General features: G+C 62.1%; 56 protein-coding genes and 1 pseudogene (2 of these 57 running past the window's edge). 39 read left to right on the top strand and 18 right to left on the bottom strand.

What is annotated here, in order from left to right; all coding sequences use genetic code 11:
• From AC07R0_RS12660 to AC07R0_RS12650, 3 genes are all read right to left on the bottom strand, one after another.
• Positions 1-1078, bottom strand: the 5' portion of a protein-coding gene (locus AC07R0_RS12660) for a M20 family metallopeptidase (RefSeq protein WP_495105079.1). 407 nt of this gene lie to the left of the window's left edge; 1078 of the gene's 1485 nt are visible here — the first part of the coding sequence; the start codon lies at positions 1076-1078; the stop codon falls past the left edge of the window.
• Positions 1079-1163: 85 nt separating this feature from the next.
• Positions 1164-2051: an alpha/beta hydrolase gene (locus AC07R0_RS12655; RefSeq protein ID WP_495075627.1), complete on the bottom strand. Its 888-nt coding sequence runs from the start codon at positions 2049-2051 to the stop codon at positions 1164-1166.
• Positions 2052-2124: 73 nt separating this feature from the next.
• Positions 2125-2727 carry a TetR/AcrR family transcriptional regulator gene (locus AC07R0_RS12650; protein WP_495105078.1) on the bottom strand — a complete coding sequence of 201 codons (603 nt, stop codon included), beginning with the start codon at positions 2725-2727 and terminating at the stop codon, positions 2125-2127.
• A 172-nt stretch (positions 2728-2899) separates the two neighbouring features.
• Between AC07R0_RS12650 and AC07R0_RS12645 the strand changes: the two genes are divergently transcribed.
• The 7 genes from AC07R0_RS12645 (at position 2900) to AC07R0_RS12615 (ending at position 9155) form a co-directional block, all read left to right on the top strand.
• Positions 2900-3325, top strand: coding sequence for an RbsD/FucU family protein (locus AC07R0_RS12645; protein ID WP_495096303.1), 426 nt, complete (start codon positions 2900-2902; stop codon positions 3323-3325).
• The gene (locus AC07R0_RS12640; protein WP_495075630.1) at positions 3325-4005 is read left to right on the top strand and encodes a GntR family transcriptional regulator; all 681 of its coding nucleotides are present in this window, start codon (positions 3325-3327) and stop codon (positions 4003-4005) included. Before AC07R0_RS12645 ends, AC07R0_RS12640 begins: the two co-directional genes overlap by 1 nt.
• Before the next feature lie 42 nt (positions 4006-4047).
• Positions 4048-4962 carry a dihydrodipicolinate synthase family protein gene (locus AC07R0_RS12635; protein WP_495105077.1) on the top strand — a complete coding sequence of 305 codons (915 nt, stop codon included), beginning with the start codon at positions 4048-4050 and terminating at the stop codon, positions 4960-4962.
• A 20-nt stretch (positions 4963-4982) separates the two neighbouring features.
• Positions 4983-6299: an extracellular solute-binding protein gene (locus tag AC07R0_RS12630; protein ID WP_495105076.1), complete on the top strand. Its 1317-nt coding sequence runs from the start codon at positions 4983-4985 to the stop codon at positions 6297-6299.
• Between the two features lie 82 nt (positions 6300-6381).
• On the top strand, positions 6382-7245 hold the full coding sequence (locus AC07R0_RS12625; protein ID WP_495075633.1) for a carbohydrate ABC transporter permease: 864 nt from the start codon (positions 6382-6384) through the stop codon (positions 7243-7245).
• Complete coding sequence (locus tag AC07R0_RS12620; RefSeq protein WP_495096299.1) at positions 7238-8065, top strand: carbohydrate ABC transporter permease; 828 nt, start codon at positions 7238-7240, stop codon at positions 8063-8065. Before AC07R0_RS12625 ends, AC07R0_RS12620 begins: the two co-directional genes overlap by 8 nt.
• A 25-nt stretch (positions 8066-8090) precedes the next feature.
• Positions 8091-9155: an ABC transporter ATP-binding protein gene (locus AC07R0_RS12615; RefSeq protein ID WP_495105075.1), complete on the top strand. Its 1065-nt coding sequence runs from the start codon at positions 8091-8093 to the stop codon at positions 9153-9155.
• A gap of 1 nt (position 9156) precedes the next feature.
• Here AC07R0_RS12615 and pdxR read toward each other — a convergent pair whose 3' ends face one another.
• Complete coding sequence (gene pdxR, locus AC07R0_RS12610; RefSeq protein WP_495105074.1) at positions 9157-10611, bottom strand: MocR-like pyridoxine biosynthesis transcription factor PdxR; 1455 nt, start codon at positions 10609-10611, stop codon at positions 9157-9159.
• 96 nt (positions 10612-10707) lie between these two features.
• Here pdxR and AC07R0_RS12605 point away from each other — a divergent pair, with 96 nt between their 5' ends.
• Both AC07R0_RS12605 and AC07R0_RS12600 read left to right on the top strand, forming a co-directional pair.
• The gene (locus AC07R0_RS12605) at positions 10708-11385 is read left to right on the top strand and encodes a pyridoxamine 5'-phosphate oxidase family protein (protein WP_495105073.1); all 678 of its coding nucleotides are present in this window, start codon (positions 10708-10710) and stop codon (positions 11383-11385) included.
• Positions 11382-11837 carry a GNAT family N-acetyltransferase gene (locus AC07R0_RS12600; protein ID WP_495105072.1) on the top strand — a complete coding sequence of 152 codons (456 nt, stop codon included), beginning with the start codon at positions 11382-11384 and terminating at the stop codon, positions 11835-11837. Before AC07R0_RS12605 ends, AC07R0_RS12600 begins: the two co-directional genes overlap by 4 nt.
• Before the next feature lie 41 nt (positions 11838-11878).
• Here AC07R0_RS12600 and fusA read toward each other — a convergent pair whose 3' ends face one another.
• The 3 genes from fusA to AC07R0_RS12585 all read right to left on the bottom strand — a co-directional run bounded on the left by fusA (position 11879) and on the right by AC07R0_RS12585 (position 15497).
• Positions 11879-13885: an elongation factor G gene (fusA, locus tag AC07R0_RS12595; protein WP_495105071.1), complete on the bottom strand. Its 2007-nt coding sequence runs from the start codon at positions 13883-13885 to the stop codon at positions 11879-11881.
• A gap of 429 nt (positions 13886-14314) precedes the next feature.
• Positions 14315-14989, bottom strand: coding sequence for a response regulator (locus AC07R0_RS12590; protein WP_495105070.1), 675 nt, complete (start codon positions 14987-14989; stop codon positions 14315-14317).
• A gap of 34 nt (positions 14990-15023) precedes the next feature.
• Positions 15024-15497 carry a MarR family winged helix-turn-helix transcriptional regulator gene (locus tag AC07R0_RS12585; protein WP_495105069.1) on the bottom strand — a complete coding sequence of 158 codons (474 nt, stop codon included), beginning with the start codon at positions 15495-15497 and terminating at the stop codon, positions 15024-15026.
• Positions 15498-15644: 147 nt separating this feature from the next.
• On the opposite strand from AC07R0_RS12585, the gene recA reads away from it, so the two are divergent.
• The gene (gene recA / locus AC07R0_RS12580; protein ID WP_495075642.1) at positions 15645-16748 is read left to right on the top strand and encodes a recombinase RecA; all 1104 of its coding nucleotides are present in this window, start codon (positions 15645-15647) and stop codon (positions 16746-16748) included.
• A gap of 54 nt (positions 16749-16802) precedes the next feature.
• On the top strand, positions 16803-17267 hold the full coding sequence (gene recX, locus AC07R0_RS12575; protein WP_495105068.1) for a recombination regulator RecX: 465 nt from the start codon (positions 16803-16805) through the stop codon (positions 17265-17267).
• Between the two features lie 80 nt (positions 17268-17347).
• Here recX and argC read toward each other — a convergent pair whose 3' ends face one another.
• Positions 17348-18259: an N-acetyl-gamma-glutamyl-phosphate reductase gene (gene argC / locus AC07R0_RS12570; protein WP_495105067.1), complete on the bottom strand. Its 912-nt coding sequence runs from the start codon at positions 18257-18259 to the stop codon at positions 17348-17350.
• Positions 18260-18384: 125 nt separating this feature from the next.
• Here argC and sucC point away from each other — a divergent pair, with 125 nt between their 5' ends.
• The 9 genes from sucC (at position 18385) to AC07R0_RS12525 (ending at position 27050) form a co-directional block, all read left to right on the top strand.
• Positions 18385-19551, top strand: a complete 1167-nt coding sequence (gene sucC, locus AC07R0_RS12565) for an ADP-forming succinate--CoA ligase subunit beta (RefSeq protein ID WP_495105066.1) — start codon at positions 18385-18387, stop codon at positions 19549-19551.
• A gap of 23 nt (positions 19552-19574) precedes the next feature.
• Positions 19575-20471: a succinate--CoA ligase subunit alpha gene (sucD, locus tag AC07R0_RS12560; RefSeq protein ID WP_495105065.1), complete on the top strand. Its 897-nt coding sequence runs from the start codon at positions 19575-19577 to the stop codon at positions 20469-20471.
• An 89-nt stretch (positions 20472-20560) separates the two neighbouring features.
• The gene (locus tag AC07R0_RS12555) at positions 20561-21259 is read left to right on the top strand and encodes a TerC family protein (RefSeq protein ID WP_495075647.1); all 699 of its coding nucleotides are present in this window, start codon (positions 20561-20563) and stop codon (positions 21257-21259) included.
• Between the two features lie 236 nt (positions 21260-21495).
• Positions 21496-22281, top strand: a complete 786-nt coding sequence (locus AC07R0_RS12550; protein WP_495075648.1) for a Stp1/IreP family PP2C-type Ser/Thr phosphatase — start codon at positions 21496-21498, stop codon at positions 22279-22281.
• A 46-nt stretch (positions 22282-22327) separates the two neighbouring features.
• A complete protein-coding gene (locus AC07R0_RS12545) occupies positions 22328-23008 on the top strand; it encodes an FHA domain-containing protein (RefSeq protein WP_495075649.1) in 681 nt (226 codons plus the stop codon).
• A gap of 116 nt (positions 23009-23124) precedes the next feature.
• A complete protein-coding gene (locus tag AC07R0_RS12540) occupies positions 23125-23904 on the top strand; it encodes a 3',5'-cyclic-nucleotide phosphodiesterase (RefSeq protein WP_495105064.1) in 780 nt (259 codons plus the stop codon).
• Between the two features lie 209 nt (positions 23905-24113).
• Complete coding sequence (locus tag AC07R0_RS12535; RefSeq protein WP_495105063.1) at positions 24114-24722, top strand: pilin; 609 nt, start codon at positions 24114-24116, stop codon at positions 24720-24722.
• A gap of 79 nt (positions 24723-24801) precedes the next feature.
• Positions 24802-25569: a TfpX/TfpZ family type IV pilin accessory protein gene (gene tfpZ, locus AC07R0_RS12530; protein WP_495105062.1), complete on the top strand. Its 768-nt coding sequence runs from the start codon at positions 24802-24804 to the stop codon at positions 25567-25569.
• Complete coding sequence (locus AC07R0_RS12525) at positions 25566-27050, top strand: PglL family O-oligosaccharyltransferase (RefSeq protein WP_495105061.1); 1485 nt, start codon at positions 25566-25568, stop codon at positions 27048-27050. The genes tfpZ and AC07R0_RS12525 overlap by 4 nt, the downstream gene beginning before the upstream one ends.
• A 12-nt stretch (positions 27051-27062) precedes the next feature.
• Here the strand turns inward: AC07R0_RS12525 and AC07R0_RS12520 are convergent, their stop codons facing one another.
• Positions 27063-28145 carry an adenylate/guanylate cyclase domain-containing protein gene (locus AC07R0_RS12520; RefSeq protein WP_495105060.1) on the bottom strand — a complete coding sequence of 361 codons (1083 nt, stop codon included), beginning with the start codon at positions 28143-28145 and terminating at the stop codon, positions 27063-27065.
• A 60-nt stretch (positions 28146-28205) separates the two neighbouring features.
• Positions 28206-28694: a cyclic pyranopterin monophosphate synthase MoaC gene (gene moaC, locus AC07R0_RS12515; protein WP_495096281.1), complete on the bottom strand. Its 489-nt coding sequence runs from the start codon at positions 28692-28694 to the stop codon at positions 28206-28208.
• Between the two features lie 56 nt (positions 28695-28750).
• Here moaC and AC07R0_RS12510 point away from each other — a divergent pair, with 56 nt between their 5' ends.
• Positions 28751-28906, top strand: coding sequence for a hypothetical protein (locus tag AC07R0_RS12510; RefSeq protein ID WP_495105059.1), 156 nt, complete (start codon positions 28751-28753; stop codon positions 28904-28906).
• A 77-nt stretch (positions 28907-28983) separates the two neighbouring features.
• Positions 28984-30465, top strand: coding sequence for a M48 family metalloprotease (locus AC07R0_RS12505; RefSeq protein WP_495105141.1), 1482 nt, complete (start codon positions 28984-28986; stop codon positions 30463-30465).
• Between the two features lie 27 nt (positions 30466-30492).
• On the opposite strand, the gene AC07R0_RS12500 is transcribed toward AC07R0_RS12505, so the two are convergent.
• Together AC07R0_RS12500 and AC07R0_RS12495 are read right to left on the bottom strand one after the other, a co-directional pair.
• Positions 30493-30828: a phage holin family protein gene (locus AC07R0_RS12500; protein ID WP_495105058.1), complete on the bottom strand. Its 336-nt coding sequence runs from the start codon at positions 30826-30828 to the stop codon at positions 30493-30495.
• Between the two features lie 33 nt (positions 30829-30861).
• Positions 30862-31557 (bottom strand): TerC family protein, encoded by a 696-nt coding sequence (locus AC07R0_RS12495; RefSeq protein ID WP_495105057.1) that lies wholly within the window; start codon positions 31555-31557, stop codon positions 30862-30864.
• A 383-nt stretch (positions 31558-31940) separates the two neighbouring features.
• On the opposite strand from AC07R0_RS12495, the gene AC07R0_RS12490 reads away from it, so the two are divergent.
• On the top strand, positions 31941-32366 hold the full coding sequence (locus tag AC07R0_RS12490; RefSeq protein WP_495105056.1) for a DUF3717 domain-containing protein: 426 nt from the start codon (positions 31941-31943) through the stop codon (positions 32364-32366).
• Between the two features lie 172 nt (positions 32367-32538).
• Here the strand turns inward: AC07R0_RS12490 and AC07R0_RS12485 are convergent, their stop codons facing one another.
• Both AC07R0_RS12485 and purB read right to left on the bottom strand, forming a co-directional pair.
• A complete protein-coding gene (locus AC07R0_RS12485; RefSeq protein WP_495105055.1) occupies positions 32539-33099 on the bottom strand; it encodes a YaeQ family protein in 561 nt (186 codons plus the stop codon).
• A 69-nt stretch (positions 33100-33168) separates the two neighbouring features.
• Positions 33169-34572: an adenylosuccinate lyase gene (gene purB / locus AC07R0_RS12480; protein WP_495105054.1), complete on the bottom strand. Its 1404-nt coding sequence runs from the start codon at positions 34570-34572 to the stop codon at positions 33169-33171.
• A gap of 120 nt (positions 34573-34692) precedes the next feature.
• Here purB and AC07R0_RS12475 point away from each other — a divergent pair, with 120 nt between their 5' ends.
• The 3 genes from AC07R0_RS12475 to metW all read left to right on the top strand — a co-directional run bounded on the left by AC07R0_RS12475 (position 34693) and on the right by metW (position 37188).
• Positions 34693-35307 carry a glutathione S-transferase C-terminal domain-containing protein gene (locus AC07R0_RS12475; RefSeq protein WP_495096276.1) on the top strand — a complete coding sequence of 205 codons (615 nt, stop codon included), beginning with the start codon at positions 34693-34695 and terminating at the stop codon, positions 35305-35307.
• 178 nt (positions 35308-35485) lie between these two features.
• Positions 35486-36607, top strand: a complete 1122-nt coding sequence (metX, locus tag AC07R0_RS12470) for a homoserine O-succinyltransferase MetX (protein ID WP_495105053.1) — start codon at positions 35486-35488, stop codon at positions 36605-36607.
• The gene (metW, locus tag AC07R0_RS12465) at positions 36604-37188 is read left to right on the top strand and encodes a methionine biosynthesis protein MetW (RefSeq protein WP_495105052.1); all 585 of its coding nucleotides are present in this window, start codon (positions 36604-36606) and stop codon (positions 37186-37188) included. Before metX ends, metW begins: the two co-directional genes overlap by 4 nt.
• On the opposite strand, the gene AC07R0_RS12460 is transcribed toward metW, so the two are convergent.
• Positions 37169-38134, bottom strand: a complete 966-nt coding sequence (locus AC07R0_RS12460; protein ID WP_495105051.1) for a helix-turn-helix transcriptional regulator — start codon at positions 38132-38134, stop codon at positions 37169-37171. The two genes, metW and AC07R0_RS12460, sit on opposite strands and share 20 nt — an antisense overlap.
• Positions 38135-38220: 86 nt before the next feature.
• Between AC07R0_RS12460 and AC07R0_RS12455 the strand changes: the two genes are divergently transcribed.
• On the top strand, positions 38221-38862 hold the full coding sequence (locus AC07R0_RS12455; RefSeq protein ID WP_495105050.1) for a LysE family translocator: 642 nt from the start codon (positions 38221-38223) through the stop codon (positions 38860-38862).
• 83 nt (positions 38863-38945) lie between these two features.
• Here the strand turns inward: AC07R0_RS12455 and AC07R0_RS12450 are convergent, their stop codons facing one another.
• Positions 38946-39374, bottom strand: coding sequence for a universal stress protein (locus AC07R0_RS12450; protein ID WP_495075668.1), 429 nt, complete (start codon positions 39372-39374; stop codon positions 38946-38948).
• A 143-nt stretch (positions 39375-39517) separates the two neighbouring features.
• Between AC07R0_RS12450 and AC07R0_RS12445 the strand changes: the two genes are divergently transcribed.
• From AC07R0_RS12445 to AC07R0_RS12420, 6 genes and pseudogenes are all read left to right on the top strand, one after another.
• Positions 39518-40411 carry a phosphoribosylaminoimidazolesuccinocarboxamide synthase gene (locus tag AC07R0_RS12445; protein WP_495096271.1) on the top strand — a complete coding sequence of 298 codons (894 nt, stop codon included), beginning with the start codon at positions 39518-39520 and terminating at the stop codon, positions 40409-40411.
• Positions 40412-40424: 13 nt separating this feature from the next.
• Positions 40425-41786: an adenosylmethionine--8-amino-7-oxononanoate transaminase gene (bioA, locus tag AC07R0_RS12440; protein WP_495105049.1), complete on the top strand. Its 1362-nt coding sequence runs from the start codon at positions 40425-40427 to the stop codon at positions 41784-41786.
• Complete coding sequence (gene bioF / locus AC07R0_RS12435; RefSeq protein WP_495105048.1) at positions 41752-42969, top strand: 8-amino-7-oxononanoate synthase; 1218 nt, start codon at positions 41752-41754, stop codon at positions 42967-42969. Before bioA ends, bioF begins: the two co-directional genes overlap by 35 nt.
• Before the next feature lie 64 nt (positions 42970-43033).
• Positions 43034-43726, top strand: coding sequence for a dethiobiotin synthase (gene bioD, locus AC07R0_RS12430; RefSeq protein WP_495096407.1), 693 nt, complete (start codon positions 43034-43036; stop codon positions 43724-43726).
• Positions 43723-44949, top strand: a complete 1227-nt coding sequence (locus AC07R0_RS12425) for a cytochrome P450 (RefSeq protein WP_495105047.1) — start codon at positions 43723-43725, stop codon at positions 44947-44949. The genes bioD and AC07R0_RS12425 overlap by 4 nt, the downstream gene beginning before the upstream one ends.
• Before the next feature lie 872 nt (positions 44950-45821).
• A pseudogene (locus AC07R0_RS12420) lies at positions 45822-45890 on the top strand (protease); the annotation flags it as partial.
• 167 nt (positions 45891-46057) lie between these two features.
• On the opposite strand, the gene AC07R0_RS12415 reads toward AC07R0_RS12420, so the two are convergent.
• Positions 46058-46813: a FadR/GntR family transcriptional regulator gene (locus AC07R0_RS12415; RefSeq protein ID WP_495105046.1), complete on the bottom strand. Its 756-nt coding sequence runs from the start codon at positions 46811-46813 to the stop codon at positions 46058-46060.
• A 24-nt stretch (positions 46814-46837) separates the two neighbouring features.
• Positions 46838-47758 carry a dihydrodipicolinate synthase family protein gene (locus AC07R0_RS12410; protein WP_495105045.1) on the bottom strand — a complete coding sequence of 307 codons (921 nt, stop codon included), beginning with the start codon at positions 47756-47758 and terminating at the stop codon, positions 46838-46840.
• A 230-nt stretch (positions 47759-47988) separates the two neighbouring features.
• Between AC07R0_RS12410 and AC07R0_RS12405 the strand changes: the two genes are divergently transcribed.
• From AC07R0_RS12405 to AC07R0_RS12380, 6 genes are all read left to right on the top strand, one after another.
• Positions 47989-49947 carry an ABC transporter substrate-binding protein gene (locus AC07R0_RS12405; protein WP_495105044.1) on the top strand — a complete coding sequence of 653 codons (1959 nt, stop codon included), beginning with the start codon at positions 47989-47991 and terminating at the stop codon, positions 49945-49947.
• A 107-nt stretch (positions 49948-50054) separates the two neighbouring features.
• Entirely contained in the window at positions 50055-51041 is a 987-nt protein-coding gene (locus AC07R0_RS12400; RefSeq protein ID WP_116608440.1) for an ABC transporter permease, read from the top strand.
• 6 nt (positions 51042-51047) lie between these two features.
• Positions 51048-52196, top strand: coding sequence for an ABC transporter permease (locus AC07R0_RS12395; protein ID WP_495105043.1), 1149 nt, complete (start codon positions 51048-51050; stop codon positions 52194-52196).
• 2 nt (positions 52197-52198) lie between these two features.
• Positions 52199-53917 carry an ABC transporter ATP-binding protein gene (locus AC07R0_RS12390; protein WP_495105042.1) on the top strand — a complete coding sequence of 573 codons (1719 nt, stop codon included), beginning with the start codon at positions 52199-52201 and terminating at the stop codon, positions 53915-53917.
• Between the two features lie 39 nt (positions 53918-53956).
• A complete protein-coding gene (locus AC07R0_RS12385) occupies positions 53957-55153 on the top strand; it encodes a mandelate racemase/muconate lactonizing enzyme family protein (RefSeq protein ID WP_495105041.1) in 1197 nt (398 codons plus the stop codon).
• A protein-coding gene (locus AC07R0_RS12380; RefSeq protein WP_495105040.1) for an aldose 1-epimerase crosses the window boundary here: on the top strand, positions 55146-55793 show its 5' portion. 273 nt of this gene lie beyond the right edge of the window; 648 of the gene's 921 nt are visible here — the first part of the coding sequence; it begins with the start codon at positions 55146-55148; its stop codon lies beyond the right edge, outside the window. The genes AC07R0_RS12385 and AC07R0_RS12380 overlap by 8 nt, the downstream gene beginning before the upstream one ends.

Raw genomic sequence — 55793 nt, 5'->3', positions numbered from 1 at the left:
GTTTGAAGGCGGTGTAGGGGCGCAGCACATTGCCTGCGTTTTTCAGTTCTGGCAGACCTTCGGCGCCGGTTACGCTCAGGGTCGGTGCCCAGGTACGGTTCAGCAGGGCTTGCAACGGGTCGGTGGTGGTGGGCAGGGCGAAGGTCGTGGCGCCACCGCAGTCGTAATGCGCCCAGGGGAAGCGCTTGTAGATTTCATCGCCCAGGATCGCGGCGGTGGCCTGGGCCTGGGCTAGCCGGTCGGCAGGCACTTCACAGTGGAAGCTGGCGGGCAGCAGGCGGCCGGTGGCGCTGTCTTCCAGCCGGTCCAGCACCTGGCGCATGATGCGAAAGCTGGACGGCACCAGACCGCTGGCATCGCCGGAGTGGATGCCTTCGGTCAGCACCTCCACCTTCAGCACGCCACTGGCCATGCCGCGCAGGCTGCTAGTCAGCCACAGTTGGTCGTAGTTGCCGGCGCCCGAGTCCAGGCAGATTACCAGGGCCACATCGCCCAGACGGTTGTTGTCGGGCGCACGCAGCGCATCCACATAGGGCAGCAGGTCGTAGGAGCCGCTTTCTTCGCAGGTCTCGATCAAGCCCACGATGCGTGGGTGCGGCAGCTTCTGTTCTTTCAGCGCTTGCACGGCAGCAATGCTGGCGTAGATGGCGTAGCCATCGTCGGCACCGCCCCGGCCGTAGAGCTTGCCGTCTTCGTATTTGGGCGTCCACGGCCCCAGGTCGTTGCGCCATCCGCTGAATTCGGGCTGTTTGTCCAGGTGGCCATACATCAACACAGTTTGTTGTGTTGCAGTCTGGCTGGCGGCCACTTCGAAGAACAGCACCGGTGTGCGCCCTTCCATGCGGATGATTTCCAGCTTCAGACCTTCTACCTTCTGCGCTTCGACCCAGCTGGCGGCATTGCGCAGCACGGTTTCCAGGTGGCCGTGGGCCGCCCAATCGGCATCGAAAGCCGGTGACTTGGCCGGAATCGCAATGTAGTCACTTAGTTGCGGCACGATGGTCTCGTCCCAGCGCTGGCTCACCTGGGCCAGGGCCTGTGCCGGATTGAGGGTAGAAGGAGCGACGCGGGCATTCATGGCAGTTCCTGCAGGCAGCAAAAGCCGTATTGCACCACAATGCCAGCGCCAGCGCAGCCGTGGCACTTGTTGCCCGGTTGGGTGCTTACGCGGTCACGAATGCAGCGACCTCAGCCAGCACCGCCGGGTCTTGCAGAATGCGCCGGTGGCCCAAGCCCTGGGTGGCTACCAAGCGGGCATTTTGGATCGCCTGGCTATAGGCCAGGCCGTCGGCAAAGCGGTTGACCCGGTCACCGCGGTCGTGCACCACCAGGGTCTGGGCGCGGATGCGTGGACCCACCGCGGCTGGTTCCAGCTGGGTCAGCACAATGCCTTCACGGGCTTCCAGGCGTTGCTCCAGCCTGGCGCGCACGGTTTCCCGCAGGCCAAAGACCCGGGCGAACTGGTGGGTGTATTGGCGCGGCGAAGCCGGTGGCGCCAGCAGCACCAACTTGGCCGCCGGCAGGCCGCGCGCCAGCGCAAAGGCTGCGGCATTGGCGCCCAGCGAGTGCGCAACTACTGCCTGCAATAGCTGTCCGTCTTGTTGCAGGCGGGCGCTGACATATTCCATGGCCCGGGTGAACTGTGGCAGATTGCTGGTCTGGCCGGCGCTGCGGCCATGGGCTGGCATCTCTACCAGCACCGGGCGCAGGCCTTGCTCCGCCAGTACCTGGGCCAACGGCAGCATCTGGGCCGCATGGCCACCCCAGCCGTGCAGCAGCAACACGCAGGACGCGTCGGCGGCTGCTGGCAGGCTGTAGACCGTCAGGCTGGCCTGCTCAAAGGCCCAATGTTCGGTCTGCCAGCCTGGGCCCCAGGCGTGCTTGCGGCCCAGCCATTTGAGCGGCAGTGGCGTGCCGAACAAGCGGTAGGCCGAGTGCAGCGCGAGCGACGGCGAAACCTGCTGCATGGCGCGCAAACCCCAGCGCAGCCAACGGGTCATGGCATGGGTGTCGTAATAGCTCAAAGCGGCTGGCAACGTGGCATCGGTCATGGTGAGCTCCTTGGTGAAATAAATAGCACAGTTGTGCGAAATTTGAATAAAAAAACAGGCACCCACGCAGGGTTCAGACTTGGTAGCTGGCGATCAGCCGGGTCCAGCTGGTCTGTGTGCGTTCGATGGCGCGCGGGTCGCGCAGGAAGCGGGCGTCGTGCAGCAGGCCGATGACCAGGCTGTACAGCTCGCCCACCAACTGGTCGGGATCGGTATCGGCCCGCAACTGGCCTAGCGTAATGGCTTGCTGCACCGTGCGGCACAGTGCTGCGCGCCAGATGCTGATGGCCTGCACCAGGTGGTCGCGCAGCTCGCCTTCACGGTCGTGCAGCTCGAAGGCGCCAGCGGTAAAGATGCAGCCACTGCGCACCTCCACCTGGCAGACCCGCAGACTCCAGCGCCGCATGATTTCGTGCAGCCGGGGCAAGCCCTGGGGTTGTTGCATGGCGGGCGTAAACACGTCGGCCACAAAGCGGTGGCCGTATTCGTCGACGACAGCTTTTTGCAATGCCTCGCGCGAGCCTATGCGCGAAAACACGCCGCTCTTGGACAGACCGACGCGATCCGCTACGGTTTGCAGGCTGATTGCTTCCAGGCCCTGGGCGGCCGCCAGTTCCATAGCGGCGCCGACGATGGTGGCGCGGGTGAGCTCGCTCTTCTGGGTTTTTGCATCCATTCCAAAATATTAGCACGACTGTGCGAAATTTGAATGGGTACGGAATTAGGTGTTTGCCCGCACGGGTTTGTACCGGTACCGCTTCTGCCCGTCGTACCTATAGTGACGTAGCACACAACTGACATGTTAGTGCGCAAGCAGATCCCGTTTTACATTCGCCGCCCTTCGCTCCATGCTCAAAAACCTGTCGCCCCTGCTGTCTGCCGACCTGCTGCACATCCTGGCCTCCATGGGCCATGGTGATGAGATCGTGCTGGCTGACGCCAATTTTCCAGCGGCGACCAACGCCAAGCGTCTGGTGCGCCTGCCAGGTGTGGACGCGACCCGGGTGTTGGATGCCGTTTTGTCGGTGCTACCTTTGGACAGCTTTGAGCCCCACGCGGCCTTCACCATGCAGGTGGTGGGCGACGCCAGCGCCGTGCCGCCCGCAGTGCAAGATTTCGCCCAAACCCTGCAGCGCCACGGCGAGCAGCCACCCGCTTCGTTGGAGCGCTATGCGTTCTATGCCCGCGCAGCCCAGGCTTTCGCGGTCGTGGCCACTGGCGAAACCCGGTTGTACGGCAACATCCTGCTCAAAAAAGGCGTGGTGGCTTCGTGATGGCAACCGTCAGCTTAGAACCCACCAGCCAGCGTGCGCGGGCTTACCAGGGCTTTACCCAGCAAATCCTCAGCGGCAGCATCCGGCCCGGGCAATTCATTTCCCAGCGGGCCTTGATGACCCTGCTGGACATGCCGCTGGGCGCGGTGCGCGAGATGATCCCCCGCCTGGAAGCCGGTGGCCTGGTGAAGACCGTGCCCCAGCGCGGCCTGCAGATTGCCCATGTGGACTTGAAGCTGGTGCGCAATGCCTTCCAGGTGCGCAGCCTGATCGAGCGCGAGGCGGTGCGGCATTTCACCACCAGCGTCAGTGCGGCCGAGCTGGAGGCCATCACCGCCAGCCACCAGGACATCCTGCAACGCGCCAGTGCCGACCAGCCCGATGCCACTTTGCTCGACGATGCCCAGGCGGTGGACTGGGGCCTGCACGACCGCATGGTCGATGCGCTGGGTAACGAAATCATCTCCGAGATTTACCGCGTGAACAGCTTGCGCGTGCGCCTGATCAAGCTGGAGCAAAGCGTGATTACCCCGGCCCGCCTGATCCCCGCCATGCAGGAGCACCTGCGCTTTATCGCCGCCCTGCAGCAGCGTGATGCTGCCGCAGCCGAGCAACTGCTGGAGGCGCATCTGGACAGCGCGCGCCACCGCGTGCTGACGGTGGACCTTCCCGTCCTTTAGTCCCGCAATGCCTTTCCCCGCAACTTACCTAGGAGCACTTTTTTGACACACGCTATTAAGGGCCTGTGGCCCGCCTTGTTGATGCCTTTTGATGCCAGCGGCCAGGTCGATCTGCCGCGTACCCTGGCGCATATCCAACGCATGTTGGCCGCAGGTTGTGACGGTGTAACCCTGTTTGGTACCACCGGCGAGGGCCTGTCGTTCAGCCTGGCCGAGCGCAAGAGCTTGCTGGAGGCAGTGCTGGCCAGCGGCGTACGCCCCGACCAGATCGTTGTCACCATCTCTGCCTGCGCACTGGCCGAGGCCATCGAACTGGGCCGCCATGCGATCGCGCTGGGTTGCACGCGCCAGTTGCTGATGCCGCCTTTCTTCTTCAACCACCCGCGCGAGGCGGGCGTGGTGTCCGCCGTCAGCCAGGTCATCCGCGGCATAGGCTCGGACGATTTGCGCGTGCTGCTGTACCACTTTCCCTCGCTGAGCAATGTGACCTTCACATACGCGGTTGTGGCTGAGCTGATGCGCCTGCATCCAAAGCAGGTGGTTGGCTTCAAAGACAGCGCGGGGGACCTGGCGCATTCGCTGGACATCATCAAGGCCTTTCCCAAGCTGGCAATTCTGGTGGGCTCGGAAGCGCATATCGCCACCGCCATGCGTATCGGCAGCCCGGGCTCGATCAATGGCCTATCGAATCTGGCACCGCATTTGATCAGCCGCGTCATGCGTAACCCTGAGACCGTGTCCGCAGTCGACGAGGCGCTGATCGTGGACCTGTTGAAGCTGCTGAGCCTGCTGCCCAACATGCCCTTTGTCAGCGCCTACAAGACCGCCCTGGCCGAGCAGACCGGTGACGATACCTGGCTGAACGTGCGCGCGCCATTGACCCCGCTGGATAACACCGAGGCGCAGGCAGTGCGTGCCGCGTATCGTGCGCTAGGTCAGAACGCAGCATCCCTGTAGAGAAAAACTAGGAGACAAACATGACCCGTTCCATTCCACGCCGTACCGTTTTGCAGGCGGCTGCTGGTGCCACAGCACTTGCCGGCTTGCCGACCAGCCAGGCCCAGGGCGCTTTCGACTGGAAGCGCTACAGCGGTCAGAGCATCGAGGTGCATCTGATCAAAAGCCCGCGTGGCGAGCTGCTGCAGAAGTACCAGAAGGAGTTCGAAGACCTGACCGGCATCAAGGTCGGTGCCGAGCAGGTGCCCGAGCAGCAGTCGCGCCAGAAGACGGTGATCGAATTCAACTCCGGCAAGACCAGCTTCGACGTGGTGCACCTCAGCTACCACGTGCAGAAACGCCAGTTTGCCAAGGGCAAGTGGATGGAGGATTTGCGCGGTCTGTTCAACACCGCCGCTGCACCCGACTTCGATCTGAAGGACTACTCCGCCGGCGGCATGTTCTACGCCACCCAGAGCGACGGTCGCATCGACAGCCTGCCGTTCAACCTCGACCCCTGGGTGCTGTACTGGAACAAGGAACTCTTCGCCGCCAAGGGCGTGGCCTACCCCACCAGCTATGCCGACATCGTGAACGCGGCGAAGAAGCTGCATGACCCAGCCAATGGCGTGGTGGGCTTCGTCGGCCGCGGTTTGAAGAACGCCAACGTGCCTTTGTGGACCGGCTTTTTCCTGGGCTTTGGCGGCCAGTTTTTTGATGCCTCTGGCAAGCTGCTGACTGACTCGCCGGAGGCCCTGGCCTCGGCAAACATGTACCGCGACCTGCTGAAGAACACCGGCCCGGCCGGTGTGGCCGGCTACAACTGGAACGAGGCGCAAAGCCTGTTCCTGCAGGGCAAGGCCGCCATGTGGATCGATGGCTCCGGCTTTGCGCCGCCGCTGGAAGATGCGGCCAAGTCCAAGGTGGTGGGCAAGGTGGGCTACGGCATCTTGCCGCCCGGCCCCAAGCTGCAGGTGTCGCCCACATTTGGTGACGGCATTGGCGTGTCGGCCTATTCCAGTAAAAAGGGCCCGGCCTGGTACTACATCCAATGGGCCACCGGCAAAGCCATGCAGGCCCGCATGCTGGCAACCGCATCAGGCGCGCCGGTGCGCTTGTCGGCTTACTCGAATGCCGAGGCGATTGCCAACCTCAAGGTACCGCCAGAGTGGCTGTCTGCAGTGGCGGGTTCGCTGAAGATTGCCCGCCCCGGCTTGCCCATCATCGAGCCGGTGAACGAGTTCCGCGATGTGTTCGGCATTGCGCTGAGCAACATGCTCAGCGGCGGCGATGTGGCGGCCGAACTGAAGAAGGCCACGGCTGACTTCGCCCCGGTGGCGGCCAAAGCCGACGCCTGATCCGACAGCCCGCGCTCTGGCGCGGCTTGTTTTCACCTGTCCCTTGTATGCGCTCTTTGCGGCGCACGTGGAGTCTGTTGGCATGCGCAAGCTTTCGCCTTTTTTATGGTTCATCCTGCCCGCCGTAGTGGTCATCACGGCGGTGATCGTCTTCCCCTGGATGTTCACGCTGTGGATGAGCTTGTTCGACTGGAAGATCGGCTCCAAAGCCACTTTTGCCGGCCTGGGCAATTACGCCGAGCTGATAGGCAATACGCGCTTCCTGGAGTCGGTTGCCCACACGCTGATCTTCACCGCGCTGGCCGTGGCCGCACCGCTGGTGCTGGGCACCGCCGCCGCGCTGGTGTTCAACCAGAAGTTCGCCTGGCGCGGCTTTTGGCGCGGTGCTTTTGTGCTGCCCATGATGGCTACGCCGGTGGCGATTGCGCTGGTGTGGGTGATGATGTTCCACCCGCAGCAAGGCGTGCTGAACTACCTGCTGTCCCTGGTTGGCATAGGCCCGAGCGAATGGGTGTACTCGCCCAAGCTGGCGATTCTGTGCCTGGTGATGGTGGATGTGTGGCAGTGGACACCGCTGGTGATGCTGATCGTGCTGGGCGGCCTGGCCTCCTTGCCCACCGACCCGTTCGAAGCCGCCTACATGGAGGGCGCTAGCCGCTGGCAGACCTTCCGCTACGTCACCTTTCCGCTGCTGTTGCCCTTTATCCTGGTGGCTGCCGTTGTGCGGCTGATCGACGCGCTGAAGACCTTCGACACCATTTACGTGATCACCCAGGGTGGACCGGGTACATCGACCGAGACCATCAATATCTACCTGTACCTGCAGGCGTTTTCGTTCTACCAAGTGGGCAAATCGTCGGCCGTGGTGGTGGTGTTTTTTGTGCTGGTGGTGGCTCTTTCCATGTTGCTGTTCTGGCTGCGCGAGCGTTCGAAATACTATGAATAACACCCAAAAATTACGCGACAAGCTGCTGCTAGGTTTGTGCGTCTTCCTGCTGGTGTCGCCCGCCATCAGCTTCTTTGTGTGGATGCTGTCGCTGGCATTCAAGAACGAGGTGGACAACCTGGCCTACCCGCCGGTGTTCATCCCCAGCCCGCCCACGCTGGCGAACTTCGTCAAGGTGTTCGACAGCGGGCCCTTCTTCCAGTATCTGCTGAACAGCATCATGGTGTCGGGCACGGCAACCATCGTGGCCTTGCTGATCGGTGTGCCTGCCGGCTACGGCGTGGCCCGCATGAAGGCGCGCAAACTGCTGATGGTGATCCTGATCGCCCGCATGACGCCTGCCATCAGCTTTCTGATCCCGTTGTTCACCTTGTTCCAGGCGCTGGGGCTGACCGGGACCTTGGCGCCGGTCATCATCACCCACCTGGTGATCACCGTGCCCATCATGGTCTACATCGTCTCGGGCTATTTCGAGACGCTGCCAATTGAATTGGAAGAGGCCGCAGTGGTCGATGGCTGCTCACCCTGGCAGCGCTTTCGCCATATCGCCCTGCCGCTGGCCCGGCCTGGCATTACGGTGGCGGGCATTCTGGCCTTCATCTTTTCGTGGAACAACTTCATCTTCGGCGCCGTGCTGGCCGGGCGTGAGACGCGCACCCTGCCGGTCGCCATCTACAACGTGCTGACCTTCGAGCAGATTGCCTGGGGGCCGCTGGCTGCGGCGGCCTTGCTGGTCACCTTGCCGGTCCTGATCCTCACACTCCTGATCCAGAAAGAGATCGTTGGCGGGCTCACCGCCGGCGGTGTCAAGGGCGGTTAACCATTTTTCGCAGAGAACACACTCCATGGCATCCGTAACCCTCTCCGGCATTGAGAAATCCTTTGCCAACGTGCCCGTCATCAAAGGCGTGGACATCTCCATTGGCGACGGTGAATTCGCCGTTTTCGTCGGCCCCAGCGGCTGCGGCAAATCCACCCTGCTGCGCATGCTGGCTGGGCTGGACGCGCCCAGCGCAGGCCAGATCCGCATCGGCGACAAGGTGGTTAACGACCTGCCGCCCAAGGAGCGCGGTATCTCCATGGTGTTCCAGACCTACGCGCTGTACCCGCACATGACGGTTGAAGCGAATATGGGCTTCGGCCTGATGATTGCCGGCACCCCCCAGGGCACCATTGCCAGCAAGGTGGCCGGCGCCGCCAAGATGCTGGGCCTGGACAAGATGCTGGACCGTCTGCCGCGCCAGCTCTCCGGTGGTCAGCGCCAGCGCGTGGCCATGGGCCGGGCCATGGTGCGCGACCCGCAGGTGTTTCTGTTTGACGAGCCGCTGAGCAACCTGGACGCCAAGCTGCGCGTGCAGATGCGCACCGAAATCCGCGCCCTGCACCAGCGCCTCAAGACCACGTCCATCTACGTCACCCACGACCAGATCGAAGCCATGACCATGGCCGACCGCATCATCGTGCTGCGCGACGGCAAGGTGGAGCAGATCGGCACCCCGGCCGAGCTGTACGACCGGCCGTGCAACAGCTTCGTGGCCACCTTCATTGGCTCGCCTGCTATGAATATAGTAGCTGCTAGCGCAGACAAGACCTGCGTCAGAGCCGATTTTGGTGGTCAAGTCCTATTGGAAGACAGGTTTGCCAACCTGGGCAGCCGGCGTGTGCTGCTCGGCCTGCGGCCCGAGCATCTGCAGGTGCGGCCGGCGGGTGAAGCCAATGGCATCCCCTGCGAAGTCAAGGTGGTCGAGTTCAGCGGTGCCGACACCTTGCTGACCTGCGAAGCCCAGGGCCAGCCGGTGCAGGCGCTGGTGCACGACCGTTTGCTGGTCAAGCCCGGCGACAACATCACGCTGGCCATCGATCCGGCCCGCGTCCATGTGTTCGACGAGGCGACGCAGCAGCGCTTGTAGTTCAGCCTTGCTTGCGGACGATGGCCGCGAGCTTCTTCACCGCCGCGTCCATTTGCTCGGCTGGCACCTGGGCGTAGCCCAGCATCAGCCCGTTCCACACCGGCCCGCTGTCGCCTACTGCATGGGCGCTCAGCGGGTGCGCGACGATGCCTTTTTGCAGTGCCTGGGCGCTGACCGCCACGTCGGAGATAGACGCATCCAGGCCCAGCGCCAGGTGCATGCCGGCCGTGCCGCCATAGACCTGGGCTACGCCGCCTAGATGCCGTTCCAGCGCGCTGTGCAGCGCATCGCGCCGCTGCCGGTACAGGCGGCGCATGCGCCGCAGATGGGTGGCGAACTGGCCGCTGCGCAGAAACTCCGCCAGCGCCAGCTGGTCGGCCGCGCGACCCCGTGGCACCGATTGCGTCACCAGCCGCTCCAGCGGCGCCACCAGGTTCTGCGGCACCACGATGAAGCCAATGCGCAGCGCCGGAAACATGGTCTTGCTGAAAGTGCCCAGGTACAGCACCGGCGCATCCGGCAGCAGGCCCTGCATGGCGGCCAGCGGCGGGCCATCGTGGCGGAATTCGCTGTCGTAATCGTCCTCGATCAGCAGCGCGCCCGCAGCCTGGGTCTGGGCGATCAGCGCCAGTCGGCGCGGCAGGCTCAGCACGCTGCCCAGCGGGTACTGGTGCGAGGGTGTGGCGTAGACCAGCTTGGGTGGATGCAGGCGCCAGTCGGCGGCGCTGAGCGCCATGCCGTCGGCATCCACCGCAATGCCGTGGACCTGCAGCTCGGCGGCTTTGAACGCCGTCAGCGCGCCGCGGTAGCCGGGGTTCTCTAGCCACACGGTGTCGCCGGCGTCGGCGAAGGCGTGGGCGCACAGGTCCAGGCTGCTTTGCGTGCCGTCGGTGACGAACACCTGGCGCGCTTCGCAGACCACGCCGCGCGAGGCACGCAGATGCTCGGCAATCGCTTCGCGCAGCAGCGGCTGGCCGGCCGGGCCGCCGTAGTTGAGCTGCACGGTAGAGGTGGCGCGCCAGGCCCGGTCCATCAGCCGCTGCCAGGCCGGCAGCGGAAAGTCGATCAGCGACGGCACACCGGGCACGAAGGCGCCCATCAGATGCGCTTCGGGCAGCGGCTCTGCCGTTTGGGCACGGCGTGACAGGCTGGGTGGCGGCTGGGCCGGACGCGCCCGTGCGGCTGGGCGGGCGACGGCGATGTCCGCCACCCGCGTGCCGCGCCTATCCGGCTGCACATAGCCTTCGGTGGCCAACTGCTCGTACGCATACAGCACGGTGTTGCGCGACACGCCCAGGTCGCTGGCCAGCTGCCGGGTTGCCAGCAGGCGCGTGCCGGCGCCGAGCGTGCCGCTGCGGATGGCCGCGCGCAGGCAGGCATGCAACAGGCGTTGGCGCGGCCAGCCGTGCTGCGCATGGGCCTGGCTGAATTGCGTAAACAGTACGGCGTAGTCCATCGTGGCCCTAAATAATCATATGGTTATGGTTCTATTTTTAGAGCCAGTAAAAATTATAGTGCGCTGCCTTTCACTCTTCTTTTGGAAACCCGCCCCATGACCGACACCGCCGTTGCGCCGCCCAGCGCACGCACCCGCATCCGCCGGATTGCCGAGAACGCCGACTACCAGCGCAGCACGCTGCACGCCATCATCGATGCAGCCTATGTGTGCCACATCGCCTTTGTGGACGACAAGGGCACGCACAACATCCCCACCGCCTGCTGGCGCGAGGGCGAGCACTTGTACATCCACGGCTCGAACGGCGGCCGCTTGCTGAAGCTGCTGGGTGCGGGCACCCAGGCTTGCGTGGCCATCACCCATGTGGATGGCCTAGTGCTGGCGCGCTCGGCGTTCAACCATTCGATGAACTACCGCTCGGCCATGGTCTACGGCAGCTTTGAGCGGGTGGCGGAAGACGCTGCTAAACGCGCCGCGCTGGACGCCTTCATGGACAAGCTGGCGCCGGGCCGGAATGCGGAAATCCGCCGCGGCAATGACAAGGAATTCGCCGCCACCACGGTGATGCGCATTGCGCTGGACGAGGCCGTCGCCAAGGTGCGTACTGGCCCGCCGATAGATGACGAGGAAGACATGGATATTCCCGTGTGGACCGGCGTATTGCCGCTGGTGCAAATGCCGGCAGCGCCGGCAGTGGCCGCGGATGTGGCGGTCGAAACACCGGCCTATGTGCGCCAGTGGCAGGGTGTATGCATCGAAGACAAAACCGCATGAGCACCATCCGTACCCGAGTCGCAACGCTGGCTGACCTCGATGTCATCGCCCCATTGTTCGATGCCTATCGGCAGTTCTATGAGCAAGCGCCCGACTTTGCTTTAGCCAAGAGCTTCATCCGCGATCGCCTCCAGAGCAAGGAATCTGTAGTTCTTCTGGCCTCAAACGAAGCCCAGGAAGTCGTAGGCTTCTGCCAGCTCTACCCAAGCTTCTGCTCGGTTGAGGCAAAGCCGATTTACTCGCTTTACGATTTATTCGTCAGTCCAGGGGCGAGGCGCTCAGGCGCAGGAAAGGTTCTTTTGCAAGCGGCGGAGAAGCTTGCGTCTGAGAACGGCAAGGCAAGAATGGACCTCACTACTGCGAGAACCAACAAGCCAGCGCAGGCAGCATACGAATCGCTTGGTTGGGTCCGAGATGAAGTCTTCTACGCCTATAGCAAGTCCGTGACTTAACGCATAGAAAAGGCGAACCTTGTGGTTCGCCTTTTTCAAGCTCATGCGTGGGCCGGCACTTGCCGTGGCGCTTCGGCGTAGTGGTCGAACTGCATGGTGTAGCTGGCCCGCCCGGCCGTCAGCGCACGCAGGCTGCCGATGTAGCCAAACAGCGTCTGCAGCGGCACCATGACGCGCACGATCGCCGCATTGCCGCGCTGGTCCTGGCTGCGCACCTGGCCGCGCCGGCGGTTCAGGTCGCCGATCACATCGCCCACGTGGTCCATGGGCGTGGTGACCTCCACGGCCATCACTGGCTCCAGCAACGTCGGCCCGGCCTCGCGCAGCGCCTGGGTGAAGGCGGCCGCACCGGCTACCTCAAACGCCAGCGTGGACGAGTCCTTCTCGTGGAAGCTGCCATCTTCCAGCGTGACCAGCAGATCCACCACCGGGTGGCCGGCCAGCACGCCGGCCAGGGCCGCGCGCCGCACGCCTTGTTCCACACTGGGGATGTATTCCCGGGGGATCACACCGCCGGTGATGGCGTTCTCAAAACGCAGACCTGCGCCGCGCTCCAGCGGCTCCACGCGTAGCGCCACTTCCGCATACTGGCCAGGGCCGCCGCTCTGCTTCTTGTGCAGATAGCGCACGTTGGCCGCACGCGCAATGGTCTCGCGCATGGCTACCTGGGGCGGGCCGATGTGCACCGTCACGCCGAAGCGGCTGCGCAGCTTTTCCAGCGTCACCTCCAGCTGCAGCTCGCCCACGCCGGACAGCAGGGTCTGGCCTGTGTCGGCGTCCTGGCCCAGGCGCAGGCTGGGGTCTTCGTCCACCAGCGTGTGCAGGCCGCGCGAAAAGTTGTTTTGCTCGTCGCGCGAGTGCGGCTCCACCGCCATCGAAATGACAGGTTCGGGCGCATGGATTTCCTCCAGCACCAGGGGCTGTGCGGGGTCGCTCAGCGTGTGGCCGGTCTTACTGGCCTTGAGCCCTGCCACGGCCACGATGTCACCGGCTTGCGCCAGTGCCAGCTCCTCACGCCGGTCCGCGTGCATTTGCACTACGCGCGACAGACGTTCGCGCTGGCCGGTATTGGCGTTCAGTACCTGGCTGCCCGCATGGGCTTCGCCACGGTAAACGCGCAGATAGCTCAGCGTGCCGTGTTCGTCGTGCACCACCTTGAACACCAGCGCAGCAAAGCCGTCGCCGGGTGGCAGGTCGGTGTTGCGGTCTTCGGGCGCGGGCAGGTAGTCCACCACCGCATCCAGCAGCGGCTCGACGCCTTTGTTCTTCAGCGCGGCGCCGCCCAGCACGGGCACAAAGGCGCCGGCCAGTGTGCCTTGGCGGATACAGGCGCGCAGCTGCGCTTCCGAGATGTCTTCACCGTTCAGATAGGCGGTCAGCAGCGCGTCGTTTTGCTCCACGGCGGTCTCTATCAGGGTGCGGCGCGCGGACTCCACGGCGGCCTGCATATAGGCGGGCACGGCACTGCGTTCCAGCGTCGGTTTGCCTTGGGCATTGGGCGGCCAGGTCAGGGCTTGTTGGGTCAGCAGATCGACTACGTCGCTGAACTCGGCTTCCGTGCCTATGGGCAGCTGCAGCACCAGGGGCTTGACGCCCAGGCGCTCGGCCATCATCGCTACCACGCGCGCGAAATCCGCGCCGGTGCGGTCTAGCTTGTTGACCAGCGCAATGCGCGGCACATGGTATTGGTCGGCCAGGCGCCAGTTGGTCTCGGTTTGCGGCTCTACGCCGGCTACGCCGTCAAACACCACGACCGCGCCGTCGAGCACGCGCAGCGAACGGCTGACTTCGATGTTGAAGTCGATGTGGCCGGGCGTGTCGATCAGGTTGATCTGGTGGCCGCGCCAGGCCACGGTGGTGGCGGCGCTGTTGATGGTGATGCCGCGCGCCCGCTCCTGCGGGTCGTAGTCCATGGTGGTGTTGCCGTCGTGTACCTCACCGGTCCGGTGGATTTCGCCGGTGGTGAACAGCACCCGCTCGCTGACGGTGGTCTTGCCAGCGTCGACGTGGGCGATGATGCCGATATTGCGAAGTTGTCGCGTGTTCATACTATGTTCCTTAAAGACAAAACCCCTGGCCTGCACGGTGCTGGCCAGGGGTTTCAACGGTTGTTTCTCAACCTTGAAAAAATCCCGCAGCTAGCGGTTTATGTCTTGCGCAGATGCGATGGCACCAATGGACGAGCGCAAGCCCACCATCCACTGGTGCGGATGAATTGCGGCGATCAGCTTGTCAAAGGTACGCATAGAAACTTTCTTAAAAAACACGGGTCCAGAAAACAAAAAACCCCGCGCAAATTGCCGGGGTTGTGTGGGTTCCGGCAAGGCGCATAAGCCCTCCGAAAAATCGGAAGGTCTTTAGAGGATCAAAGCTTGGGTGGTCATGTGCATGGTCGCAATTATAAAATTTTCTGTAGGTTTTGTCTTTGGGTGCTTATGTTTCAATAGTAATGTGCTATGTAACATTCAAGGCACACATTACGGCGTAATCTTTTCCAGGCAGTAGCCCAGCCCGCGCACGGTGGCGATGCGGATCGGGCCTTTTTCGATCTTCTTGCGCAGCCGGTAGATGTAGACCTCGATGGCGTTGACGCTGACCTCTTCGCCCCATTCGCACAGGCGCTCGATCAGCTGCTCCTTGCTGACCAGCCGCCCGGCGCGCTGCAGCAGCACCTCCAGCAGGCCCAGTTCGCGGGCCGATAGCTCGACCAGCTTGCCGTCGATGGTGGCCATACGCCCTGCGTGGTCGTACACCAGCGGGCCGTGCTGGATGCTGCTGCTGGCGCCGCCTGCGCCGCGACGCGCCAGGGCGCGCACCCGGGCTTCCAGCTCCTGTAGCGAAAACGGTTTGGCCATGTAGTCGTCGGCGCCGTAGTCCAGGCCTTTGACGCGTTCTTCCACGCTGTCGGCAGCGGTCAGTATCAGCACCGGCAGCGAGGAGCCGCGGGCGCGCAGCTTTTTCAGCACCTCCAGCCCATGCATTTTGGGCAGGCCCAGGTCTAGTATCAGCAGGTCGAACTCGCGGTTGGTCAGCAGAGCAGCGTCGGCTTCGCTGCCGCTGGACACATGGTCCACCGCCGCGCCTGAGGCCCGCAGCGCCCGCAACAGGCCGTCGGCCAATACCTGGTCGTCTTCCGCAATGAGAATGCGCATACGTGTCCCCTTTATAGGTTTTCTTCGACCAATTCTAGGCCGCGTAGGCTTCTAGGCCCAGCGAGACCACCGTCGCTACGTCCTGGCCGACAGCAGCGCGGAATTCGTCCTCTGTCTGGGCCACGGCGTCGCGATAGGCCTGCAGCCAGGCCAGGCCGGTGGCGGTGAACACCACCCGGCGGGCGCGGGCGTCCAGCGGGTCGGGTTCGCGCGCCACCATGCCCCAGGCGGCGCATTGGTCCACCAGGTCGCCCATGGCCTGTTTGCTTATGCCGGCCTGCGCGGCCAGTTCGGTCAGCCGTGCGCCCTGCAGCGGCAGGTGCCGTGTGATGTGGATGTGGGCGGCGCCCACTTGCGCGCGCGCCGCCAGGTTGCCCAGGGCCAGCGGTACCTCGATATTGCGCGCCATCAGCTCCAGCACGCGCGCGTCGAACTGACGCAGGGCAGCGTCCAGCCGCCGCCCCAAATGGGTTTCCCGCCAAGCCTGGTCTGTCGTGATGGAAGCCATGGATTAATGGTAAGGCAAACTGACTAAAAATATGCTTTGCAGGTTTAAAACGGCGCTTTAAACTACTGTTCAAGCATCCAGCCTGTTGTTAATAGCAGGCCATGCAGGCCCACCACTTCGTGACCCTTGATTTTGAAAGACACCGCCATGAACCCCACCGCTGCTCGCGCTCCCGCTGTCGCCCCCACCCCCGCTGCCCTGGCTGAAAAAGCCAAAGCCCTGCAAGCCGCTCTGGCGCAGATTGAAAAGCAGTTCGGCAAGGGCACCATCATGCGCCTGGGCGAGGGCGAGGTGATCGAGGACATCCAGGTGGTTTCCACCGGCTCGCTGGGCCTGGACGTGGCGTTGGGCGTCGGCGGTCTGCCACGTGGCCGGGTCATCGAAATCTACGGCCCAGAGTCCAGCGGTAAAACCACGCTGACCCTGCAGGTGATTGCCGAGATGCAAAAGCTGGGCGGCACCTGCGCCTTCGTCGATGCCGAGCACGCACTCGACACCCAATACGCGCAAAACCTGGGCGTGAACCTGCAGGAAATGCTGATCAGCCAGCCCGACACCGGCGAACAGGCCCTGGAAATCGTTGATTCGCTGGTGCGCTCCGGTGCCATCGACCTGATCGTGGTGGACTCGGTGGCGGCGCTGACCCCCAAGGCCGAGCTGGAAGGCGAAATGGGCGACAGCCTGCCCGGCCTGCAAGCCCGCTTGATGAGCCAGGCGCTGCGCAAGCTGACCGCCACCATCAAGAAGGCCAACTGCATGGTCATCTTCATCAACCAGATCCGCATGAAGATCGGCGTGATGTTCGGCTCGCCCGAAACCACCACCGGCGGCAATGCGCTGAAGTTCTACGCCTCGGTGCGCCTGGACATCCGCCGCACCGGCACCATCAAGAAGGGCGACGACTCCATCGGCAACGAAACCAAGGTCAAGGTGGTGAAGAACAAGGTTGCGCCCCCGTTCAAGACGGCCGAGTTCGATATCCTGTTCGGCGAAGGCATCAGCCGCCATGGCGAAATCATCGACATGGGCGTGGAAGCCAAGATCATCGAAAAGTCCGGTGCCTGGTATGCCTACAACGGCGAAAAAATCGGCCAGGGCCGCGACAACGCCCGCGAATTCCTGCGCGAGAACCCCGGCCTGTCGATCGAAATTGAGAACAAGGTGCGCGAGTCCCTGGGCATTCCTCTGGTCCCTGTGGTGGAAGAAGCCAAGGAAGTGAAAGAAGGCAAGAAGGCCAAGGCTGAGGCATAAAGTGCCTGCCAGCGCAGCTAGTACCTGCGCTGGCAGCTATTAAAGAGATAGCACATGGCGTTTCCATCGGCCACCGCACCCATCAGCCTCAAGGGCCGTGCCCTGCGCCTGCTCAGCGGCCGCGAGTATTCGCGGGTAGAGCTGGAGCGCAAGCTCGTGGCGTTTGAAGAAACCCCGGGCGAGCTGGCCCAGGCGCTGGACGAGCTGCAGGCCAAGGGCTTCATCAACGAACAGCGCGTGTTGGATTCGGTGCTGTACCGGCGCGCCGGCAAGTTGGGTGCCTCGCGCATTCGCCAGGAGTTGCAAAGCAAGGGCCTGGACCCGTCTGCCGTGCTGGATGCAGTAGCCGGATTGCAAGCCACGGAGCTGGAGCGTGCCCGCGAAGTCTGGCGCAAGAAGTTCGGCAGCCCGCCGGTGGACGCTGCGGCACGCGCCAAGCAGCAGCGCTTTTTGCTGGCGCGGGGCTTTTCATCGGACGCCGTGCGGCGCGTGGTGGCCGGCAGCGACGACGATTGCTGAGAATAGGTTTACAAGCTTTTTAGGCCGCTGGCGCAGATACCACCTGCGCTGGAAGCTATAAAAAGTGTAGTAACTGGGCTTTACAGGCCCAGCATCAGCTTCAGGTTTTGCACTGCGGCACCGCTGGCGCCCTTGCCCAGGTTGTCCAGCCGGGCGATCAGCACCGCGTGGCGGTGGGTTTCGTTGGCGAACACGCGCAGCTCCATCTTGTTGGTATCGACCAGCGCCAGTGCGTCCAGCTTGCCGCTGTCGCCCGGGGCTTCAACCGTAACCCATTCGCTGCCCGCGTAGTGCTTGGCCAATGCATTGTGCAGGTCTTGGCCGGTGGGCTTACCGGGCAGCAGGTCCAGATGCAGCGGCAGCTGCACCAGCATGCCCTGGGCGAAGTTGCCCACGGACGGCACAAAAATCGGCCGGCGTGTCAGGCCGGTGTAGCACATGATTTCCGGCAGATGCTTGTGCTGCAGGCCCAGCGCGTAGATTTCAAACAGCGGCGCTTCGCCCTTTTCATAGGCTTCGATCATGCTGCGTCCGCCACCCGAGTAGCCGCTGACCGAGGGCAGTGCCAGCGCGGCGTCGGGGTCCAGCAGGCCGGCATCCACCAGCGGGCGTATCAGCGCAATCGCGCCGGTGGCGTAGCAGCCGGGGTTGCCCACGCGGTCAGCCTGTGCCACGGCTTCTTGCTGCCCAGCTACCAGTTCGGGAAAGCCGAAGACCCAGCCCGGCGCCGTACGGTGGGCCGTAGAAGCGTCAATGATCTTGGGTTTCTTGCCGGGCAGGCTGTCGATCATGGCCACCGACTCAATGGCGGCATCGTCGTGCAGGCAGAGGATGACCAGGTCCACCGTGGCCATCAGCGCGCGCTTGGCTGCGGGGTCTTTGCGCAGCTCGGGGGCGATGCTGACCAGCTCAATCTGCGGCATGGATTGCAGGCGTTCGCGGATTTGCAGACCGGTGGTACCGGCTTCGCCATCGATGAAGACTTTGGACATGGTGAGCCTATGCTGTAAGGTGTTGTGCGTTGCAGCATGATACATTCGCGGGCTGACAGAACGCAGCTCGCAAGTCTTATACAAGACAGACGGGCAGAACCCCATCCATTCCTGAGAGAGCCCTCATGAAGATTCACGAATACCAAGGCAAGGAAATCTTGCGTAATTTTGGTGTGCCAGTGCCGAAGGGCATTCCGGCATTCACGGTGCAAGAAGCGGTGGAAGCCGCCCAAAAACTCGGCGGCCCAGTGTGGGTTGTCAAGGCACAGATCCACGCTGGCGGACGTGGCAAGGGCGGCGGCGTCAAGGTTGCCAAGACCATTGACGACGTGAAGAAGCTGGCCGGTGAAATCCTGGGCATGCAGCTGAAGACGCACCAGACCGGTCCTGAAGGCCAGAAAGTTCGCCGTCTGTACATCGAAGACGGCGCCGACATTAAGAACGAACTGTATGTGTCCCTGGTGACCGACCGCGCCACGCAGAAGGTGGCCCTGATCGCTTCCAGCGAAGGCGGTATGGACATCGAGGAAGTGGCGCATTCCACGCCCGAGAAAATCGTCACCGAGATGATCGACCCGCTGACCGGCATTACCCCCGAGCAGAGCAAGAAGGTGGCTGCAGCCATCGGCTTGACCGGCGTGTCCATTGACCAAGCTGTAGACATCTTCGCCAAGATCTACAAGTGCTACATGGACACCGATGCGTCCTTGGTGGAAATCAACCCGTTGAACTGCGACTCCAAGGGCAACCTGATGGCCCTGGACGCCAAGTTCAATTTCGACCCAAATGCGCTGTTCCGCCACCCAGAAATCGTCGCCTACCGCGATCTGGACGAAGAAGACGCTGCCGAAGTGGAAGCCTCCAAGTTCGACCTGGCCTACATCAGCCTGGACGGCAACATTGGTTGCCTGGTGAACGGCGCCGGCCTGGCCATGGCCACCATGGACACCATCAAGCTGTACGGCGCTGAGCCTGCCAACTTCCTGGACGTGGGCGGCGGTGCCACTCCCGAGAAGGTCACCGAAGCCTTCAAGATCATGCTGAAGAACAAGAAGGTTGAGGCCATCATGGTCAACATCTTCGGCGGCATCATGAAGTGCGACACCATCGCCACCGGCGTGATCACGGCTTGCAAGGCAGTGAACCTGTCTGTGCCTCTGGTCGTGCGCATGAAGGGCACCAACGAAGACCTGGGCAAGAAGATGCTGGCCGAGTCCGGTCTGCCCATCATCAGTGCGGACAGCATGGCTGAAGCGGCCGAAAAAGTTGTCGCAGCCGTAAAAGCACGTTAAAGACCGCCCGCTAAGGAACCAATATGTCGATCTTTATCAACAAAGACACCAAAGTCATCACCCAAGGTATTACCGGCAAGACCGGCCAGTTCCACACTGAAAAGTGCCAGGAATACGCCAACGGTAAAAACGCTTTCGTCGCGGGTGTGAACCCCAAGAAGGCCGGCGAGTCGATTTTCAATATCCCAATCTACGCCTCCGTCAAGGAAGCGGCTTCGGAAACCGGCGCAACCGTGTCGGTGATCTACGTGCCGCCAGCTGGCGCCGCTGCCGCGATCTGGGAAGCTGTCGAAGCCGATCTGGACCTGGCGATCTGCATTACCGAAGGCATCCCCGTCAAAGACATGCTGGAAGTGCGCAACCGCATGAAGGCCAAGGAAGCTGCTGGCGGTAAGAAGACTCTGCTGCTGGGCCCCAACTGCCCCGGTCTGATCACGCCTGACGAAATCAAGATCGGCATCATGCCCGGCCATATCCACCGCAAGGGTCGGATTGGCGTGGTCAGCCGTTCCGGCACGCTGACCTACGAAGCTGTGGCGCAACTGACCGAAATCGGTCTGGGCCAATCCAGCGCCGTCGGCATCGGTGGCGACCCGATCAACGGTCTGAAGCATATCGACGTGATGCAGGCTTTCAACGAAGATCCAGATACCGATGCGGTCATCATGATCGGTGAAATCGGTGGTCCGGACGAAGCTGAAGCCGCTCGCTGGTGCAAGCTGAACATGAAGAAGCCTATCGTTGGCTTCATCGCTGGCGTGACCGCTCCCCCCGGCAAGCGCATGGGCCATGCAGGTGCGCTGATCTCCGGTGGCGCCGACACGGCGGATGCCAAACTGGCTGTGATGGAAGAGTGCGGTTTCACCGTGACACGTAATCCATCCGAAATGGGCAAGCTGCTGAAAGCTTTGCTGAAGTAATAGAGGTTGCCGCTACAGGCAGCCTTCGAATCCATGCCGGGCACCTAGGGTGCCCGGCGTTGTTTTAACGTGCTTGTAGAGGGCGGTATATGTTTTTTGGACTTGATTTCACCTCGCCCCTGTTCTGGAGCGCGTTTGGCTCGATTGTTTTGGCCAATATCGTCCTGAGCGGCGACAACGCCGTGGTAATCGCCATGGCAGCCCGCACTTTGAAGCCAGAGCAGCAGCAGAAAGCCATCGTATGGGGCAGCGCTGCCGCCATCGTGATGCGGATTGTGCTGACGGTGGTGGCCATCAAATTGTTGGCTATGCCGTTTCTGAAGTTGCTGGGCGCGGCCTTGCTGGTGTATATCGGGGTGGATCTGCTCAAGGACGAGGGCGAAGGCGATGGCGGGCATGGCAAGCAGATCCATGGGTTGCTGGCGGCCATTCGGACTATTTTGATTGCCGATCTGGTCATGAGTCTCGATAACGTGCTGGCCGTGGCAGCAGCAGCCAACGGAAATGTTCCTTTGTTGGTGCTGGGTTTGTTGGTGAGCATTCCCTTGATCGTGTTTGGCGCCACTTTGCTGACCAAGGTGATGGAGCGATTTCCTATCATCATCACGATTGGTGCGGCGCTTTTGGGATTTTTGGCGGGTGAAATGCTGTTGACGGATCCGGCCGTTGTGACCCAGTTTGGCGAAACCAAGGAGCAGACCGTGAATTTTGCCGGTGTGATCGGCGCCGTATTGGTGGTTGCTTTGGGTACTTGGTTGCAAAAGCGCAGCAATTCCACGCCAGTTTGATTCGCACACCCTCTATTTTTAGGATGTGACGTGAAAAACTGCCCCGCTGCGGGCTTTTTTGCCGCCTAGTTGTAACAAAATACAGCGGAAATAGAGGTCTGCATCTGATGCGCAGAGGCGAAAGGCGGATCATTTATGTGCTCAGGCTCAAGGTCGTGGCAAACTAGACCTAGCCGGTTCATATCCCGCAAGCCGCCTATTGCATTGGAATTTCACGAGCTCAGTTCGACAACAAGATGATTTACGAGTTCTGTACGCAGACCCACCCTGGTCTTTTGCGCGAAAACAATGAAGACGCTGCGGCTTTTGACGAGCCCAGCGGGTTGGCGGTATTGGCGGACGGTATGGGGGGCTACAACGCAGGCGAGGTCGCCAGCAGCATGGCGACTACGTTTGTCCACACCGAGTTGGCGCGGTGGCTGTTAGAGGCAGGGTCCCAGGCGAGTGGCCGGGATCTTCGCCGCGCCATGGATGCTTGCGTGCACAACGCCAATTTGGCGGTGTACACCGCAGCCAACGTGAATGAGCATTACGCGGGCATGGGCACGACCTTGGTGGTGGGCATCTTTCAAGATAGCCGCGTGCTGGTGGGCCATATCGGCGATTCACGGTGCTATCGTTTTCGGCGCAATGTATTGCAGCAAATCACCAAGGACCATTCTTTATTGCAGGAGCAACTGGATGCAGGACTGATTACGCCTCAGCAGGCTGCGACGTCCAATAACAAAAATTTGGTGACACGTGCCTTGGGGATAGATGACAGCGTGCTGCTGGAGGTGCATGAGCATGGGGTGGAAGAAGGTGACCTGTACCTGATGTGTTCGGACGGGCTCTCGGATATGGTCGATGATGCGCCGATCGCACGTATCATGGAGACCGACGCTCCACTTGCGCAAAAGGCCAGACAGCTGATTAGCATCGCCAATGCGCATGGTGGGCGAGATAATATTACGGTCCTGCTTGTCCAAGCGGTGGCCGGCGCCAAGAAGCGGGGACTCGTATCCCGGCTATTGGGAAGCTAGATCCATTCACAGGTGCCAATTCCATGAATAGACACGGTAACTGACCATGCCAAAACTGATTGTTTCAATCGACGGCGTAGTCATCAAAGAGGTGCAGTTGACCAAAGACCGCACGACGCTGGGCCGTAGGCCGTATAACGATATCGTGATCGATAACCTGGCGATCAGTGGGGAGCATGCGGTGGTACTGATGGTGGGCAATGAAGTCCATCTGGAGGACTTAAACAGCACCAATGGCACTTACATCAACGGTAAGGCTGCCCGCAAGCAAATTTTGCAGAACAATGATCTGATTGAAGTCGGCAAATACAAACTCAAGTTTGTGGGTGACGGCATGGATTCGGGTTTCGAACGCGGCATGGCTTCTCGGCCCAGCCCTTTGGCCGGTGGTGTTGGTCAGCAGGTGCGTCGTGTGTCGCACCATTCGGCATCCATGCCGCTGGTGGGGGCTGAAATAGCGCCGCACATTACGGCCGCCATACGCGTGTTGTCCGGTGCAGCGGCAGGGCGTGAAGTCACCTTGACCAAAATAGTAACGACTTTGGGTAAGCCAGGCATTGCTGTTGCTGCGATTACGCGCCGCCCGCACGGCTATGTTGTGGTGCATGTAGAAGGTGATACCCAGCCCGTACTCAATGGCAGTGCAATAGGGGCCACGCCGGTGGCGCTGAAAAATGGCGATCTCTTGCAGCTGGCTGGCACACAAATGCAGTTTGTGCAGCCTTGACAAAACCGGTGTCTGGTTGAAGCATGGGCACCGCGCTGCTTTAAGAAGCCTACTTCCGTAGCTGACACCGATGGGATGGCGCGGCCCATTTTCAAAATGAATCAAAGGGTCTGGTCATGAAGGTCCGTGTGCTGGGATGCTCTGGTGCTATTGCCAAAGACTGCAGAACCACGTCCTTTTTGGTTGATTCTGATGTCTTGATTGATGCCGGTACCGGCGTTGGCGATCTCACATTGGATGAAATGTGCGCAGTCAATCACATCTTCCTGACCCATTCCCACTTGGACCACGTTGCAGCGCTGCCCCTGATGGTGGATGCTGTGGCTTCTCAGCGAACTGGACCTTTTCAGATTTATGCGCTGGCCGGCACCATTGCCGCGCTCAAAGCGCATATTTTCAATAATGTGATTTGGCCGGACTTCAGCGTGATTCCCTCAGAGGCTGAGCCATTTATCCGTTTCAACGAAATCAGCCTGGGCCAGATAGTGCACGTTCGTGACAAGCGCATTGAGGCCTTGCCTGCCGTACATTCTGTGCCCGCCGTGGGTTACGCCGTATCCGCAGATGGGCCAAGCTGGGTATTCACAGGCGACACGGAGCGCAACCCCGCATTCTGGCTGCGCTTGGCGCAGCTGGATGTAGCCGCTCTGGTGATTGAAACTGCGTTCAGCAACCGCGAAAAAGATCTGGCCCGCCGTAGCCTGCACTTGTCCCCTGCGACCTTGGCGGAGGAACTTAAATGCATTGGCGAGCAGCAGTTCCCGATTTTCATCACCCACACCAAGCCGTTCGAAACGAAGTTGATTATGGATGAGATTGCGCAGTTTGACGGATCGGGTCGTCACGCTCCGCATGACATTCGGTGGTTGAAGGCGGGGCAGGTTTTTGAGGTGTAGTAGATGACATCTTTTGTGCGTCAAAAATGTTCGACTCTATCGGTGCAATCTTTGTAGGATGACAAAAATGGCAACCTCAAACTTTGAAATCAGCAAGAATGGGCTGCACTTGAGAAAACCGTGACGGATTACACAGAAGATTGCGACCCGGCAGATTGGCACACTACGTGCACTACTTAACCGTCTCAACACCCACTCTTGGAGTTTTTATGAAGCGTTCTTTGCAAAAGGGTTTCACCCTGATCGAACTGATGATCGTGGTTGCGATCATCGGTATTTTGGCCGCTGTGGCTTTGCCTGCTTATCAGGATTACACCGTCCGTGCCAAAGTAACCGAGGGTCTTACTTTGGCTGGTAATGCTAAAAGTGCGGTGGAGGAAAACGCCCAAAATGCTCTGCCATTTCAATCTGGTTGGTTAACTCCCGCTGCTACTCCCGTTGCTACTGTTTTATGTAATGGTAGTGCTGGCGCTCTCGCATTGAGCAAAAACGTTGACAGCATTTGTATTAATGGAACGACTGGACAAGTCACTATCCTGTACAGCGCACTTTTAAACGGTACTGGTGTTGCTGTTGGTGTTCAGTCTGACCTGGCTATCTCACCAGCAGCACCAGCTACTGCCGGTGCTGCACCTACTACGGCGCTGTCTGGAACTGCAACTTCCTCAACCATTCCTGCTGGCGCGATTGTTTGGGTTTGCGGTGGTACTGTGATTGGTGCTTCTGCGGGGACGCCAACATTTACAGCCAACCCACTCACTCAGACCGCGGCCTCTGGCACTTTGTTGGCAAAATACCGCCCAGCTTCTTGCCGTTAATAGACCAAGTTCGTTTGTTCTAAAGGAGCCTTCGGGCTCCTTTTTTGTTAGCCCTTGTAACCTTACATCTCTCGAAAAAATGCTGGATTTAGCCCGTTACCGTGTTGCAGCCCAAGCGGCAGGAATCCATTCCCTCTGTAGTGTGCTGGTAGCAGCCCTAGCGGCATGGGTGGTGTTAGGGGTCTGGTATACCTACCCTTACCGCGAATTGTCGGGCGGGCGAGAGCTTTTTTTGTTAGTGGTGTCGGTGGACGTGGTGTGCGGTCCGCTGCTCACATTTGTATTGTTCAGCCCTAAAAAACTTCGCAAAGAGTTGTGGATGGATTTGGGCTTGGTTGCGCTGATTCAGCTTACGGCGCTGGCTTACGGCATGTGGACAGTGTGGCAAGCAAGGCCGCTTTATCTCGTGCACGAGGTAGATCGTTTCAGAGTCATTTCTGCCCCAGATGTAGCAGCGGAAGAACTTGACGCATTGCCAGCACACTTGAAACCCAAATTTTGGTCTGGCCCGCAACTGGTAGACATTCGACCTCCAAAGAATGCAGAAGAACATAACAACGTGCTTTTTGAGGCCGCCACAGGTGGTCGTGACTATGGTGCGCGCCCTGGGTTTTACATTCCCTACGACGGCGCGGCTGGCTTGAAATCGCTGCAGCGCGCCAAGCCGCTAGAGCTGTTTTTACAAAAGCAGCCCACGCAAGAAGGCGCTGCCAAGGCGCTGGCTGCAGAAAAGGGCGCTGACCTTGCGCAATGGCTGTACCTTCCTGTGGTCGGTCGGCAAGACTGGGTCGCCGTGCTCGACCAGCAGGGGCAGATTCGGGGCTTTTTGAAAGGCGACGGCTTTTGAAGCTTCGTCAGATCCTGACCAGCGCGCTGGTCGTTATTCCGTGGCTCAACCCCTTCGCCCCCGGCCCCACGTCCGCCGTAGTGCCTTGGCTCACAGCCTGCTGCGCGGTGGCTTGGGTGCTGGCGCTGCAAGCCGTCAGACCTGTTGGTAGTGCGTGGCCACGGGTTGCAGCCAGCACATGGCTGCTGGCAGGCGCACTCAGCTGTGCTATCGGCCTAGTTCAGTATTTCGGCCTGAGCGCGCAATTGACGCCTTGGGTGAATGCCACCCCGCTGGGCGAGGCGTTTGGTAATTTGCGGCAGCGCAACCAGTACGCCAGTTTGACCAATATCGCTTTCGCCGCCTTGCTGTGGTGGGGGGGGCAGGCCAAGCCGGTGGTGAATGCTGCGTGGCTGCGGGGTGCGCAACTGGGTTTGGCGGTGCTACTGGCGGCGGGGAACGCTGTGTCGTCTTCCCGCACGGGCATGTTTCAAGTGCTGGTGCTGCTGGCTTTGGTGCTGCTGTGGGGTGGCTGGCGCCGAGCGGATGTGCGTGGGGTGGTGCTGGTTTATGTGCTGGCCTATGTAGCGGCCCTGATGCTGTTGCCGGTGCTGATCGGCTTGGACCCCTGGTCCAGCGGGGCCTGGGCGCGCTTGCAGGCGGGGGATGCGGTGTGTTCCAGCCGGTTGACGCTGTGGCACAACGTGTTGACCCTGATTTCCTTACGTCCCTGGGGCGGCTGGGGCTGGGGCGGGCTGAACTACGCGCACTACATCACCCTGTTTGATGGCCCGCGCTTTTGCGACATCCTGGACAACGCGCACAACTTGCCCCTGCACCTGGCGGTGGAGTTGGGCATCCCTGCGGCGTTGATTGCATGCGGCCTGTTGTTGTATTGGGTGCTGCGGTCGAAACCCTGGGCAGAAACGGATGCCACACGTCAGCTTGCCTGGTCGGTGCTGGCGGTGATCGGACTGCATAGCCTGTTGGAATATCCACTGTGGTACGGGCCGTTCCAGATCGCGGCTGGCCTGTGCGTACTGTTGCTTTGGCGAGGCCCATCGTTATTTGAAAGAAGTCGGGCTCTGGCGCAGTTAATCTGTGCTTTGCTAGCTACTGTATTGATAGCAATTTGCGGCTATGTGGCCTGGGATTACCACCGCATCAGCCAGATCTATTTGTCACCTGATGACCGTGATCCTGCTTACCGCATGGACACCTTGGACAAGCTGCATGCGAGCTGGATGTTCCATGACCAGGTGGAGTTTGCCGAGCTGTCGATTACGCAGCTGACCTTGGCCAATGCGCCTGAGCAGTACCGCATGGCGCTGGAGATGCTGCATTTCTCGCCCGAACAACGCGTCATAGAGCGGGTGATAGACGCCGCCTTGCTGCTGGGGCGGGACCGGGATGCGGTCTTCCATCTGGCGCGCTACCAGGCGGCTTTTCCGGAGGGTTATGCCGAGTGGATGGCTGCGCACCGGGCGCCACCACGGCCCTAGGAGCCTGTCTGGCTAGTCGGTGTTGAGCTCCACAATGCCGTCCACAAACTCCTTGATGGCCTGTTGCGCCTTGCTGTCGATGGAGGTGAACTCCACCGGGCATTTGTAGGCGCCCTGCACCTCAGTCACGCGCAGCACCTTGGCGTAGATGTCGGTCAGCTCGCCGCTGAGCAGCGATAGCGACAGCGCCATCTTGATATCGTCGAACGGCAGCAGGGGCACCGGGCTGAGGACAAACATCCCGCCATAGCCCAGGTCCACGATGCGGCCCGCGTACTGCTGGGGAATGACGGACTTGCCATCCAGCACCTGGAAGGCCAGGGGCATATCCACCTCAACCCGCGGGCTGGTACGTACCTCGCGCCGCGGTGTGGTCATCGGGTGGTTGCCGCGCAGGGCCAGCAGCTCGACCATGCGCACGCTGCCTTTTTTGCCTTTGACCTGTACTTCATTGATGTCGCCGACGTCGATGTAATCCTTGGCCAGCTGGTAAGTGCTTTCGCTGAGCAGGATTTGCCCGCGCAGACTGTGCGACTCGACCCGGGACGCCAGGTTGACCTGGTCGCCGATGACGGTGTATTCGGTGTACAGCTTTGATCCCAGGTGGCCCACCACCACGTCGCCGGTGTTGATGCCTATGCCCATGTACAGCGGACTCATGCCCAGGTGCTGGTTTTGCGCGTTGATGTCGTCCATGGCCAGCTGCATCTCGATGGCGCAGGCCAGCGCCGCCTCAATCGGGTTGTCCAGCGCCTTGGGCGCGCCAAACAGCACCATGATGCCGTCGCCCATGAATTTGTCGATGCTGCCGCCGTGGTGCAGGATGATTTGGGTCATGCGTTCCAGGTAGCGGTTCAGGGCGGTCACCATGTCCATGGCGCTACAGGCTTCCGCCATGGCGGTGAAGCCACGCAGGTCGGACAGCAGAATCGTTACCTGCCGGGTTTCGCTGTCTATGGCGTGGGCCGCAGCACGGTTAATCGCCTCGTTGACGGCCTGCAGGCGGGCTGCATCACCTTGTGGAGATTGGGGATTGCCGGGGTCGAATATTTCGACCAATCTGGCGGCAAGTTGTTTCCGATCGACGTGCCACATGGTGACTCCCGCAGTTCAGCGACAGACCAGAATAGCAGAACCAAGCCGTGCCATTCAATCCTATGCGGTGGGCGCATCCGCCCGGTAGCTGCCGGACTGGCCGCCGTCTTTTTGCAGGACCCGCACCGCCTCGATCACCATGCCGCGGTCAACCGCCTTGCACATGTCGTAGATGGTCAGCAGCGCGACCTGGACAGCGCATAGCGCCTCCATTTCCACGCCGGTAGGGCCCACGGTTTCCACGGTGGCACGGCACTCCACCGCCGGTGGTTGGGCATGGCAGACGAAGTCCACGGCCACCCGGGTCAGCGCCAGCGGATGGCACAGCGGCACCAGATCGCTGGTCTTCTTGGCGGCCTGGATGCCGGCGATGCGGGCGATACCCAGCACATCACCCTTTTTGGCGTTGCCGCTCTCGATCAGCGCCAGCGTGGCGGCCTGCATGGCGATGCGCCCGTTGGCCACTGCCGTGCGATGGGTATGGGCCTTGGCGGCCACGTCGACCATATGGGCCTGGCCGTGCGCATCAAAATGCGTCAAAGAGGGCATGGCCGGCCTTCGCTACGATTTACAAAGTGTTCACTCATTTCGCGGATCATACGGCCATGCTTTATTGGAAAGATCGTTTCAGGGCCGCCGCCGGGCATACTGCGCAGAATACGCTCTACCTGCAGATGGTGGGGCGCAAAAGTTTCTGGACCGTGTTTGTCGATGCCCGTACCGCCCAGGTGGTGGCCTTTCTGCCGCTGGATTCATTTTGAAAAAATACAGACAAAATAGGCCGTTGGCGCAGGTATTACGTGCACCAATAGCTCATCTTTTGATAGCGTCCAATGTGATGATGGCCTGGCCTGCTGTGGCCCAGGCGCAAGGCGCTGGGGGCTCCCAATTGCCTAGCCTGGGCGACGGCAGCAGCATGAGCACCAGTGCCGAGCGGCGCCTGGGTGAGCGCATCGCCCGAGAGTTGTACCGTGACCCGGACTACATCGACGACCCGGTGCTGGTCGAATATGTGCAAAGCATCTGGCAGCCTCTGCTGGATGCGGCCCGCCAGCGCGGCGAACTCACAGATGAGATGGACCAGCGCTTCGCCTGGGAGGTGCTGATGGGCGCCGACCGCACCATCAATGCTTTTGCCCTGCCTGGCGGCTACCTGGGCCTGCACCTGGGTCTGGTGGGGGTTGTCACAAGCCCGGACGAGCTGGCCTCGGTGCTGGGGCATGAGCTTAGCCACGTTACCCAGCGGCATATCTCCCGCATGATGGAATCCCAGGGTCGGACCACGCCCTGGCTGATCGGTGCGATGATTCTGGGCGCCCTGGCGGCCAGCAAAAGCCCGGATGCGGCCAATGCCGTGATCGTCGGCGGGCAGGCGGCCGCGGTGCAGAACCAGCTGAACTTCTCGCGCGACATGGAGCGCGAGGCCGACCGCATAGGCTACGGCGTGATGACCCAGGCCGGCTTCGACCCGCTGGGCTTTGTCAGCATGTTCGAAAAGCTGCAGCAGGCCTCGCGCCTGAGTGACAACGGCTCTTTTCCCTACCTGCGCACCCACCCGTTGACTACCGAGCGCATTGCCGACATGCAGTCGCGCCAGGCCCTGGATGCGCGCCCGGCGCCGCGTCCGCCCAGTGCAGTCCATCCCATGATGGCCGCCCGCGCCCGGGTGCTGGGCAGTCCCGGCGTGGATTTGCTACGCGCTTGGGTTGGTGAAGCAAAAATGCTGCGTCCCATCGGCCCGGCCATGGACACCCGTGCCGCTGCCGTGCTGTATGCGGGTACTTTGGCTGCCATGCGCCAGCGCGACTTTGTGCAGGCACGCAGCCTGGTGGAACGGCTGCAAGCCCTGGTGGCACCCGAACCCGCAGCCGCGCGCCTGGCGCGCTTGCTGGCAGCTGAAATTGAATGGAACGCGGGGGATACGGCGGCCACGGCGGCCTTGCTGGACCTGCAGGCACCGGGCCGGCCTGAACTGCTGCTGGGCTCCCAGGTGCGCACCCGCCTGGGCCAGGCGCCCGAGGCCATTGCCCGGCTGCAGCCCTGGGTGGCCTTGCATCCGCGCGATGGCACGGCCTGGCAGCTGCTGGCGTCAGCTTACAACGCCCAGGGCCAGACCCTGCGCGCGATCCGCGCCGAGGCCGAGATGCAGGTGGCCCGGCTGGACTACAACGGCGCGCTGGACCGCTTCCGTGCGGCGCAGGACATGGTGCGTCATCCGCCGCCGGGTAGCGGGCCCGTGGATGACATCGAAGCGTCCATCATTGACACCCGCACCCGCCAGGTCCAGGCGCACCTGAAAGAACTGGCGCAGGAAAAATAAGCCTGCGCGGCGGTGTGGTTCGGATGCTTAGGAGATTGCGGCGTCGATCACGATGCCCAGCGCCGAGTACAGCAAGGAGCCGATTAAGGCTGCTGTGAACCCGGTTACGTGAAAACCCACCAGCAGGCCGGACGCCGACCAGAACATCAGCGCGTTCACCACGAACAGGAACAGCCCCAGCGTGAGGATGGTGACCGGCAGGGTCAGTACCACCAGCACCGGGCGCAATACCGTGTTCAGCAGGCCGATCACCAGGGAGGCGATCAGCGCGGCCGTGAAGCTTTGCACTTGCACGCCGCTGTACAAATGGGCCACCAGAAGTAACGCGGCTGCGCTCAGCAGCCATTTGAGTAGGAGTTTCATGGCCCCAAGGATACGCCGATTAGCGTGCCTGCTTTAAGCCGACGGCTGGGCTTTACGCCGGGCGCTCCAACTGCCCGTGGCCAGCACGCCGGCGATGGCGATGGCATACAGGCCCCAATGCGCAGCGGTACTCCAGGGCGCCGTCGGGCCGAACACCGATGCCAGCAGGGACTCGCCCACGATCATCTTGGCCGCGGTGAAGGCCAGTACGGCAGCACCCAGCTGGATGATGATGGGAAAGCGTTCCACCAGTTTCAGCACCACCGTGCTGCCCAGTACCACGATAGGCACGCTGACCAGCAGGCCGATGATCACCAGGTCAAACGCCCCATGCGCGGCGCCGGCCACGCCCAGCACGTTGTCAATGCCCATCAGCGCGTCGGCGATCAGAATGGTCTTCATGGCGCCCCAAAAGGTGGTGACTGCCGGGCCGTCATGGGCGTCGTCGCTGCCCTGGTCGGCCAGCAGTTTGTAGGCAATCCACAGCAGGCCCAGGCCGCCGACCAGCATCAGGCCGGGAATCTTCAACAGCCAGACCACGCCGATGGTCATGGCCGAGCGCACGATGATGGCGCCGACCGTGCCCCAGACAATTGCCTTTTTTTGCAGATGCTGGGGTAGGCTGCGTGCGGCCAGCGCGATCACGATGGCGTTGTCCCCCGCCAGCACCAGGTCAATCAGGATGATGGCCAGCAGGGCGGACCACCAAGGGGCTGATAAAAATTCCATAAAACACTCCATTGCCGTAACTGTCACGTTGGGTAAGCGCAAACGGGAAGATCGGGAGTGGATGGAGTAAATGGCCGCCAAGCACGCTTCGATCCCCGCCATTGCCGGTGGGTCTCGAAGGTCTTGCTCGGCACGGGTCCTGGGACCATGCCCCACGCGCCGGATGCCGCTAGGGCAACGTGTTGACGACGGGTGGATACCCACAGGCTGTGCCATGGGCGGGAGCTACTCCCCTTCAACCCCCAATTAGACCATAGCAAAGATGTAACTGGCAGATGTATTTCTTGAGATTCAGGCAAGGGCATAGGGGTGGAAAACGGGGCTATGATCCATCCCCCTCCGTTGCGACTCACGCGACACCCGCAGCAGCCTTTCACGCCCCCATGGCCGGAATCCACATCACTGACATCGAAGCTGCCATCAATTATTGGCGTGCCCGCAAGCCGTCAACCGATGGTGTGACCCTGTGTGCCGAACTGCGCGCGCTGGCCGAGGTGTATGCGTTGATGGTGTATCACCACGAGGACGAGGCGGACGAAGCCTCGATGCCGCCCAAGGCCTATGACGCCTGGCTGGGTTGGTACCAGACTACGCCCGATACGCCCTGCATCGCCATCTGCTCCACCTTCCAGGGCGACGCCTTGTGCAAGGGTTGTGGCCGCACGTTTGAAGAGGTTCAGCTCTGGCCCGCCATGGGCCCGGCAGAAAAGCGTGTGACCTGGCGCCGCATCACTCTGGAAGGCGACTCCTGGCGTTTCAACCGCTACGCCGAGCGCGCCGCCGAAGGGCGCATGCCTGCTATTGATTAAATAGCTGCTGGCGCAGACAAAATAAGCGCTAGGGGCCTAAAAGTTCAAGAACCCAACGGATAGCTACTCCTTCCAGGGATACCGTGGAACCGGCTCTGCCGGGCCACTGGTATCGCCCCCTGCAAGGGGGTGGCGAAAACGCGTAGCGTGTAGCCTGGGGGTGTGCCTCTATTTACTTCCAGCGGATGCATTCGACATCCACACTGCCTAAATTGCTGCTCAACGTCAGCGCGCCTTCCTGGATGGTCGCTTGCAACTGCATGCTGCGTTCCGCCAGGCTGGCCAGGGCCTGAGAGGCTTCGGTGGGCACGCGCCAGACCTGCAGGTTCTGCGGGCGCGACAGCTTGGATTCCATGCCGCGCCACCAGATGTCCGCCGAGGAGCTGAACGGGTACAGCAACACCTGGTCGGACTTGCCGCAGGCCTTGATCAGGGGTTTGTCTTCGGGTTGGCCCACTTCAATCCACAGCCGCGTCTGGCCGGTGAAATCGCGCAGGCTGACATCCGGGTCGTCCGGGTTGCTCAAACCGGCGCCAAATGCCAGCACGCCATCGCCCTTGCACACGCTGTTGAGCTGGTAGGCATTCAGCGCCAGCGCCACCAGGCGCACCATCATGCGTTCATCGGTCTCGCTGGGGTGGCGCGCCAGGGTCAGCGCGTGGTCGGCGTAGTAGTTGTGGTCGATGTCGGCAATCTGCAGATTGGCTTTAAAGATCGTGGACTTGAGAGCCATGCTGATTACTATTCTTTTTGTAGCTGCTAGCGCAGGCAATACCTGCGCTAGAGCCTTCTTTTTATTAAATTATGCGCGACGGGCTAGATCGGCAGCGATGCCGATGTATGAACCCGGCGTCATTGCCAGCAGGCGTTGTTTCTCAGCCTCTGGAATCTCCAGTGAGGCGATCAGGCCGTGCAGCGCCTCGGCGGTCACGGTCTTGCCACGCGTGACTTCCTTGAGCTTTTCGTAGGCACCTTGCACGCCAAAGCGGCGCATCACCGTCTGGATCGGCTCGGCCAGCACTTCCCATGAGCTGTCGAGATCTTCGGCCAGGGCTTCCTCGTTGAGTTCCAGCTTGTTCAGGCCGGTCATCAGCGATTGGTACGCCAGCGCGGCATAGCCCACGGCCACGCCCATATTGCGCAGCACGGTGGAGTCGGTCAGGTCGCGCTGCATGCGGCTGATGGGTAGCTTTTCGCTCAGGTGGCGCAGCATGGCGTTGGCCAGGCCCAGATTGCCTTCGGCGTTTTCGAAGTCGATCGGGTTGACTTTGTGCGGCATGGTGCTGGAGCCGATTTCGCCGGCCTTCAGGCGCTGCTTGAAGTAGCCCAGGCTCACATAGCTCCACACGTCGCGCGACCAGTCGATCAAGATGGTGTTGGCGCGGGCGATGGCGTCGAACAGTTCAGCCATGTAGTCGTGCGGCTCGATCTGGATGCTGTAGGGCTGGAAGGTCAGGCCCAGGCCCCAGGGGTTGATGCCGGTGTCGGGGCCGTGCTCTGGGGTTTCGATGACCTTGCGGCTGAAGGCTTCCCAGTCGAAGTCGGGCCAGGCGGACAGGTGGGCGTTGTAGTTGCCCACGGCGCCGTTCATCTTGGCCATCAGCGGCACATCGGCGATCTTGTCGCGGGCCTTGCTCAGGCGCACCAGCACGTTGGCGACTTCCTTGCCCACGGTGGTGGGGCTGGCGGTCTGGCCATGGGTGCGACTGAGCATGGGCACGTCGGCGAAGGCGTGGGCCATTTCGCGCAGCTTGGTGATCAGCGCGTCCAGGCCGGGCAACAGTACCTGGCTGCGTGCGCCCTTGAGCTGCAGCGCGTGGCTGGTGTTGTTGATGTCTTCGCTGGTGCAGGCAAAGTGCACGAACTCGCTGGCGTGCTCCAGCTCGGGCCGGGCCTCGAACTTGGACTTGATCCAGTATTCCACCGCCTTGACGTCGTGGTTGGTGGTTTTTTCGATCTCTTTGATGGCCTTGCCATCGGCTTCGCTGAAGTTCTTCACCAGATTCAGCAAATAAGTACGTGCACCGGGTGTCAGCGGCTTGAATTCGGCGAACCCGGCATCGCTCAGGGAAATGAACCAGGCCACTTCGACCTGGACGCGGCGTTGCATATAGCCCAGTTCGCTCATTAAAGGGCGCAGGGCGGCGAGTTTGGCGGCGTAGCGGCCATCCAGTGGCGACAGAGCCGAAATGGTGGATAAAGTCATAAGCGAATTGTAGGTGCCACGCCACGCCCGGTCGTCAGAACGCTGTTGCGCGGGGGTGAATCGATAGAATGGGCCTCAACCAAGCCGCCTGTTCCAGGCCATGTCTCTGTTCTATTGCCCATGAAACTCATTGGATCCCTCAGCAGCCCCTACGTGCGCAAAGTGCGCGTGGTGATGGCTGAAAAAAAACTTGATTACCAGTTTGTGCTGGACGACGTCTGGACTGCCGGTAGCCAGGTGGGGGAGTCCAACCCCCTGGGCAAGGTGCCATGCCTGGTAATGGAGGCCGGCGAGGCCATTTTTGACTCGCGCGTCATCGTGGAATATCTGGACACGCTGTCACCCGTGGGCAAGCTGATCCCCGCGCAAAGCCGCGAACGGGTAGAGGTCAAGACCTGGGAGGCCCTGGCCGATGGCGTCTGCGACGCCGGCGTGCTGGCCCGCATGGAATCCACCTGGGTGGAGCGCTCGAACGAGCAGCGCAGCCAAGCCTGGATAGACCGCCAAATGGCCAAGGTGGAGTCCGGCCTCAAGGCTATGGCCCGCGGCCTGGGTGACAAGGCCTTCTGCAGCGGCATCCATTTCAGCCTGTCGGATATCGCGGTGGGTTGCGCCCTGGGTTGGCTGGATTTCCGTTTCCCGGACTTGGCCTGGCGCTCCAATCACCCCAATCTGGCCAAGCTGCAGGAAAAGCTGGCGCAGCGCCAGAGCTTTGTGGATACCAAGCCGCAGTAGTCCGCGCAGCTTGTCCGGTAGCAGCCCCGGTTGCTATACTTCTCACCAGCGCCAATTTGCTCCAGCTTGCGGGCGCTTTATAAATACAGCTAAAGACGGACCGCTCCTGTACCAGCCCGGCCTCGTTTTTAGCGTTGCCGGGTTTTTTATTTCCGTATCTTTTCGTATGGGAGCGCGCTTGATCGCTACACCTCAGTCCGCACACTTTCCAGACAGCCTGCGTTTGCAGGGCGGTGGGTCCATCCGTGCCTACGATCTGGCTTTTGAAACCTATGGCACGCTGAACGCCGACAAGTCGAATGCCGTGCTGGTGTGCCACGCGCTGAACGCCTCGCACCACGTGGCCGGCGTGTACGCCAACCAGCCCAAGTCGGCCGGCTGGTGGGACAACATGGTGGGCCCGGGCAAGCCGTTGGACACCGACCGCTTTTTCGTCATCGGCGTGAACAACCTGGGCTCCTGCTTTGGTTCCACCGGGCCCATGCATGTGAACCCCGATACGGGCCAGGTCTATGGCGCAGATTTCCCCGTGGTGACGGTGGAAGACTGGGTCAATGCCCAGGCACTGCTGCTCGATCAGCTGGGCATCCGCAAGCTCGCTGCTGTGATGGGCGGCAGCCTGGGCGGCATGCAAGCCTTGGGCTGGACGCTACAGTATCCAGAGCGTGTGGCGCATGCGGTGGTGATCGCCAGCGCGCCCAATCTGACGGCCGAGAACATCGCCTTCAACGAGGTGGCGCGCCGCGCCATCGTCACCGACCCGGACTTCCACGGTGGCCATTTTTACCAGCATGGCGTGGTGCCGCAGCGCGGCCTGCGTATCGCCCGCATGATCGGCCACATCACCTACCTGAGTGATGATGTGATGAACACCAAGTTCGGCCGCCAGCTGATTGGTGATGGCTACCGCTACACCACGCAAGACGCTGAGTTCCAGATCGAAAGCTATCTGCGCTACCAGGGCGACAAGTTCAGCGATTACTTCGACGCCAATACCTATCTGCTGATCACCCGCGCACTGGACTACTTCGATCCGGCGCGGCATTTTGGCGGCAGCCTGACGGGGGCTTTTGCCCAGGTGCAGGCCAAGTACCTGCTGGTCAGCTTTACGACCGACTGGCGCTTTTCGCCCCAGCGCAGCCGCGAGATGGTCAAGGCCCTGCTGGACAACCGCCGCACCGTGAGCTACGCCGAGATCGACGCACCCCACGGCCACGATGCCTTCTTGCTCGACGATGCGCGCTATATGGCGACCGTGCGGGCCTACTTTGACCGTATTGCTCAAGAGGTGGCGGCATGAGCGCGCACAGCATGATGGAATCCATTGCCCGCCTGGTGCCCCAGGGTTCTCGCGTGCTCGACCTGGGCTGCGGCGACGGCGCCCTGCTGGCCCATCTGCAGGCCACGCGCGGCTGTTCGGGCTATGGCATTGAAATCGACGACGCCAAGCTGCTGACCTGCGTGCAGCGCGGTGTGAACGTGATCCAGCTGAACCTGGACGAGGGCCTGGCCATGTTCGACGACGCCTCGTTCGACGTGGTGCTGCAGATCGACACCCTGCAGCATCTGCGCAATGCCGAGGTCATGCTGCGCGAGACGGCCCGTGTGGGCCGCATGGGCGTGCTGGCCTTCCCCAACTTCGCGCACTGGCCGAACCGCATGAGCATTCTGCGCGGCCGCATGCCGGTGACCAAGCGCCTGCCCTACCAGTGGTACGACACGCCGAACATCCGCGTCGGCACCTTCAAGGACTTCGAGGTGCTGGCCGAGAAGAACGACCTGCATATCCTGGACGCCTTTGGCCTGCAGGAAGGCCGCGAGGTACGCTTCTGGCCAAATGCGCTGGCCGGTACGGCCGTGTTCAAGTTCCAGCGGGGCTGAGATTCGCCAGCCCGTGCAAACGGGTGGCCAGTGTGAGCAATGCCTCTCGCAAGGCTGGCGGCTGCTGCACTTCAAAATCAAATGGCAGTCGCGCCAGCTCACGGGCCAGCCAGTGCACATCGTCGACCTGGCTGTGCAGCAGCACGCCATCTGCCAGCGGTTGCAGCAAACCCATGCTGTCAAATAAGGCTTTGCGGGCGGTGTCCAGATCGGTTTTCAACAACACCTCCACCTGTATGGCGCGCGGTAGGCTTGCCACGCCCAGGGCCAAGTGGCGTACCGCATCAAAGTCCTCCGGCGTCACAAAGTGGCGCTCGTTGAACGCCACGGCCTGCACCCGGTCCAGCCGGAACGAGCGCAGCGCGTGCCGTAGATGGCAGTGGCCCACCACGTACCAGCGCCCGCCCCGGTGCGCCAGGCCGTAGGGGTCAAAGTCCCGCGCGCTGGTGGTCTGGTCGGCTGCACGGTAGTCCAGATGCACTTGCTGGTGCCGGTAGGCGGCCAGGCTCAGGGCCAGCAGAGCCTGGTTGTCAGGCACCGGCACGGCGCGTGGCTGGTCCAGTGCCACGGTTTCGCCCAAGGCCCGCACGCGCTGTTGCAAGGCGCTGGGCATCACCCGCTCCAGCTTGGCCTGGGCACTCTCAACCGCCGGTGTGGCCTCTGCCAGGCCCAGTCCGCGCGCGGCCAGCAAGCCCAGGGACACCGCCAGCGCTTCGTCGTCGGTAAACACCATGGGTGGCAGCTTGAAGCCGGGCATCAGGCGGTAGCAGCCATGGCGCCCGCGCTCGGCCAGTATGGGAATGCCCAGGTCTTCCAGTTTGCCGATGTAGCGGCGCAGCGTGCGCCCGTCCACACCCAGGCGCTGCGCCAGGTCGGGGCCGCTCAGCCGGCCGTGGCTTTGCAGCAACTCCAGCACGGTCAGCACGCGGGTGGTGGGTGAGTACATGGCGGCAAGTTTAGGGTTTTATCAGGACCGATTTCGCCCTGATGGAGTTTTAGAGTCTGGGTTTTCAGCTACGGAACGTTCGCACCATGACCCATTACGCCCACCTCTGGCTATTTTTCTTGATGGTTTTAGGCATCATCGCCTTGCCAGGCATGGACATGGCTTTTGTGCTGTCCAACGCCCTGGTGGGAGGGCGCAGGGCCGGCCTGTTTGCCGTGGCGGGCATCGTCGCCGGAGGCATTTGCCACGTGGTGGCCGGTGCGCTGGGCATAGGCTTGCTGCTGCGCCTGGTGCCAGGGCTGATGCAGGCCATGCTGCTGGGCGGGGCTGTCTACATCGCCTGGATTGGCGTGGCCGTGCTGCGCAGCCAGTCGGCCCTGGGTGCCTTGCCCGCCGTGGGCACGCCACCACCTTGGATCATCTTCCGCCGCGCGGCGCTGACCTGCCTGATGAATCCCAAGGCCTATTTGTTCATGTTGGCCATCTTCCCGCAGTTTTTGCGTCGGGAGTACGGGCCGGTGTGGATACAGGCGGTGGCGCTGGGCGGCATCATCGCCTTGACGCAAACCGCGGTGTACGGCTTTCTAGGCTTGGCGGCGGGCAGCTCGCGGGACTGGCTGGAGCGCCGCCCCCAGGCCGCAGTGGCGGTGGGGCGCTTGGTGGGCGGGGTGTTGGTATTGGGGGCTGTGTGGACGGCAGTGCGGGGCTGGCAAGAGCTTGCTATCTAATTAGTAGCTGCTTGCGCTGGTATTCCCTGCGCTGTAGCCATTTTTTTGCGGAAAATAAGCCCAGGTCGTTGCCCATGCTTGGCTTATTTGATGAGCAGAACCGGAACGTCTGACGTGGCCAGCACGCGCTGGGCTACCGAGCCTAGAAGCAGATCGCTGATGGCTGTGCGCCCCTTGGAGCCCATCACCACCATGTCGTACTTGCCGGCTTTGGCGCAGGCCACGATTTCCTGCGCCACGTGGCCGGTGCGTACCACCATGTCGTGCCGTATACCGGTGGCGTCCAGCAGCTTTTGGGCGGGCTTGAGGTCTTTTTCGCTGAGTTCACGCAGGTAGTCGGCCACCACCTCAGACCCCACATAGATTTTGGCGTGGCGCAGCGACACGTCGTCGTGCACGTTGATCAAGGTGATGGAGTGCTTGGCCGGTGCCAGCTGGGCGAATAGCTTGCGCGCATATTTGACGGCATGCAGGGCCGATTTTGAACCGTCGATGGCTAGCAGCACTTTCATGGTGTCCCCTTGGATAGGCAAAAGTTCAGCATACGCCTGCGGGCTGACGGCGGGCTGAAAACCTGGTTTTCGGTCCCACGTCGCAGGAGTTTTACACTTGCGGGCTCCGGCCTTATTTTTCTGCCCCTTAGATTGTTGCCCCGATGACCACCGTTCACACCTCTTCCATCCATAGCCTGCCCCTGCTGGCGCGCGGCAAAGTGCGCGACAACTACGCCGTAGGCAAGGACCGCATCCTGATGGTCGCCAGCGACCGCTTGAGCGCTTTTGACGTGATCATGGGCGAGCCCATCCCTGGCAAAGGCATTTTGCTGACGCAAATGGCCTTGTTCTGGTTCGAGCGGTTGGGCCATATCTGCCCGAATCACCTGACCGGCGATGCCCCCGAGAGCGTGGTCCAGCCTGACGAAATCGCCCAGGTGGCGGGCCGCTCCATGCTGGTCAAGCGTCTGCAGCCGATTCCGGTCGAAGCCGTGGTGCGTGGCTATCTGGCCGGCAGCGGCTGGAAGGAATACCAGGAGAACAGCGCCGTCTGCGGCGTCGTGCTGCCAGCCGGTCTGCAAAACGCCTCCAAGCTGCCCGTGCCCATCTACACCCCGGCAGCCAAGGCCGCGGTGGGCGACCATGACGAGAACATCACCTTCGACAAGACCGTGGAAATGATCGGCCTGGACCTGGCCACCCGCATCCGCGACCTGAGCATCCAGATCTACAGCGCCGCCGCCGAGATTGCCTTGGCCAAGGGCGTGATCATTGCCGACACCAAGTTCGAGTTCGGCCTGGATCCCGACGGCACGCTGGTGCTGATGGACGAGGTGCTGACGCCCGATTCCTCGCGCTTCTGGCCCGTCGAAGGCTATGTGGAAGGCACCAACCCGCCCAGCTACGACAAGCAGTTCGTGCGCGACTGGCTGGAGCAGGTGCAGATCGACGGCAAGCCCTGGAACAAGACCCCGCCCGCCCCCCGCGTGCCGCAAGAGGTCATCGCCAAGACCGCCGCCAAGTACCAGGAAGCGCTGCAACGCCTCACGGCCTGAGCGCCCGCCCCCTATGGCCACCCTTGCGGCGCGCAGCCTGGCGCATATCTGGCACCCCTGTACCCAGATGCAGCGCGCGGCCCAGGTGCCGCCGCTGGCCATCAGCCACGGCCAGGGCGTGTGGCTGTACGACGAAGACGGCAAGCGCTACTTTGATGCCGTCAGCTCCTGGTGGGTCAATCTGTTTGGCCACGCCGATGCGCGTATCAACGCCGCCCTGAAAGACCAGCTGGACCGCCTGCCGCACGTGATGCTGGCTGGCTGTACCCACGCCCCGGCGGTGGAGCTGGCCGAGCGCCTGTCCGCCCTCACTGGCGGCGTGCTGGGCCATTGCTTTTTTGCCAGCGATGGCGCGTCTGCCGTGGAAATCGCGCTGAAGATGGCCTTCCACCACTGGCGCAACCGGGGGCTGGGCGACAAGCGTGAATTCGTCTGCCTGCGCCAGGGCTACCACGGCGAAACGCTGGGGGCGCTGGCCGTGACCGACGTGCAAATCTTCCGCGACGCCTACGACCCGCTGCTGATGCAGTCACACCAGGTGATGTCGCCCGACGCGCGCCAGGCCTTGCCCGGCGAATCCGCTGCCGACGTGGCCCGCCGCGCCGCCGCCGAGCTGCAGGCCTTGCTGGAAGCGCGCAGCGGCCACATCGCCGCGCTAATTCTGGAGCCGCTGGTGCAGGGCGCCGCCGGCATGGCCATGTACCACCCGGCCTATCTGCAGGCAGCACGCGCGCTGTGCGACCAGCACCGGGTGCTGCTGATTGCCGACGAGATCGCTGTCGGCTGCGGCCGTACCGGCAGCTTCTTCGCCTGTGAACACGCAGCTATCTTGCCCGACCTGCTGTGCCTGTCCAAAGGCATCAGCGGCGGCTACCTGCCCTTGTCGCTGGTGCTGTCGCGCGACAGCGTCTATGAGGCCTTTCTGGACGACGACGTGGCGCGCGGCTTTCTGCATTCGCATTCCTACACCGGCAACGCCCTGGCTTGCCGCGCCGCGCTGGCCGTGCTGGACCGCTTTGAACACGACGATGTGCTGGCCCGCAACCGCCAGCAGGCCGCAGGCCTTAGCGCCGCGCTGGCACCTCTGCAGGACGACCCGCGTGTGGAGAACTTCCGCCACCTCGGCATGATCTGGGCCTTCGACGTGAAGGAGCCGCTGGTGGGCGCGCGCTTTCCCGAGCGCTTCCATCTGGCCGGCCGCGCCCGCGAGCTGCTGATACGCCCCATAGGCCGCACCGTTTACCTGCTGCCGCCGTACTTGCTGGACGACACGCTGTCGCCTTGGCTGGCCGGGCAAGTCATGGCCACGCTGGACGATGTGCTGAACCAAACCCCTGAAGATGCTGCTAGACCACCTGAACCGCCAACTGCGTGAACGCGCAGCCCAGAGCCTGACGCGTACGCGCCGCAGCGCCGAGACGCCCTGCGCGCCGCAGCAGCGGGTAAACGGCCGCGACATGCTGGCCTTTGCCAGCAACGACTACCTGGGCCTGGCCCAGCACCCGGTGCTGATCGACGCCCTGGCCGAAGGCGCCCGCCGCTATGGCGTGGGCAGCGGGGCCTCGCACCTGGTCAGCGGCCATTCCCACGCGCATGCCCAGCTGGAAGCTGAGCTGTCCACCTGGCTGGCCCCGCATATCCCCAACGCGAGTGCCCTGTACTTCTGCACCGGCTATATGGCAAATGTGGCTCTGGTGCAGGCACTATCTGCGCAGAGTGCTACGATTTTTGCAGACAAGCTGAACCACGCCTCGCTGGTGGACGGCGCGCTGCTGTCCAAGGCCCCGTTCCAACGCTACGCCCACCGCAACCTCACGGTGCTGGAGCGCCAGTTGGCGGCATGCGAGACGCCTATCAAGCTGATCATGACCGATGCCGTGTTCAGCATGGACGGCGACTTGGCCGACCTGCCCGCCATGCTGGCCCTGGCCGAGCAATATGACGCCTGGCTGGTGGTGGACGACGCCCATGGCTTTGGTGTGCTCGGGGCCCAGGGCCGGGGCAGCCTGGCCCACTTCGGCCTGTGCAGCGAGCGCTTGATCTACATGGGCACGCTGGGCAAGGCCGTGGGCGCGGGTGGCGCTTTTGTGGCCGCCCACCCCACCATCGTCGAGTGGCTGGTGCAAACCGCACGCCCCTACATTTACACCACCGCCGCGCCACCCGCCATTGCCCACGCCGTTAGCGCCAGCCTGGCCTTGATCGCCAGCGCAGAGGGCGAGCAGCGCCGCGCCCAGCTGCGGCAGCGCGTGGCCCAGCTGCGTGCGGGCCTGGCGGCCTTGATGGCGGCCTACCCGGCCGCGGGCTGGCAGCTGGCCGATTCGGCCACAGGCATCCAACCCCTGGTGGTGGGCGACAACGCCGCAGCCATGGCCTTGTCCGCTGCGCTGGATGCGCAAGGCCTGTGGGTGCCCGCCATCCGCCCGCCGACCGTACCGGTAGGCACAGCCCGCCTGCGTATCACCCTCAGCACCGCCCACAGCGCCGCCGACGTACAGCGCCTGCTGGACGGCCTGGCGCTGGCTGCCAAAGACTTGTATGACAGAACCCCTGCCTGAATCCATTCCCGCACCCGTGGCCGCCACTGAGCCCGTATTTCTGCGCGACCGCCAGGGCCACACCATGCGCGGCTGCTTTGTCACTGGTACCGACACCGAAATCGGCAAGACCAGCATTAGCGCGGCTCTGCTGCACTGGTGTACCCAGCAGGGCTGGCGCAGCGCCGGCCTGAAGCCCGTGGCCGCCGGCGTGGACAGCCGGGGCGTGAACGAAGACGTGCGCGCTCTGCGCGACGCCAGCTCGTTGCTGCTCAGCCATGCCGAGGTCGGCCCGCTGCAGTTCCGCGCCGCCTGTGCGCCGCAGATCGCCGCCGCGCTGGAGGGTCACACCATCGATTCGCAAACCTTGGTGGAGCATGCGCAGTCCTTGGCCGAGCGCGCCGACGTGCTGGTGGTGGAGGGCGTGGGCGGCTTCTGCGTGCCCCTGGGGCCGGACTTCGATACCGCCGACCTGGCCCAGGCCCTGCATCTGCCCGTGGTGCTGGTGGTGGGCCTGCGGCTGGGCTGCATCAACCACGCGCTGCTGACGGCCGAGGCCATCCGCGCGCGCGGCTTGCCACTGGCTGGCTGGGTGGCCAACACGCTGGACCCCGGCATGGAACATATATCGGGCAACCTGGACACGCTGCGCCACGAGTTCATGCGCCGTTACCAAGCGCCCTGCCTGGGGCTGGTGCCGCGCCTAGCCGCCCCCAGCCCGGCTGCCGTGGCCGCCTATCTGGACGCCGAAGCCCTGCGCGCCGTGTTCGCCCTATGAGCCTGGCACCGACCCTGGAGCCCTGCGCGCCCTTCGTGGACGCAGCCTTTTACGCCAACCCCTACCCGGCCTACCAGGCCCTGCGCGAGGCCGGCCCCATCCACTGGAGCACCGAGTTTTTCGGCGGTGCCTGGCTGCTGACCCGCCACGCCGATGTGGAGCAGGTGCTGCGCGACCCGCGCTTTTCCGCCCAGCGCACAGGCGGTTGGGTCACAGACCGCGAGCAAGAGAAGGGCGAGCTGGCCGGCTTCCAGCAGCTGTTCGCCCGCGCCATGCTGTTCCTGGACGCGCCCGACCATACCCGCATCCGCAAGGTGTTGAACGCCGGCTTCAAACCTGAGGCGATCCAGGCGCTGCTGCCGCATATCGAGCAGATGGTGACCGAGCTGCTGGATGCGGTGGCCGACCAGCCCAGCTTCGACTTCATGCAGGTCGTGGCCCGGCCGCTGCCGGTGCGCGTGATCGCCAAGATGATGGGCATAGACGACGCGGCCAACGTCGACTTCGTCATCTGGTCCGACGACCTGGCGGTATTCATCGGCGCCCCGCTGGCCACCCACGCCCAGGCGCGCCGCGCCCAGGCCAGCTTGCTGGCCATGGGCCGTTACTTCGAAACCCTGGTGGCACAGCGCCGCCAGAGCCCGAGCGACGATCTGGTCAGCCGCCTGCTGCAGGCCGAAGACGCCGGTGATATCCACAGCCACGCCGAGCTGCTGGCCCAGTGCGCCATGCTGCTGTTCGCCGGCCATGAAACCACGCGCAATCTGCTGGGAAATGGCCTGTATGCGCTGCTGAGCAACCCGGATCAATGGCAGCGCCTGCAACAAGAGCCTGCCTTGCTACCCGGCGCCGTGCGTGAGCTGCTGCGCTTCGACAGCCCGGTGCAATACACCGGCCGCCGCGTCGCCGCTGACATGGAGCTGCACGGCCAGCAGCTGCGCCGTGGCGACCTGGTCGTCCCCCTGATAGGCGCCGCCAACCGCGACCCGGCGCGCCATCCCGAGCCGGACCGGCTGGAGGTGGCGGGGCGCGATGGCGGCTCGGTGTCCTTCGGCTCGGGCCCGCACGTCTGCATCGGCGCCATGCTGACGCGGGTGGAGGCGGAGATTACTTTCCGACTGCTGTTGCAGCGCTTTCCGGGTTTGCGCCTGGGTGCAGAGGCGGTGCAGTGGGTGGCGAATCCGGCCTATCGGGGGCTGGTGGCGTTGGGGGTGAAGATTTAAGAGCCATTGCGTTTGGCCTAAACCCGAAGTATTCGCTACCGTTGCGCTATGGTTTTTCGTTGCTGGACCGCATCCGCAAAATGGTGATGACCGCTATGACACCGAGTGGCCAAGACAAAAGAAGTATGTGGTTCCAGCGAGAAAACGCTTCAAACTCTGCCTTAGAGTGATGTTTGCCAACCTTATCGCAGTATTGGTTCTGTTCGCATGGCTTGTACGGATAGGCGGGAAAATGGGCCAAGCCATATGCAAAAACTGCGACAGACCAGATTGCTATTGCGGCAGCAAGGCCAATCAGTAGTCTTTGTATCCTGAATGCAGCGTTTTGCATAGATTTGCCCCTATGTCATCCAGTAGATGTGGCATCCAACAAACCAACAAACGGCATGTGTGGACTATCAACGGTTTCTCTATTGAACGGCTAGTTGCCCTTTAAAGCGTTAGGCCGTCTCTATGCTTCATGCTGGACGCAGCCATCGACGTATCCAATCCGGTGAACAGCATAAGCCGAACGTCTTAAATCATAAAAGGGCACAAGCCTTTTAACGCCAATATTTTTGCTTTGCAAATCACCCCATGGAAAGGCAAGGTCTGCATAAAGGCCACTGTGTATCGCACTACTTGGCAGGCACATTTTTCCCATGTGGTGCACCAACCTCTCCCGTTCAGAGCTTGAGAAAGTTGGCTGCCGTACGGAGACCTGCCGTACCCAGAATAGAGAAGTCTTCGAGAGCCTGCAGTTGGGCCAGCCCCATCCCGTTACACCCCGTCACCCATGTAGTAGCCGGCTAACGCCCGCCGCTGCGCACATCGCCCAACAATGAACTCCCAACCACCCTTGAGGAGACATCCATGGCAGCGAAAAGATTCTGATGATTTGCGGCGATTGCTGCGAAGACTACGAAATTATGGTGCCATTCCAGGCGCTGCTGGCAGTGGGCCGACAACCCGACCTGCTGGGGACTGCGCAGCTTGCCAGCACAAAGTAGACACAATGTCTTTCTTGTTACTTATCGGACGAGCAGGTGGTATTGCAAGTGGGGCAGCGAGTACCTGTCCATACGCCAGTCCTGGCTATATGCGCTCTTAGCCTCATCCGTAAATCGGCTCACTTGCCGAACATACGGTCGCAAGCGTTCGTCAGGTGCTGGCGCATGGCCAATTCTGCCGCTCCGCTGTCGTGGCGCTGCAGAGCATGCAGGATGGCTTCATGTTCTGCCTGCACCGTTTTCTGGCGGTCCCTGCTCTTGAGCAGCGAGAGATTGCGCATCATGTTCATGCTGAACAGCAACTGCTCCTGCATGGATGCAATGGCCGAGACGAAGAACTGGTTCTTCGAGGCCCTGGCCACGGCGAGGTGAAACTCGAAGTCCTCATTCGCCCCCAGCGCCTGCTCTGCCACCACGGTGTTGAGTTGGGCGTAGGCGTGCTCGATCTCCGCCAGGCTGGCGTCGTCGACTTGTTTGGCGGCCAACGCGGCCGCACCCGACTCCACAACAATGCGGAAGTCAAAGCAGCGCCGCAGGTCGGAGATGGATTCGAGCGGCGCAAAACGGGGGATGTTCGGGTCGGGCAACCGGGTGACAAAGGTGCCCGAACCCTGGCGGCTGGTGATGATGCCATCGGCTCGCAAGCGCGACAGGGCCTCGCGGATGGTGGGGCGCGATGCCGTAAAACGCTCGGTCAGCGCTTGCTCGGTGGGTAGCCGGTTGTGCCGGCTGGTGGTGGGCCGCGTCGAGCGACTTTCGCCCAATGCCTGGTCGGCAGGAGGCTGGCCCCCCTCGGTCAACTCGCCGCGCATGATGCTGCCCAGAATTTCGCGGTAAACGCGATCGACGAGGCTGGTAGTCGGGCGGTCAGTCATGGCGGGAGTAGGCAGGCAAAGTTTTCAAAGCCGTTGGTCGCTGGCCAAAAGAGCGGCCGCGACGGTCCTGATCTCGGCCATCCGGTCTGCGGGCGAGGCGCTGAGTAGCGGCAGGTGCGCACCCATGTCGGCTACGCCGCTGAGAGTGACCGCATCGTGCAGCACGCGGATCAGCGAGATCGAGTCACGCAGGGTTTCCAGAGGCATGAAGGCGTCGTACAAGGTCTGCGCGCGTGCCGTGTCAGCGTGTTTGAGCGCCTGCAGCAAGGCCATGCAGGCCTTGGGCGCAATGCAGCCCGAACCCGTGGTGAAGGAGGCCAGGCCAAACTGGCTCACATGTGCAGGCGCAGGCCGTTCCCCCATGCCACTGACGATGCGGGCCGGTGTGATGCGTTCCACCAAGGCCCGCAGGTAGGGGTCGTTGACCGGGTCGTCGCGCACGATGGCGTACTTGACGGCCAGAATCCGCCCACTGTCCACCAGCCGGCCCAAGGTGGCCACATCCAGGTACTGCTCGCTCTTGATGTAGAGCGTGACGGGGATGCCCGCGGTGTCGACAAAACGCGAGATGCCTTCGGCCACACCTTCGGGCGTGGTGAAGCCCTGCATGGGCAGGACCATGGCCGTGCGGTAGCGGCTGCCACGCAGCAGTTGGGCCTGGTCCATCATTTTTCCAAAGTCGGGGCCAATGGCCGGGATCACCCGCGTGGTGTCGGACGCGCTATCGGCCAGTTGCTCCAGCAGCAAGGCGTAGTCACCCATCGAGGTGTGGTACAGGTTGGCGTTGCCACCGTAGAGCAGAGTGCGGATGCCACCGGCCTCGATGTGGCGGATGAGCTGGCGGTTTTGCGCCTCGTCAATCGACAAGTCGGCACGCCGGGCCAGCGGTGGCACGGCCAGAACGGAGGAGGAAAACTCGTCAACATGCAAGGGGGCGATGTTCATGGATACCTCGGGATGTGGTGGTTCCAGGACGGGTAAGCGTCCCATGGGGATGGTCAAAAGCGCTTTAGATTGTATGGAGTCTTCAGAATTTGTCAGGCAAATTTGTTTTTATTGGTTTCTGCTGCTGGCCTTGTCTTCACATTTACCCGAGTAAAGCAGGATTGACAAGCAAAAATTCGTCTGACAAAGTGGTGTTGGTCAGGGTTCGAACATTTATTCGGAGACAAGCCATGAAACAAGAGACAAGAACAAGCTTGGATGGCATGCGTGCAGGCCGACGCACCGTGCTCAAGGGCTTCGCTGGCGCCGCGGCCCTGGCGGGCATGGGGCAGTCAGCGCTTGCCCAGCAAGCCAAGGAAGCACCCGCACTGGCCAAGCTGGTGACGGACGGCAAATTGCCTGCGCTGGCCCAGCGTCTGCCCGCCACACCACTGGTCATTCAGGCTGAGAAAGTGGGCGTTTACGGCGGCGCCCTGCGCCGGGGGTTGCGCGGCAGTGCCGACCACAACGGCATTCTGCGGCTGGTAGGCAACCAGGGGCTGGTGCGTTGGAACCTGGCCTTTACCGAAGTCTTGCCCAACGTGGCCGAAAAATGGGAGGTCAATGCCACTTCCACCGAGTTCATTTTCTATTTACGCAAAGGCATGAAGTGGTCGGACGGCAAGCCCTTCACGGCCGACGATGTCGTTTTTTCGATTGAGGATTGCGCCAAAAACACCGAGTTGTTCAAGACGCCTCCGGGCACGCTAGTGATTTCGGGCAAGCCTGTGGTGGCTAGCAAAATCGACGAGACCACGGTGAAGTTCACGTTCCCCGCTTCTTACGCCATGTTTCTGGAGCAGCTGGCCACGCCACTGGGCCAATACCCCACGCTGTACGCCAAACACTACGCCAGCCAGTTTCATCCTAAGTACAACAGCAACGTGGCGGCACAAGCCAAAGCGGCCAACCTGTCGGACTGGACGGCCCTGTTCCGCAGCAAATGTGGCGACATCGAAATCCCGGCGCGCTGGGGCAATGTGGACAAGCCTACGCTGGATCCCTGGGTTGTGACCGAAGCCTATACCGGCGGCGTGACGCGTGTGGTGATGGACCGCAACGCCTACTTCTGGCAGGTGGACCAAAGCGGCCAGCAACTTCCCTACATCGACAAGCTTAGTTTCAGCATTGCGCAAGATGTGGAGTCGCTGATGCTGGACGCCCTGTCGGGCAAGCTGGACATCCAGGAACGCCATATCGACTCGCTGCAGAACAAGCCCACGCTGTCGCAAAACCAGCAAAAAGGCGGCTACCGTCTGGTGGAGTTGGAGGCAACCAGCGCCCAGCAGGTGCAGATCTACCTGAACCTGACGCACAAAGACCCGAAGATGCGCGAGATGTTCAGCAACAAACAGTTCCGCCAGGCGCTGTCGCTGGGCATCAACCGCAAGGAAATCATTGATCTGGTGTACCTCGGCCAGTCCGAACCTTTCCAGACCGGTCCTCGCCCCGGCCACCCCTGGTACAACGAGAAGCTGTCCCGCCAGTTCACCAACTTTGACCCCAAACAGGCCAACGATATTCTGGACAAGATTGGCTATGCCAAGCGTGACGCGCAGAAGTTCCGCCTGCGTCCGGACGGCCAGCGGGTTTTCTTCTCGATTGACGTGATCCCCACGCTCTACCCAGACGCTGTGGACACGCTGGAGCTGGTGAAGCGGCACTGGGCCGACATCGGTGTAGACATGAAGGTCAATACCATTGAGCGCGCCTTGTTCTACACACGTGGCGACAACAACGACCATGACGGCGCCACGTGGCCCGGCCCGGGTGGACTGGACCCGATGCTGGACCCCCGTGATTATTTTGCCCAGCACCCGCAGGGCTCGCGCTATGCGATTCCCTGGACCATCTGGTTTGCCTCCAATGGCAAAGACGGCCAGGAGCCGCCCGAAAGCCAGAAGCAGCGCAAGAAGCTGTTTGACGAAGCGCTGGCCACCGCCGACCTGAAGAAACGCGGCGAGGCCATGAAAAAAGTGTTCGACCTGTGTGCGGATGCCTATGAAACCATTGGTGTTTGCCTTGCCGTCAACACCTTCGGCATCGTCAAGAACAATCTGCAAAACGTGCCCAAGAAGTATCCCAATTCGTGGACCTGGCCCAACCCGGGGCCTGCGCTGCCACAGCAGTTCTTCTTCACCCGGACTTGACCCGTACACCGAGTTTGCAGCCGACACCCAGGACGTGCACAGGCCGCAAACCGGCTGGTGGTTGACGCCACCAGTGGGGTTGTGCGCCGCTTTCAAGGGATACCGATATGTTCGTTTTCATCGTCAAGCGGATGCTGTGGATGCTGCCGTTTCTGCTGGCCATCAGCTTTCTATCGTTCGTGTTGATCCAGCTGCCACCCGGCGACTACGTCACCACCTACATCGCCACGCTGGCGGCCTCCAACGAGGTGGTGGACCAGGCCACGGCTGCAGATCTGCGCAACCGGTTTGGCCTGGACCAGCCCATGATCATCCAGTACTGGAAGTGGATCTCCAACATCGTTTTGCACGGTGACTTTGGCCTGAGTTTCGAGTGGCAGCAGCCGGTAGGTGACCTGATCTGGGAGCGCATGGCCCTGACGCTGTTGCTCACCTTCTCGACGCTGCTGGTGACTTGGGGCATTGCCTTGCCCATAGGCGTGTTCTCTGCGGTAAAGAAATATTCGATTGGCGACTATGTGGTGACCTTTCTTTCGTTTCTCGGCCTGGCCGTGCCGAGCTTTTTACTGGCCCTGGTGCTGATGTATGTCGCAGCGGTCGAATTCGGGCAGAACGTGGGTGGCCTGTTTTCAGACCAGTACCTGACGGCGCCCTGGAGCATGGCCAAGGTGGTGGACCTGATGCAGCATCTGTGGATCCCGGTGATCATCCTGGCCGTGTCGGGTACGGCCAGCCTGATCCGCGTGATGCGCGCCAATATGCTCGACGAGCTGAACCGACCCTATGTGACCACGGCCCGCGCCAAGGGCTTGTCGGAGTTCACGCTGCTGGTCAAGTACCCGATGCGCATGGCGCTCAACCCCTTTATCTCCACCATCGCCTGGCTGCTGCCCAACCTGGTTTCGGGCTCCATCATCGTGGCCATCGTGCTGAGCCTGCCCACGGCCGGCCCTCTGCTGCTGCAATCGCTGATGAGCCAGGACATGTACCTGGCCGGAGCCTTCATCCTGCTGATCTGCGTGCTGACCGTGACGGGCTCGTTGATCAGTGACATTCTTCTGGCGCTGGTGGACCCGCGCATCCGTCTTGAGTAACGCATCTTGAACACCCCTGCTGCATCTTCCCCCGTCATCGACGGCATAGTCGGACAGACGGCCAGCCGACTTGCCGTTGCATCCCAATGGCAACTGGTCTGGTGGGCCTTCAAGCGCCACCGGCTGGCCATGGTGGGCTTGTTTGTCACTATCGGGCTGTACGTGATTGCCGTGGTGCCCGGCTTCTTTGCGGTCAACGACCCATCGCAACAGAACCGGCGTGCCGTGTTCTATCCGCCGCAGACCGTGCACTTCATCGATACCGGTGCGGATGGCTGGTCGATCCATCCCTACATCCATCCTTACGTACTCAAGCGGGACCCGGTCACGCTGGCATCGGTGTACCAGGAGGACAAGGAGCGCAAGGTGCCCCTGCGCATGTTTGGTAAGGGCTACGAGTATTCGGTGTTCGGCCTGTTCAGCTCGCGCATCCATCTGTTTGCCACACAGGATGCCGACCAACCGCTGTTCTTGTTTGGCGCCGACCGGTTGGGGCGCTGTGTGTTCAGCCGCATCATGGTGGGAACCCAGATTTCTCTGTCGGTCGGTTTGCTGGGCGTGATTCTGTCCCTCACGCTGGGGATTATTCTGGGCGGAATTTCGGGCTACTACGGCGGGCGCATCGACTTTGCGATCCAGCGCGTTATCGAGCTGGTGCTGTCTCTGCCCACCATCCCGATCTGGTTGGCCCTGGCGGCGGCTTTGCCGCAGGATTGGCCCGCCACCCTGAACTACATGATGATCACCCTGATCTTGTCGCTCACCGGGTGGGCGCAGCTGGCCCGTGTGGTACGCGGGCGTTTCCTGAGCTTGCGCACCGAAGAATTTGTGACTGCAGCACGGCTGGATGGCGCGTCTGAAGGCCGCATCATTTTCCGCCATATGCTGCCCAGCTTTTCGAGCCACATCATTGCCTCGGTGAGCCTGGCCATTCCGGCCATGATCCTGGCTGAAACCTCGCTCAGCTTCCTGGGCCTGGGCCTGCAGCCGCCCACCATTTCCTGGGGCGTGCTGTTGCGTGAAGCCCAGAACATCCGCTCCATCGCCACAGCGCCCTGGCTGTTTGCACCCGGTGCTGCCGTGGTGTTGGCAGTGATTGCCCTCAACTTCCTGGGGGACGGTTTGCGTGACGCCTCCGACCCGTACAACAAATGACCATGACCCCAGGAACTTCCACCCCAAGCACGACCCAGGTGTCGCCCATTCTGCTGCAGGTCAGTAACCTGAGTACGCACTTCGCCGTGCGCAACGGCAGCATCAAGGCTGTGGACGGCATCTCGTTCAATGTGGAACGCGGCCGTACGCTGTGTGTGGTGGGCGAAAGCGGCAGTGGCAAAAGTGTCACCGCCCGCTCCATCCTCCAGATCGTCGACGAGCCCGGGCGCATTGCTGGCGGCTCCATGGTGCTGAACCGGGCCGACGGTTCCAGTGTGGACCTGGCCAAACTCCATCCACGCGGCAAAGAAATCCGAGCCGTGCGGGGTGCCGAGATCGCCATGATTTTTCAGGAGCCCATGTCATCGCTGTCGCCGGTACATACCGTGGGCAACCAGATCATCGAGGTGCTGCGGCTGCACATCAAGATGGGCAAGCTCGAGGCACGGGCCCGCTGCATTGAGCTGCTGGCGCAGGTGGAGATTCCCCACCCCGACAAGGCCGTGGACCGCTACACCTTTGAGTTTTCGGGCGGTATGCGCCAGCGTGTGATGATTGCCATGGCCCTGGCTTGCAATCCATCACTTTTGATAGCAGATGAGCCAACCACTGCGCTCGACGTGACCACGCAGGCCGAGATTCTGGACCTGATCAAGCGCCTGCAGAAAAGCCACGGTATGGCGGTGATGTTCATCACCCACGATATGGGCGTGGTGGCCGAGATTGCCGACCAGGTCATCGTGATGCACAACGGCAGGATCGTGGAAACCGGCCCGGTGGACCAGATCTTCCATGCGCCGCAGCACGACTACACCCGCATGCTGATCGGTTCCGTGCTCAAACTGGGGCGCAAGGCCGATATCCGGGTGCGGCGCAAGGCACCAGATCCTGCACAGCAGCCCATTTTGGAGGTGAACGATCTGAGCATGCATTTCGGTGGCCCCAAATCTTCCACCAAGGCCGTGGACGGGGTGTCGCTGAGCCTCATGCCGGGGGAGTCCCTGGGTATTGTGGGAGAGTCTGGCTCCGGCAAAACCACCATGGGCCGCTGCCTGCTGCGGGTCTACGACCCTACGGCGGGCGCCATCAACTACCGCCAGCCCGACGGCACCGTGATCGATCTGGTGACGGCAGACAAACATATGCTCAAGCAGTGCCGGCGTGAGATGCGGATGATTTTCCAGGACCCGGTGAGCTCCCTCAACCCGCGCATGACGGTCGCACAAATTGTGGGTGAACCACTGCTGGTCAATGGCTTGGCCACTGGCAAGGAGCTGGATGAGCGCGTGGCCGACCTGCTGCAGAGCGTGGGGCTGGAGCCGGCCTGGCGCGAGCGTTATCCCCATGCCTTCTCGGGCGGCCAGCGCCAGCGCATCGGCATTGCACGTGCCATTGCGCTCAATCCGCGCATCATCGTGGCCGACGAGGCCACCGCGGCGTTGGACGTGTCCTTGCGTTCCCAGATGCTGGATCTGCTGCTGAACCTGCAGGACAAGCTGGGCCTGTCTTTTATCTTCATCAGCCACGACATCGCGGTGATCCGTTACTTCTGCGACCGGGTTGCCGTGATGTACCGGGGCAAGGTGGTGGAAACCGGCCCTACCGAGCAGGTGTGCGATGCCCCTACCCACGCCTACACGCAAGCCCTGCTATCGGCCATACCGAAACCTGACCCACGTGCGCGCAGCATGCACATGCGGTTTCGCTACACAGGAGCCTAGCCCTCAACACCGGTGCCTTTTTCATTACGGAGATACAGCATGAAAATCGACAGACTGCGCGTGTTCATGTCGCGCGACAAGAACCGGCCGCGTGTCATTCTGGCAATGGACACCGACGAGGGCATCACGGGCTGGGGCGAGTGCTACAACCACGGGCCAGACAAGGCGCTGTTTCCGCTGTTTGACTACCTGGTCACCTTTCTCAAGGGCCAGGACCCGCGCCGAATCGAGTTTCTGGTGCACTATCTGATGCAGCAGACGCGCTTTCCGCCGGGTGCATTGGGCCTGGCCGCGATCGCGGCGATTGACCACTGCCTGTGGGACATATCGGCCAAGGCCCTCGGGGTGCCTGTGTACATGCTGCTGGGCGGCCACGTGCGGGACCGGGTGCAGGTCTACGCAGGCATGTACACCGCGCCCGACGCGGCCCAGGCGCGCGACGAAATGGACGCGCTCAACGAGCAATGGGGGCTCAAGGCATTCAAGCTCAGCCCTTACCGCATTGACATGCACCGCCACCGCTGGGGCGAGGTGGTTAAGACCTCGGCAGACTACTTCCGCACGCTGCGCGAAACGGTCAAGTCCGAGTATGAAATCGCCTTTGATGCACATGCCAAGATCTTTGAGCCGGCCCAGGCCATGCAGCTCGGCAACGCACTCGCGCCCTACGACCCGCTGTTTTTTGAAGAGCCGATCCGGCCCGAGAACTTTGAGGCCTGGGGCGAGCTCAAGCGTGGTCTGCAGTGCACATTGGCTACCGGTGAGTCGCTGTACAGCCGCTTTGAGTTTCTGCGGCTGCTGCAGGTCCGCGGGTGCGACATCATCCAGCCCGATGTGTGCGTGGTGGGCGGTCTGCTGGAGATGTGCAAGATTGCCGCGCTGGCCGAAGCCCATTTTGTGACCATTGCGCCGCATAACCCTATGGGTCCGCTGGCCACCGCCATCAATGTGCATTTCAGCGCTGCCCAGACCAACTTCCGCATTCTGGAGTACCGCCTGCCGCAGGGTGCCGGCTATGTGTACGGCACCGAGGCCGCCGTCAGCGCAGAAAGTCGCGATGAAGGCGCCTGGTACGTAAAAGATCCGTATCTGCCCAAGGACGGCTACCTCGAATTGCGCCCGGATCGCCCGGGTTGGGGGGTCGAGATGAACGAGGAACTGCTGGGTACCGAGGAATACATCCACTGGGAACGCAAGGTGCCGGTCAAGCCGGACGGCTCGACCGGTTATGCCTGAAGCCGTCCTGCACCCCGTCATCACCTTGCATGCAGGCGGCGCCTCCGCCCGCCTTGTTCCGCATGCGGGCGGACGGGTGTCCGCACTGCGCCTGGAAAGCGGCGGGGGCGAGGCGGTGGACGTTCTCCACCCGTACCCCGAAGACTTTTTCGACCCCATAGCGTGGGCCAAAGGCGGCATTTATCCGCTGATGCCGTATTCCAACCGGATTGCCAACGCGCTGTTGCATGTCCAGGGTGAAACCCATGCCCTGCGCCCGCACCCCGGTGCCATGCCCCATAGCTTGCACGGTAACGCCCACGCGCAGCCCTGGCAGGCCGCGCAATCAGGCCCCGACACCGCCACGCTGACCCTGGACAGCCCAGCTGGTCCGGCCTGGCCCTGGCACTACACCGCCAGCCTGCACTTCGAACTGACGCCTTCGCAGCTGCGTGTCGGCCTGACGCTGCGCAATGCAGACCAGTGCACCATGCCGGCCGGCATGGGCCTGCACCCCTTCTTTCGGCACGATACTGCAGTGCGGCTCAGCTACCGCGCCACTACGCTATGGCCGGTGACGCCGGACTACCTGGCCGGTACCGCGCGGCCGCTGCGGGCCGATGAACAGTATGCAGTGCCACGCCATCTGCCGCAGGGGGCT

This window comes from Rhodoferax sp. GW821-FHT07F03, from assembly GCF_059418745.1.
Note: the sequence above shows the minus strand (reverse complement) of the source record. Positions and strands in the feature narration are given on the sequence as shown.

Coding starts and splice junctions, on each gene's coding strand:
- AC07R0_RS12655 (WP_495075627.1), bottom strand. CDS start 2,051: ATGACCGATGCCACGTTGCCAGCCGCTTTGAGCTATTACGACACCCAT.
- AC07R0_RS12650 (WP_495105078.1), bottom strand. CDS start 2,727: ATGGATGCAAAAACCCAGAAGAGCGAGCTCACCCGCGCCACCATCGTC.
- AC07R0_RS12645 (WP_495096303.1), top strand. CDS start 2,900: ATGCTCAAAAACCTGTCGCCCCTGCTGTCTGCCGACCTGCTGCACATC.
- AC07R0_RS12640 (WP_495075630.1), top strand. CDS start 3,325: ATGGCAACCGTCAGCTTAGAACCCACCAGCCAGCGTGCGCGGGCTTAC.
- AC07R0_RS12630 (WP_495105076.1), top strand. CDS start 4,983: ATGACCCGTTCCATTCCACGCCGTACCGTTTTGCAGGCGGCTGCTGGT.
- AC07R0_RS12625 (WP_495075633.1), top strand. CDS start 6,382: ATGCGCAAGCTTTCGCCTTTTTTATGGTTCATCCTGCCCGCCGTAGTG.
- AC07R0_RS12620 (WP_495096299.1), top strand. CDS start 7,238: ATGAATAACACCCAAAAATTACGCGACAAGCTGCTGCTAGGTTTGTGC.
- AC07R0_RS12615 (WP_495105075.1), top strand. CDS start 8,091: ATGGCATCCGTAACCCTCTCCGGCATTGAGAAATCCTTTGCCAACGTG.
- pdxR (WP_495105074.1), bottom strand. CDS start 10,611: ATGGACTACGCCGTACTGTTTACGCAATTCAGCCAGGCCCATGCGCAG.
- AC07R0_RS12605 (WP_495105073.1), top strand. CDS start 10,708: ATGACCGACACCGCCGTTGCGCCGCCCAGCGCACGCACCCGCATCCGC.
- AC07R0_RS12600 (WP_495105072.1), top strand. CDS start 11,382: ATGAGCACCATCCGTACCCGAGTCGCAACGCTGGCTGACCTCGATGTC.
- fusA (WP_495105071.1), bottom strand. CDS start 13,885: ATGAACACGCGACAACTTCGCAATATCGGCATCATCGCCCACGTCGAC.
- AC07R0_RS12590 (WP_495105070.1), bottom strand. CDS start 14,989: ATGCGCATTCTCATTGCGGAAGACGACCAGGTATTGGCCGACGGCCTG.
- AC07R0_RS12585 (WP_495105069.1), bottom strand. CDS start 15,497: ATGGCTTCCATCACGACAGACCAGGCTTGGCGGGAAACCCATTTGGGG.
- recA (WP_495075642.1), top strand. CDS start 15,645: ATGAACCCCACCGCTGCTCGCGCTCCCGCTGTCGCCCCCACCCCCGCT.
- recX (WP_495105068.1), top strand. CDS start 16,803: ATGGCGTTTCCATCGGCCACCGCACCCATCAGCCTCAAGGGCCGTGCC.
- argC (WP_495105067.1), bottom strand. CDS start 18,259: ATGTCCAAAGTCTTCATCGATGGCGAAGCCGGTACCACCGGTCTGCAA.
- sucC (WP_495105066.1), top strand. CDS start 18,385: ATGAAGATTCACGAATACCAAGGCAAGGAAATCTTGCGTAATTTTGGT.
- sucD (WP_495105065.1), top strand. CDS start 19,575: ATGTCGATCTTTATCAACAAAGACACCAAAGTCATCACCCAAGGTATT.
- AC07R0_RS12555 (WP_495075647.1), top strand. CDS start 20,561: ATGTTTTTTGGACTTGATTTCACCTCGCCCCTGTTCTGGAGCGCGTTT.
- AC07R0_RS12550 (WP_495075648.1), top strand. CDS start 21,496: ATGATTTACGAGTTCTGTACGCAGACCCACCCTGGTCTTTTGCGCGAA.
- AC07R0_RS12545 (WP_495075649.1), top strand. CDS start 22,328: ATGCCAAAACTGATTGTTTCAATCGACGGCGTAGTCATCAAAGAGGTG.
- AC07R0_RS12540 (WP_495105064.1), top strand. CDS start 23,125: ATGAAGGTCCGTGTGCTGGGATGCTCTGGTGCTATTGCCAAAGACTGC.
- AC07R0_RS12535 (WP_495105063.1), top strand. CDS start 24,114: ATGAAGCGTTCTTTGCAAAAGGGTTTCACCCTGATCGAACTGATGATC.
- tfpZ (WP_495105062.1), top strand. CDS start 24,802: ATGCTGGATTTAGCCCGTTACCGTGTTGCAGCCCAAGCGGCAGGAATC.
- AC07R0_RS12520 (WP_495105060.1), bottom strand. CDS start 28,145: ATGTGGCACGTCGATCGGAAACAACTTGCCGCCAGATTGGTCGAAATA.
- moaC (WP_495096281.1), bottom strand. CDS start 28,694: ATGCCCTCTTTGACGCATTTTGATGCGCACGGCCAGGCCCATATGGTC.
- AC07R0_RS12510 (WP_495105059.1), top strand. CDS start 28,751: ATGCTTTATTGGAAAGATCGTTTCAGGGCCGCCGCCGGGCATACTGCG.
- AC07R0_RS12505 (WP_495105141.1), top strand. CDS start 28,984: ATGATGGCCTGGCCTGCTGTGGCCCAGGCGCAAGGCGCTGGGGGCTCC.
- AC07R0_RS12500 (WP_495105058.1), bottom strand. CDS start 30,828: ATGAAACTCCTACTCAAATGGCTGCTGAGCGCAGCCGCGTTACTTCTG.
- AC07R0_RS12495 (WP_495105057.1), bottom strand. CDS start 31,557: ATGGAATTTTTATCAGCCCCTTGGTGGTCCGCCCTGCTGGCCATCATC.
- AC07R0_RS12490 (WP_495105056.1), top strand. CDS start 31,941: ATGGCCGGAATCCACATCACTGACATCGAAGCTGCCATCAATTATTGG.
- AC07R0_RS12485 (WP_495105055.1), bottom strand. CDS start 33,099: ATGGCTCTCAAGTCCACGATCTTTAAAGCCAATCTGCAGATTGCCGAC.
- purB (WP_495105054.1), bottom strand. CDS start 34,572: ATGACTTTATCCACCATTTCGGCTCTGTCGCCACTGGATGGCCGCTAC.
- AC07R0_RS12475 (WP_495096276.1), top strand. CDS start 34,693: ATGAAACTCATTGGATCCCTCAGCAGCCCCTACGTGCGCAAAGTGCGC.
- metW (WP_495105052.1), top strand. CDS start 36,604: ATGAGCGCGCACAGCATGATGGAATCCATTGCCCGCCTGGTGCCCCAG.
- AC07R0_RS12460 (WP_495105051.1), bottom strand. CDS start 38,134: ATGTACTCACCCACCACCCGCGTGCTGACCGTGCTGGAGTTGCTGCAA.
- AC07R0_RS12455 (WP_495105050.1), top strand. CDS start 38,221: ATGACCCATTACGCCCACCTCTGGCTATTTTTCTTGATGGTTTTAGGC.
- AC07R0_RS12450 (WP_495075668.1), bottom strand. CDS start 39,374: ATGAAAGTGCTGCTAGCCATCGACGGTTCAAAATCGGCCCTGCATGCC.
- AC07R0_RS12445 (WP_495096271.1), top strand. CDS start 39,518: ATGACCACCGTTCACACCTCTTCCATCCATAGCCTGCCCCTGCTGGCG.
- bioA (WP_495105049.1), top strand. CDS start 40,425: ATGGCCACCCTTGCGGCGCGCAGCCTGGCGCATATCTGGCACCCCTGT.
- bioF (WP_495105048.1), top strand. CDS start 41,752: ATGCTGCTAGACCACCTGAACCGCCAACTGCGTGAACGCGCAGCCCAG.
- bioD (WP_495096407.1), top strand. CDS start 43,034: ATGCGCGGCTGCTTTGTCACTGGTACCGACACCGAAATCGGCAAGACC.
- AC07R0_RS12425 (WP_495105047.1), top strand. CDS start 43,723: ATGAGCCTGGCACCGACCCTGGAGCCCTGCGCGCCCTTCGTGGACGCA.
- AC07R0_RS12415 (WP_495105046.1), bottom strand. CDS start 46,813: ATGACTGACCGCCCGACTACCAGCCTCGTCGATCGCGTTTACCGCGAA.
- AC07R0_RS12410 (WP_495105045.1), bottom strand. CDS start 47,758: ATGAACATCGCCCCCTTGCATGTTGACGAGTTTTCCTCCTCCGTTCTG.
- AC07R0_RS12405 (WP_495105044.1), top strand. CDS start 47,989: ATGAAACAAGAGACAAGAACAAGCTTGGATGGCATGCGTGCAGGCCGA.
- AC07R0_RS12400 (WP_116608440.1), top strand. CDS start 50,055: ATGTTCGTTTTCATCGTCAAGCGGATGCTGTGGATGCTGCCGTTTCTG.
- AC07R0_RS12390 (WP_495105042.1), top strand. CDS start 52,199: ATGACCCCAGGAACTTCCACCCCAAGCACGACCCAGGTGTCGCCCATT.
- AC07R0_RS12385 (WP_495105041.1), top strand. CDS start 53,957: ATGAAAATCGACAGACTGCGCGTGTTCATGTCGCGCGACAAGAACCGG.